General features: G+C 60.9%; 57 protein-coding genes. 31 read left to right on the top strand and 26 right to left on the bottom strand.

Translation table 11 applies throughout. From position 1 onward, the window contains the following. Positions 1-38: 38 nt before the first annotated feature. Together AC0L2C_RS17305 and AC0L2C_RS17300 are read right to left on the bottom strand one after the other, a co-directional pair. The gene (locus AC0L2C_RS17305; protein WP_473523973.1) at positions 39-2,123 is read right to left on the bottom strand and encodes a GAF domain-containing sensor histidine kinase; all 2,085 of its coding nucleotides are present in this window, start codon (positions 2,121-2,123) and stop codon (positions 39-41) included. 51 nt (positions 2,124-2,174) lie between these two features. After that, complete coding sequence (locus tag AC0L2C_RS17300; RefSeq protein ID WP_063830524.1) at positions 2,175-2,954, bottom strand: response regulator; 780 nt, start codon at positions 2,952-2,954, stop codon at positions 2,175-2,177. 47 nt (positions 2,955-3,001) lie between these two features. Here AC0L2C_RS17300 and AC0L2C_RS17295 point away from each other — a divergent pair, with 47 nt between their 5' ends. Then, positions 3,002-3,688: a response regulator transcription factor gene (locus tag AC0L2C_RS17295; protein WP_023797129.1), complete on the top strand. Its 687-nt coding sequence runs from the start codon at positions 3,002-3,004 to the stop codon at positions 3,686-3,688. A 39-nt stretch (positions 3,689-3,727) separates the two neighbouring features. Here the strand turns inward: AC0L2C_RS17295 and AC0L2C_RS17290 are convergent, their stop codons facing one another. After that, entirely contained in the window at positions 3,728-3,895 is a 168-nt protein-coding gene (locus AC0L2C_RS17290; protein ID WP_023797130.1) for a hypothetical protein, read from the bottom strand. 661 nt (positions 3,896-4,556) lie between these two features. On the opposite strand from AC0L2C_RS17290, the gene AC0L2C_RS17285 reads away from it, so the two are divergent. Beyond that, on the top strand, positions 4,557-5,042 hold the full coding sequence (locus AC0L2C_RS17285) for a L,D-transpeptidase (protein WP_287238309.1): 486 nt from the start codon (positions 4,557-4,559) through the stop codon (positions 5,040-5,042). A gap of 67 nt (positions 5,043-5,109) precedes the next feature. Here the strand turns inward: AC0L2C_RS17285 and AC0L2C_RS17280 are convergent, their stop codons facing one another. Further along, the gene (locus tag AC0L2C_RS17280; RefSeq protein WP_473523972.1) at positions 5,110-8,193 is read right to left on the bottom strand and encodes an efflux RND transporter permease subunit; all 3,084 of its coding nucleotides are present in this window, start codon (positions 8,191-8,193) and stop codon (positions 5,110-5,112) included. Then, positions 8,190-9,455 carry an efflux RND transporter periplasmic adaptor subunit gene (locus tag AC0L2C_RS17275; protein ID WP_441338799.1) on the bottom strand — a complete coding sequence of 422 codons (1,266 nt, stop codon included), beginning with the start codon at positions 9,453-9,455 and terminating at the stop codon, positions 8,190-8,192. The genes AC0L2C_RS17280 and AC0L2C_RS17275 overlap by 4 nt, the downstream gene beginning before the upstream one ends. Before the next feature lie 151 nt (positions 9,456-9,606). Between AC0L2C_RS17275 and AC0L2C_RS17270 the strand changes: the two genes are divergently transcribed. Both AC0L2C_RS17270 and AC0L2C_RS17265 read left to right on the top strand, forming a co-directional pair. Next, positions 9,607-10,143 (top strand): TetR/AcrR family transcriptional regulator, encoded by a 537-nt coding sequence (locus AC0L2C_RS17270; RefSeq protein WP_128175426.1) that lies wholly within the window; start codon positions 9,607-9,609, stop codon positions 10,141-10,143. A 139-nt stretch (positions 10,144-10,282) separates the two neighbouring features. After that, complete coding sequence (locus AC0L2C_RS17265; RefSeq protein WP_128168768.1) at positions 10,283-10,552, top strand: hypothetical protein; 270 nt, start codon at positions 10,283-10,285, stop codon at positions 10,550-10,552. Between the two features lie 284 nt (positions 10,553-10,836). Here AC0L2C_RS17265 and AC0L2C_RS17260 read toward each other — a convergent pair whose 3' ends face one another. The 12 genes from AC0L2C_RS17260 to AC0L2C_RS17205 all read right to left on the bottom strand — a co-directional run bounded on the left by AC0L2C_RS17260 (position 10,837) and on the right by AC0L2C_RS17205 (position 22,501). Then, the gene (locus tag AC0L2C_RS17260; RefSeq protein ID WP_023797138.1) at positions 10,837-11,802 is read right to left on the bottom strand and encodes an ROK family protein; all 966 of its coding nucleotides are present in this window, start codon (positions 11,800-11,802) and stop codon (positions 10,837-10,839) included. Then, positions 11,802-12,524 (bottom strand): ribulose-phosphate 3-epimerase, encoded by a 723-nt coding sequence (locus AC0L2C_RS17255; protein WP_473523971.1) that lies wholly within the window; start codon positions 12,522-12,524, stop codon positions 11,802-11,804. Before AC0L2C_RS17255 ends, AC0L2C_RS17260 begins: the two co-directional genes overlap by 1 nt. Next, entirely contained in the window at positions 12,521-13,354 is an 834-nt protein-coding gene (locus AC0L2C_RS17250; RefSeq protein ID WP_473523970.1) for an alpha/beta fold hydrolase, read from the bottom strand. Before AC0L2C_RS17250 ends, AC0L2C_RS17255 begins: the two co-directional genes overlap by 4 nt. After that, positions 13,354-14,172, bottom strand: coding sequence for a sugar phosphate isomerase/epimerase family protein (locus tag AC0L2C_RS17245; RefSeq protein WP_287176987.1), 819 nt, complete (start codon positions 14,170-14,172; stop codon positions 13,354-13,356). Before AC0L2C_RS17245 ends, AC0L2C_RS17250 begins: the two co-directional genes overlap by 1 nt. Continuing rightward, complete coding sequence (locus AC0L2C_RS17240; protein WP_473523969.1) at positions 14,172-15,248, bottom strand: Gfo/Idh/MocA family protein; 1,077 nt, start codon at positions 15,246-15,248, stop codon at positions 14,172-14,174. Before AC0L2C_RS17240 ends, AC0L2C_RS17245 begins: the two co-directional genes overlap by 1 nt. A 10-nt stretch (positions 15,249-15,258) precedes the next feature. Beyond that, entirely contained in the window at positions 15,259-16,074 is an 816-nt protein-coding gene (locus AC0L2C_RS17235) for a sugar phosphate isomerase/epimerase family protein (RefSeq protein ID WP_473523968.1), read from the bottom strand. A 190-nt stretch (positions 16,075-16,264) separates the two neighbouring features. Next, on the bottom strand, positions 16,265-17,107 hold the full coding sequence (locus AC0L2C_RS17230) for a carbohydrate ABC transporter permease (RefSeq protein ID WP_023797144.1): 843 nt from the start codon (positions 17,105-17,107) through the stop codon (positions 16,265-16,267). Between the two features lie 5 nt (positions 17,108-17,112). Then, the gene (locus AC0L2C_RS17225) at positions 17,113-18,009 is read right to left on the bottom strand and encodes a carbohydrate ABC transporter permease (protein WP_027153440.1); all 897 of its coding nucleotides are present in this window, start codon (positions 18,007-18,009) and stop codon (positions 17,113-17,115) included. A gap of 139 nt (positions 18,010-18,148) precedes the next feature. Then, positions 18,149-19,396, bottom strand: a complete 1,248-nt coding sequence (locus AC0L2C_RS17220) for an ABC transporter substrate-binding protein (RefSeq protein WP_023797146.1) — start codon at positions 19,394-19,396, stop codon at positions 18,149-18,151. Positions 19,397-19,510: 114 nt separating this feature from the next. Further along, positions 19,511-20,656 (bottom strand): ABC transporter ATP-binding protein, encoded by a 1,146-nt coding sequence (locus AC0L2C_RS17215; protein ID WP_023797147.1) that lies wholly within the window; start codon positions 20,654-20,656, stop codon positions 19,511-19,513. A 90-nt stretch (positions 20,657-20,746) separates the two neighbouring features. Beyond that, positions 20,747-21,697: a PfkB family carbohydrate kinase gene (locus tag AC0L2C_RS17210; protein WP_473523967.1), complete on the bottom strand. Its 951-nt coding sequence runs from the start codon at positions 21,695-21,697 to the stop codon at positions 20,747-20,749. A gap of 3 nt (positions 21,698-21,700) precedes the next feature. Then, a complete protein-coding gene (locus AC0L2C_RS17205; protein WP_473524017.1) occupies positions 21,701-22,501 on the bottom strand; it encodes an aldolase in 801 nt (266 codons plus the stop codon). A 158-nt stretch (positions 22,502-22,659) separates the two neighbouring features. Between AC0L2C_RS17205 and AC0L2C_RS17200 the strand changes: the two genes are divergently transcribed. From AC0L2C_RS17200 to AC0L2C_RS17190, 3 genes are all read left to right on the top strand, one after another. Further along, positions 22,660-23,421, top strand: coding sequence for a DeoR/GlpR family DNA-binding transcription regulator (locus tag AC0L2C_RS17200; RefSeq protein WP_023797150.1), 762 nt, complete (start codon positions 22,660-22,662; stop codon positions 23,419-23,421). A gap of 257 nt (positions 23,422-23,678) precedes the next feature. Then, positions 23,679-24,827, top strand: coding sequence for a Gfo/Idh/MocA family protein (locus tag AC0L2C_RS17195; protein WP_473523966.1), 1,149 nt, complete (start codon positions 23,679-23,681; stop codon positions 24,825-24,827). 16 nt (positions 24,828-24,843) lie between these two features. Beyond that, a complete protein-coding gene (locus AC0L2C_RS17190) occupies positions 24,844-25,821 on the top strand; it encodes an alpha/beta hydrolase (RefSeq protein ID WP_473523965.1) in 978 nt (325 codons plus the stop codon). Here AC0L2C_RS17190 and AC0L2C_RS17185 read toward each other — a convergent pair. Beyond that, positions 25,809-26,831, bottom strand: a complete 1,023-nt coding sequence (locus AC0L2C_RS17185) for a LacI family DNA-binding transcriptional regulator (RefSeq protein WP_473523964.1) — start codon at positions 26,829-26,831, stop codon at positions 25,809-25,811. The genes AC0L2C_RS17190 and AC0L2C_RS17185 overlap by 13 nt on opposite strands. Positions 26,832-26,962: 131 nt before the next feature. On the opposite strand from AC0L2C_RS17185, the gene AC0L2C_RS17180 reads away from it, so the two are divergent. From AC0L2C_RS17180 to AC0L2C_RS17145, 8 genes are all read left to right on the top strand, one after another. Then, the gene (locus AC0L2C_RS17180) at positions 26,963-27,907 is read left to right on the top strand and encodes a sugar kinase (protein WP_473523963.1); all 945 of its coding nucleotides are present in this window, start codon (positions 26,963-26,965) and stop codon (positions 27,905-27,907) included. Continuing rightward, entirely contained in the window at positions 27,904-29,190 is a 1,287-nt protein-coding gene (locus AC0L2C_RS17175) for a D-tagatose-bisphosphate aldolase, class II, non-catalytic subunit (RefSeq protein WP_473523962.1), read from the top strand. Before AC0L2C_RS17180 ends, AC0L2C_RS17175 begins: the two co-directional genes overlap by 4 nt. 150 nt (positions 29,191-29,340) lie before the next feature. After that, positions 29,341-30,225: a dihydrodipicolinate synthase family protein gene (locus AC0L2C_RS17170; RefSeq protein WP_287255234.1), complete on the top strand. Its 885-nt coding sequence runs from the start codon at positions 29,341-29,343 to the stop codon at positions 30,223-30,225. Positions 30,226-30,248: 23 nt separating this feature from the next. After that, positions 30,249-30,908, top strand: a complete 660-nt coding sequence (locus AC0L2C_RS17165; RefSeq protein WP_473523961.1) for a GntR family transcriptional regulator — start codon at positions 30,249-30,251, stop codon at positions 30,906-30,908. Positions 30,909-30,971: 63 nt separating this feature from the next. Next, positions 30,972-32,309, top strand: a complete 1,338-nt coding sequence (locus AC0L2C_RS17160) for an ABC transporter substrate-binding protein (RefSeq protein ID WP_473515430.1) — start codon at positions 30,972-30,974, stop codon at positions 32,307-32,309. Continuing rightward, positions 32,309-33,247 carry a carbohydrate ABC transporter permease gene (locus AC0L2C_RS17155; protein WP_473515429.1) on the top strand — a complete coding sequence of 313 codons (939 nt, stop codon included), beginning with the start codon at positions 32,309-32,311 and terminating at the stop codon, positions 33,245-33,247. Before AC0L2C_RS17160 ends, AC0L2C_RS17155 begins: the two co-directional genes overlap by 1 nt. After that, positions 33,248-34,069 carry a carbohydrate ABC transporter permease gene (locus tag AC0L2C_RS17150; RefSeq protein ID WP_023797160.1) on the top strand — a complete coding sequence of 274 codons (822 nt, stop codon included), beginning with the start codon at positions 33,248-33,250 and terminating at the stop codon, positions 34,067-34,069. It abuts the gene before it with no gap. A gap of 45 nt (positions 34,070-34,114) precedes the next feature. After that, on the top strand, positions 34,115-35,173 hold the full coding sequence (locus AC0L2C_RS17145; RefSeq protein ID WP_287238216.1) for an ABC transporter ATP-binding protein: 1,059 nt from the start codon (positions 34,115-34,117) through the stop codon (positions 35,171-35,173). Between the two features lie 146 nt (positions 35,174-35,319). Here the strand turns inward: AC0L2C_RS17145 and AC0L2C_RS17140 are convergent, their stop codons facing one another. Beyond that, the gene (locus AC0L2C_RS17140) at positions 35,320-36,414 is read right to left on the bottom strand and encodes a helix-turn-helix transcriptional regulator (protein ID WP_473523960.1); all 1,095 of its coding nucleotides are present in this window, start codon (positions 36,412-36,414) and stop codon (positions 35,320-35,322) included. Between the two features lie 117 nt (positions 36,415-36,531). Beyond that, a complete protein-coding gene (locus tag AC0L2C_RS17135; RefSeq protein WP_473523959.1) occupies positions 36,532-38,277 on the bottom strand; it encodes an alpha/beta hydrolase in 1,746 nt (581 codons plus the stop codon). Between the two features lie 397 nt (positions 38,278-38,674). Here AC0L2C_RS17135 and AC0L2C_RS17130 point away from each other — a divergent pair, with 397 nt between their 5' ends. Then, a complete protein-coding gene (locus tag AC0L2C_RS17130; protein ID WP_128246066.1) occupies positions 38,675-39,814 on the top strand; it encodes a hypothetical protein in 1,140 nt (379 codons plus the stop codon). A 484-nt stretch (positions 39,815-40,298) separates the two neighbouring features. Here AC0L2C_RS17130 and AC0L2C_RS17125 read toward each other — a convergent pair whose 3' ends face one another. Continuing rightward, positions 40,299-41,477: a tyrosine-type recombinase/integrase gene (locus tag AC0L2C_RS17125; RefSeq protein WP_473523958.1), complete on the bottom strand. Its 1,179-nt coding sequence runs from the start codon at positions 41,475-41,477 to the stop codon at positions 40,299-40,301. Positions 41,478-41,781: 304 nt separating this feature from the next. On the opposite strand from AC0L2C_RS17125, the gene AC0L2C_RS17120 reads away from it, so the two are divergent. The 3 genes from AC0L2C_RS17120 to AC0L2C_RS17110 all read left to right on the top strand — a co-directional run bounded on the left by AC0L2C_RS17120 (position 41,782) and on the right by AC0L2C_RS17110 (position 43,982). After that, positions 41,782-41,946, top strand: coding sequence for a helix-turn-helix domain-containing protein (locus AC0L2C_RS17120; RefSeq protein WP_473523957.1), 165 nt, complete (start codon positions 41,782-41,784; stop codon positions 41,944-41,946). A 166-nt stretch (positions 41,947-42,112) separates the two neighbouring features. Then, positions 42,113-42,370 (top strand): hypothetical protein, encoded by a 258-nt coding sequence (locus AC0L2C_RS17115; protein ID WP_473523956.1) that lies wholly within the window; start codon positions 42,113-42,115, stop codon positions 42,368-42,370. Beyond that, positions 42,351-43,982, top strand: coding sequence for a DUF3987 domain-containing protein (locus tag AC0L2C_RS17110; protein WP_473523955.1), 1,632 nt, complete (start codon positions 42,351-42,353; stop codon positions 43,980-43,982). The genes AC0L2C_RS17115 and AC0L2C_RS17110 overlap by 20 nt, the downstream gene beginning before the upstream one ends. A gap of 115 nt (positions 43,983-44,097) precedes the next feature. Here AC0L2C_RS17110 and AC0L2C_RS17105 read toward each other — a convergent pair whose 3' ends face one another. Beyond that, positions 44,098-44,418 (bottom strand): hypothetical protein, encoded by a 321-nt coding sequence (locus tag AC0L2C_RS17105; RefSeq protein WP_473523954.1) that lies wholly within the window; start codon positions 44,416-44,418, stop codon positions 44,098-44,100. Positions 44,419-44,846: 428 nt separating this feature from the next. Here AC0L2C_RS17105 and AC0L2C_RS17100 point away from each other — a divergent pair, with 428 nt between their 5' ends. The 3 genes from AC0L2C_RS17100 to AC0L2C_RS17090 all read left to right on the top strand — a co-directional run bounded on the left by AC0L2C_RS17100 (position 44,847) and on the right by AC0L2C_RS17090 (position 46,945). Beyond that, entirely contained in the window at positions 44,847-45,881 is a 1,035-nt protein-coding gene (locus tag AC0L2C_RS17100) for a hypothetical protein (protein ID WP_473523953.1), read from the top strand. 213 nt (positions 45,882-46,094) lie between these two features. Then, entirely contained in the window at positions 46,095-46,628 is a 534-nt protein-coding gene (locus tag AC0L2C_RS17095; RefSeq protein WP_473523952.1) for a hypothetical protein, read from the top strand. Next, the gene (locus AC0L2C_RS17090) at positions 46,628-46,945 is read left to right on the top strand and encodes a hypothetical protein (protein ID WP_473523951.1); all 318 of its coding nucleotides are present in this window, start codon (positions 46,628-46,630) and stop codon (positions 46,943-46,945) included. Before AC0L2C_RS17095 ends, AC0L2C_RS17090 begins: the two co-directional genes overlap by 1 nt. 37 nt (positions 46,946-46,982) lie before the next feature. Here AC0L2C_RS17090 and AC0L2C_RS17085 read toward each other — a convergent pair whose 3' ends face one another. Next, positions 46,983-47,192 carry a hypothetical protein gene (locus tag AC0L2C_RS17085; protein WP_473523950.1) on the bottom strand — a complete coding sequence of 70 codons (210 nt, stop codon included), beginning with the start codon at positions 47,190-47,192 and terminating at the stop codon, positions 46,983-46,985. A 43-nt stretch (positions 47,193-47,235) separates the two neighbouring features. On the opposite strand from AC0L2C_RS17085, the gene AC0L2C_RS17080 reads away from it, so the two are divergent. From AC0L2C_RS17080 to AC0L2C_RS17060, 5 genes are all read left to right on the top strand, one after another. After that, on the top strand, positions 47,236-47,415 hold the full coding sequence (locus AC0L2C_RS17080; RefSeq protein ID WP_473523949.1) for a hypothetical protein: 180 nt from the start codon (positions 47,236-47,238) through the stop codon (positions 47,413-47,415). Further along, the gene (locus AC0L2C_RS17075; protein ID WP_473523948.1) at positions 47,412-47,924 is read left to right on the top strand and encodes an HK97 family phage prohead protease; all 513 of its coding nucleotides are present in this window, start codon (positions 47,412-47,414) and stop codon (positions 47,922-47,924) included. Before AC0L2C_RS17080 ends, AC0L2C_RS17075 begins: the two co-directional genes overlap by 4 nt. A gap of 124 nt (positions 47,925-48,048) precedes the next feature. Next, positions 48,049-48,384 (top strand): P27 family phage terminase small subunit, encoded by a 336-nt coding sequence (locus tag AC0L2C_RS17070; RefSeq protein ID WP_473523947.1) that lies wholly within the window; start codon positions 48,049-48,051, stop codon positions 48,382-48,384. Beyond that, positions 48,384-48,737: a hypothetical protein gene (locus tag AC0L2C_RS17065; RefSeq protein WP_473523946.1), complete on the top strand. Its 354-nt coding sequence runs from the start codon at positions 48,384-48,386 to the stop codon at positions 48,735-48,737. The genes AC0L2C_RS17070 and AC0L2C_RS17065 overlap by 1 nt, the downstream gene beginning before the upstream one ends. After that, a complete protein-coding gene (locus AC0L2C_RS17060) occupies positions 48,727-49,014 on the top strand; it encodes a hypothetical protein (RefSeq protein ID WP_473523945.1) in 288 nt (95 codons plus the stop codon). Before AC0L2C_RS17065 ends, AC0L2C_RS17060 begins: the two co-directional genes overlap by 11 nt. Here the strand turns inward: AC0L2C_RS17060 and AC0L2C_RS17055 are convergent. Both AC0L2C_RS17055 and AC0L2C_RS17050 read right to left on the bottom strand, forming a co-directional pair. Beyond that, a complete protein-coding gene (locus tag AC0L2C_RS17055; RefSeq protein WP_473523944.1) occupies positions 49,011-49,436 on the bottom strand; it encodes a hypothetical protein in 426 nt (141 codons plus the stop codon). The two genes, AC0L2C_RS17060 and AC0L2C_RS17055, sit on opposite strands and share 4 nt — an antisense overlap. 444 nt (positions 49,437-49,880) lie before the next feature. Continuing rightward, entirely contained in the window at positions 49,881-50,855 is a 975-nt protein-coding gene (locus AC0L2C_RS17050) for a toll/interleukin-1 receptor domain-containing protein (protein ID WP_473524016.1), read from the bottom strand. 157 nt (positions 50,856-51,012) lie between these two features. On the opposite strand from AC0L2C_RS17050, the gene AC0L2C_RS17045 reads away from it, so the two are divergent. The 3 genes from AC0L2C_RS17045 (at position 51,013) to AC0L2C_RS17035 (ending at position 53,617) form a co-directional block, all read left to right on the top strand. Beyond that, positions 51,013-52,821, top strand: a complete 1,809-nt coding sequence (locus tag AC0L2C_RS17045) for a hypothetical protein (protein ID WP_473523943.1) — start codon at positions 51,013-51,015, stop codon at positions 52,819-52,821. A 63-nt stretch (positions 52,822-52,884) separates the two neighbouring features. After that, entirely contained in the window at positions 52,885-53,268 is a 384-nt protein-coding gene (locus AC0L2C_RS17040; protein WP_473523942.1) for a hypothetical protein, read from the top strand. A 22-nt stretch (positions 53,269-53,290) separates the two neighbouring features. After that, a complete protein-coding gene (locus AC0L2C_RS17035; RefSeq protein WP_473523941.1) occupies positions 53,291-53,617 on the top strand; it encodes a LamG-like jellyroll fold domain-containing protein in 327 nt (108 codons plus the stop codon). A 366-nt stretch (positions 53,618-53,983) separates the two neighbouring features. Here the strand turns inward: AC0L2C_RS17035 and AC0L2C_RS17030 are convergent, their stop codons facing one another. Next, complete coding sequence (locus tag AC0L2C_RS17030) at positions 53,984-54,172, bottom strand: DUF1059 domain-containing protein (protein WP_287238124.1); 189 nt, start codon at positions 54,170-54,172, stop codon at positions 53,984-53,986. Between the two features lie 271 nt (positions 54,173-54,443). Here AC0L2C_RS17030 and AC0L2C_RS17025 point away from each other — a divergent pair, with 271 nt between their 5' ends. Beyond that, positions 54,444-55,361 (top strand): class I SAM-dependent methyltransferase, encoded by a 918-nt coding sequence (locus AC0L2C_RS17025; protein WP_287238123.1) that lies wholly within the window; start codon positions 54,444-54,446, stop codon positions 55,359-55,361. Positions 55,362-55,561 lie beyond the last annotated feature (200 nt).

The following is a 55,561-nucleotide window of genomic DNA, read 5'->3' as shown; positions in this document are numbered from 1 at the left end:
CGGATTTTTCAAAAACCGATTTCCACCAGTCCGAAGTCCTAGCTGCCCAATGCGGCCTGCTCGGCGATGGCCGACAGCACCCCGCGCACGTCCAGCGTGCTGAACGGCTTTTCCAGGATCTGCGGCCGCTGCGGCGCCGGCAATGCCTCGATTTCGGCTTTCGCGCCGATCAGGTCGCCGGTGACCAGAACGAAGCGCCGCGCCAGATCAGGCTTTTCGGCGAGCAGTTCGCGATAGATCGATATGCCGCTGGTGCCGGGCATGCGCAGATCGGAAAAGACGATGTCCGGCGGCATATGGCCCGACAAGGTCGCGGCGGCCGACGCCCAGGCCGGCACGATCCGCGACTTGATGCCCATCAACTCCAGAATGTCGGACAGCGAGGCGGCGACATCCGGCTCGTCGTCGATGATCAGGGCGTGGCGCAATCCGCTCGAGCGCGACGGGCTTTCGCCGGCGGCGGCCGCGCCGCCGGCGATCGCCGGCAACTGGACGACGAAACGGGCGCCTCTCGGCAGAACTTCCTCGAACCAGACATTGCCATTGTGCCGTTCGATGATCGATTTCGAGATCGACAGGCCGATGCCGGTGCCGACGCCGACCGGCTTGGTGGTGAAATACGATTCGAAGATGCGAGAGCGTATCGCTTCCGGCACGCCCGGCCCGTTGTCCTCGACCGAGAAACAGGGATTGCCGCGATCGCTGCGAAACGTGCGAACCTTGATCAGCCTGTCGCCGCCGATGCCGGCCAGAGCGTGCTGGCTGTTGATGAGGAAGTTGGCGGCAACTTGCGTCACATGGTCGGCGTCGGTCATGGCCAGCAGCGGGCCGCTGGCGAAATCGGTATCGATAATGATGCCGGTCGACCTGGCGCCGTAGGCGGTCACTTCGAGTGCCGCGCGGACCACCTGGTTGAGGTCGGTCTCGGCCTGCGACGCCGGATGCAGGCGGACCATCGAGAGGAAGCTCTTGACGATGCGGCCGCAGCGCTCTGCGGCGGCGCGCACCTTTTCGGCGCGCACCTTGGTCTGCGGGTCTGAAGCGAACTCGTGCAACAAAGTCGATTGGGCGACGACCACGGCAAGCGGGTTGTTGAGCTCGTGTGACACGCCGGCAAGCAGCGAGCCCATCGCCGCCATCTTCTCGTTCTGGTGCAGCTTTTCGCGCTGGCGGCCGATCTCCTCCTCGGCACGCAATTTGTCGCGGAGGTCGCGGATCGAGCCGAAGATCAGGCGGCGGTCGGCGACCCGCATCTCGGTTGCCGTCAATTCGATCGGAAAGACCTCGCCGGCAGCATTCTGGGTGACGGTCTCGATCCGCTGCCCGACCATCGGCGCGCCGCGGCCCGACATGTATTCGGCGCCCGACACATAGCCCTTGCGATAATAGTCCGGAACGACGGTGTCGAGCAGGTCCTTGCCGAGGATGTCGCTGCGCTGGTAGCCGAACATCTTTTCGGCGGCCGGATTGAACTCGATGATCGAACCGGTCTCGTCGATGACGATGATCGCGTCGAGCGAGGCCTGCAGCATGGTGCGGCGGATGACTTCGCTGGCGTGGGCATCGGAAAGCGATCGTTCGATGGCGTCGCCGATGGCCAGCGCCACGATGTGCAGCGTCGCCACTTCCTCGTCGGTCCATTCGCGCTCGTTCACGCAGTCGTTGACCGCCAGCGTGCCCCACAGATGGCCATGCGCAAAGACCGACACCGACAGGAACGACTTGATGTGCTGCTTTTCGAAGTCGGTTCTCAGAAAGCCTTCGAGGTCGCGCGTGTGTCCCGCGAAGATCTTGCCTTGCCGCTCGTCCTCCGCCAACCGTTCCAGCAGTGGGTCCGAATTGACGACCGACTGCATGATCACCGTCGGCGATGCCAGTTCGCCACCATATCGGGGGTCGATCCAGTAGGCCGCCACCGATTGGGCAAAGCCCTCGCCGGGCAGCTCGCGCAGCCGAAACAGGATGCCGCGCTGGCAATCCATGGCCTCGCACAGCGTTTCAAGGATGCTGCCCATCTCGCGCTGCCAGTCGCCAGCTTCGTGAAGCCGGCGAACGATGTGAACAGCGGCCGTCGCCGCGCCCTGCCTGACGCCGTGCCTATCGCCGCGTGCTTCAGCCGTCATGGTCAGCCGTCATCTCACAGTCGTGTCACCGAGAGTGGTTGGTCGCGCCGCTCAGTTGCCTTCGCCGGTCGGCAGCGAGAAGATATAGCCTTCGCCGCGGACTGTGCGCAGGAATTTCGGATTAGCCGGGTCCGCCTCGATCTTCTTCCTCAGCCTCATGATGCGGATATCGACTGCACGTGAGGATTCAGGATCTTCCGCGAAGCCGATCGCCTCGGAGATCGCCGCACGCGTCAGCAAGCGGTTGGCACGCGTCAGGAAGACCTCCAGCACGTCGAACTCGCTCTTGGCCAGGTCGATGACCGTCCCATTGGTGCCGGTGACGAACCGACCGTCGAGATCGGCATGGAAAGGTCCGAAGCTCATGGAACGGCGGTTGGCAGTTGTTTCGGCCTTGGCGGCCTGCGGCTCGGCCGGCTGCGGCACGCGGCGCAGCACGCTGCGGACCCGCGCCAGCACCTCGCGCAATTCGTAGGGCTTGACGATGTAGTCGTCGGCGCCGAGTTCCAGCCCGACGATGCGGTCGAGCGCGGTGCCGGCGGCAGTGGCATAGATGATGCCGATCGGCGTTTTCGAGCGCATCCAGCGGCCAAGCGACAGGCCGTCCTCGCCCGGCATGGCGATGTCGAGGATGGCCAGGTGAAACGACTGCGTTTCCAGCAAGGTTCGCGCAGCGCTGGCACTCTCGGCCGTAGCGACATCGTAGCCGCTGGCGTCGAGATACTCGGCAACCGCGTCCCTCAGATCCGGCTCGTCCTCGACGACGACAATTCGTGCCCGCACGATGCTCTCGCTCCCACTTTCAGCGGAAAGTAGATTGGGTATAAACATCATGTCCAGCACTCATCTTGGGTTGCCGGGTTGCAGGGTAGAAAAAAATGGCTGCACGATCCATCATCGCGCTTGTTTCCGTCGCCGAAGTGGTCGCAACCGATCTGGCCGACCATCTCGAACGGCGCGGTCATGACGTGCGCGCAGTGCGGCAGCCGTGGGAGGCCGAATCCTTGCTTTCCGGAAACGGCATCGATGTCGTTGTCGTCGGCGACAGCCTCAGCCAGGCGGAAGGGCGTGATCTGCTCAAGCGCCATGGCGGCGAGGGCGGGCCGGATTTCATCCTGATCTGCCGGCCGGCCGATCTCGTCGACAAGGTGCTGGCGCTCGAGCTCGGCGCCGCCGACGTCGTCGAGAGCCCGCTCAACGTCAGGGAACTCGCCGCCCGTATCGGCGGCTTGCTGGCACGGCGCGGCCGGAACGCCGGGGAATTGGTCGTGCTGGAGAACGCGACGGTCGACCTCCGGTCGGCCATGGTCATGCATCGCTCCGGCACGGAAGAACAGTTGTCGCCGGGTCAGGTGGCGCTGCTCAGATTGTTCCTGGCCAGTCCGCGCAAGGTCTTGACGCGCGATGATATCATTGCCGCCGCGCCCGCCGAAAATGCCGATGCCTTCGATCGCTCGATCGATTCGCGCATCGTGCGACTGCGCCGCAAGCTCGACACCGAAACCATTACCACCATACGGGGTGCGGGCTACCGGTTCGATCCGCCGACGCAGTTCGCCGACTGAGGCCGCGGCCCTCACCGTACTGTCCACAGGCCCAGACGCTCAGCGCACCACGAGAAGCGACGGACCTGACGGCATTTCGCTGGCCGCGACGAATTCGCTGGCATGGGCACGATCCCTGAGAAGCACGGTGGCGAGGCCGGCAAAGCCGAGCAGGCCCTGTGCGTAGAGCAGTGCGGAAAGCACCGAAGCTGCAAATTTCGTGTTCATCGTTTTCGTCCCCCAAATTTGGTTTCAGGTTCGCTTCAGGGAAAACCCCGAAGTGCCCGCGCCGCCATCGGAGCCCCCCGTTGCGGCGCGGGCCTTCGGTCCTCTCGGCTGCAAGTTGCCGGAGGTGCCGCGCATCTTCTTCAGCCCAAAACCGACCCGCCAGAGGGCCTTGAGCCGGTTATGCGCAGGCTGGACACGATCCAGACCGTGGCGAAAACAGTGCGGCATGCAAATCAACACTCCGGCTATGCTTATCCTGAACAGCCAGGAGATCGCGTTAGACTGCATGTTCATCTTCGTTTGTGCCGGCTGTTTTCGTTGGGTCAACTCTGCGGGCGGCCTGTATCCAGATCATGCCGCACGAGTCCGCGCTTTGTTGCCGATTGGTTTCGAGCCAGGTCAAATTTCTTTCATGTGAGGCAATACCGCACTTTCCCCGGGAGACGGCAGTACCTTTTCGCGGGTCCGAGCTCGACCAGGCAAACCGTCCTGTCCTTGGTTTCACCCCTGCAAATGCCTCGGATGGGCCTCCGGCCGTTAACCAGAGGAACAGTTTCGAAACAGAAACGTCGGCCGTGCGAAATCAATTCGAAACGTGACCCAACGACAAGCCCAGTCATCGAATTGGAGCCGGGCCATGCCCGGCAGACAGGGGGATATCATGTACACTGCCATTTCCGACAAGCTCATCAACATCGCCGCCGCCGTCACCGCGGGCACGGTTCTTCTGTTCGGCGCCGGCAACGGCGTTGCCGATGCTGCCAATCGGGCCGCCAATCGGGCGGCCAATCAGATCGTGGCGCGGATTTCGCTTTCGCAGCAGACGATGGAAGTCCTCGTCGACGGCCGGCCGACCTTCGCGTGGAAAGTCTCGACCGGCGGTAGGGGGCATCTCACCCCAACCGGGTCGTTCAAGCCGACCCGCATGCACCAGATGTGGTATTCGAGGAAATATGACAACGCGCCGATGCCGCATTCGGTCTTCTTCAAGGGTGGCTACGCCGTGCATGCGACCAATTTCGTCAGGCGCCTCGGCCAGCCGGCCTCGCATGGCTGCGTGCGGCTGCATCCGGACAACGCTGCCGACTTCTACCAGCTTGTCGAGATTTTCGGTCCGACCAACACCAGGATCGTCATCGTCAAATAGATAAAGAAGGCGATTCGGACATCACTGCCCAAGAAAAAAGGCCGGAAGTTTCCGGCCTTTTTGTCAATCAATCAACCGGCACCGGCATCAGCTTCGGGTCCGGCTTCTCGGCGTGATGCGGCAGGTCCTTGCTGGCGATGAAGGTGTAGAACATCGGCACCACGAACAGGGTGAACATGGTTCCCACCAGAATGCCGGTGAAGATCACCAGGCCCATCGAATAGCGCGCTGCGGCGCCAGCGCCGCTGGAAATGATCAGCGGCACCACGCCGAGCGCCATCGCCGCCGTCGTCATCAGGATCGGTCTTAGCCGCACCCTGGCCGAGGCGACGATCGCATCGCGCCGCCGCATCCCGTGGAGCTCGCGCTGCTGGTTGGCGAATTCGACCAGAAGAATGCCGTGTTTGGTGATCAGGCCGATCAGCGTGATCAGCCCGACCTGCGTGTAGATGTTGAGCGTTCCCAGCCCCAGATTGAGCGGCACGATTGCGCCGAAGATCGACAGCGGCACCGACATCATGATGATCAACGGATCGCGGAAGCTTTCGAACTGCGCCGCCAGCACCAGATAGATGACGAGAACAGCTGCCGCGAAGGCGATGATGATCGTGTAGCCCTGTTCCTTCTCCTGTCGCGACTGGCCGGTATAGTCGATGAAGAACGTGTCGGGCAGGCTTTCTCTGGCGATGTCCTCGATGGTCCTCAGCCCGTCGCCGGTGGTCAGCGTGGGCAATGGCAGAGCGGAAATCGTCGCGGAGTTCAACTGGTTGAACTGCTCGATCACGGCCGGCGAGGCGTTGGTCGAGATCTTCACCACCGCCGAGAGCGGCACCATCTCGCCCGACGCGCTGCGCACGAAATACTCGGCCAGCTTTTCAGGGTTGTCGCGGAAGTTCTGCGGCACCTGCGGAATGATGTCGTAGCTGTTGGACTCGCGGTCGAATTGCGCCACCTCGGCCCCACCGACCAAAAGGGTCAGCGTCCGGCCGATGTCGGCGATCGGCAGGTTGAGCGCCGCGGCGCGGTCGCGGTCGATCGTCACCGTCACTTGCGGCGCATCGAAGGACATCGAATTCTGCACGGCGAGGAAGCGACCGGAGGCCTGCGCCTTGTTCTTGATGTCCTCGGCCGCCTCGAACACCTGGGAGGCATCGCCGGTCGAGCGCACCACCATGGTGACCGGCAGGCCGCCGCCGGAGCCGGGCAGCGTCGGTGGGGCGAAGACGAAAGCCTCGACGCCCGCCACCTTGGTAAGGCGGGCGGTGATGTCTTCCTGAAGCTCCTTCGAGCTGCGCTCGCGCTCGGCCCAGTCCTTGAATGCGAAGCCGACGAAGGCGCTGTTCGTCGGGCCCTGAAAGGCGACGGCGGAGAACCGCGCCCTGGTTTCGGGAATATCATTCATCAGCCCGAGAATCTGGTTCACATAGGTCTCGGTGTAGTCCGACGTCGCGTAGCGCGGCGCGTTCACAAGAGACAGCAAGAAGCCCTGGTCTTCTTCCGGCGCCAGTTCGCCGGCGGTCTTGGTGAACATGAAGCCGGTAGTGGCGACCAGTGCGATGACGATCATCAACGTCACCGGACGATATTTTAGCGAGCCGCTGACCAGCCGCTCATAGACGTTTTCGACGCGCCTGAACGTGTTGTCGACAATGCGCTGGAAGCGGCTGTGCGAGCCGGCCCGCAGGATGCGTGCCGACATCATCGGCGTGACGGTGAGGGCGACGACACCCGAAAGCACCACTGAGCCGGCAAGCGTCACCGCGAATTCGCGAAACAGTGCGCCGGTCAGGCCGCCGGTGAAGGCCAGCGGCGCGAACACGGCGGCCAGCGTTATCGTCATGGCGATGACGGCGGACGAGATCTCCCGCATGCCGTTGAAGGCCGCCTGCATCGGCGACAAACCGTCTTCCTCCATGTGGCGGTGGATGTTTTCCACCACCACGATGGCATCGTCGACGACGAGGCCGATCGCCAGCACCATGGCCAGCAACGACAAGAGATTGATCGAATAGCCCAGCGTAAACAACAGGAAGCAGACGCCGATCAGCGACAGCGGAATGGTCACGATCGGCATCAGCACCGAGCGGAACGAGCCGAGGAAGAGCAGGATGACGACGATGACGATGGCGACCGCTTCGCCGATGGTCTTGAACACCTCCTCGATCGAAGCGCTGATCTGCTCGGTCGAATCGTACACGATCTCGATCGTCATGCCTTGCGGCAGCGTCTCCTGGATCGTCGGCACGATTTCCTGGATCGCCTCCGCTGTCGTCAGCGGATTGGCGGCCGGCGTCGGGAAGATGGCGAGAAAGATGCCGGGCTTGCCGTTGAAAGTAACCCTGGTGTCGGTGTTCGCCGCGGCGAGCTCGACGCGCGCCACGTCGCGCAGCCTCACCACATTGCCGTCTGTGGAACGAAGCGGAAGAGCGGCGAAAGCCTCCGGCGTCTGCAGCGTCGAGCGGACGGTGATCGAGGAGGCGACGTACTCGTTTTCGGTATTGCCGGGTGCTGAGAGGAAATTCGATGCGTTGATGGCGGTCAGCACGTCCGACGCCGTCACGCCGCGCGCCGCCAGTTTGATCGGGTCGATCCAGACGCGCATCGAATATTCGGCGGCCCCGAAAATCTGCACGTCGGCGACACCCTCGACCGTCGACATGCGCGGCCGCACGACGCGCTCGATATATTCGGTGAGCTGTTCCGGCGTCATGTTCGGATTCTGCATCGAGATATACATCATCGCGAACTGCTCGCCGGTGCCCTTGACGATCACCGGGTCTTCGGACTCGTCCGGCAGGTCGCCGCGCACGCTTTGTACCTTCGACAAGACTTCGTTCAGCGCGACGTCGGGGTTGGACCCGAGTTTCATCTGCACCGTCACGGTGCTTGAGGACGGCCGGCTCGCCGACGTGACGTAATCGATGTTTTCGGTCGAGGCGACGGCACGGGCGATCGGCGCGGAAATGAACCCCTGGATCAGGTCGGCGCTGGCGCCGGGATAGGCTGTGGTGATCGTGATGGCCGTTTCTTCGACCTCCGGATACTGCCGGATCGAGAGGCTGAAGATGCCCTGGAAACCCAGAAGCAGGATCATCAAGGCGAGCACGGTCGAAAGGACCGGACGGCGAATGAAGATGTCGGAGAAGCTCATTTCTGGGCTGCCTGCTGGTTTGCCGGCTTGGTCGGATCGATGGTGTTGTCGACGGCAACGGACATGCCGTTGGAAAGGCGGTTCTGGCCGGCGGTAACGACTTCGTCGCCGGGCGCGATGCCATCCAGGATCTCAACCAGGCCGGCATTACGGCGGCCTGGCTTGACGAACACCTGGGCAAGCACGAGCTGCGGTTTCTGTTCTTCCGCCGTCGGTTCGGCCGGCGCAGCAGCCGATTGTTCCTCGGGTTTTGCCGCGGGCGCTTCAGTCGCGGGCTTCGCACTATCCGTGGTCGGCTTTTCTTCCGCGTTGGCCGCGGCGGCAGGGGCGGCGCCATTGGCTGCGGCTGGCTTCGCTGGACGCACCACAAAGACGAAGTCACCGTAGAGGCTGGAGGTCAGCGCGGTCTGCGGCACCGTCAGCACGTTGTTTTCCTCGGGCAGTTCGACGCGCACCTGCACGAACTGGCCAGGGGTCAGCTTGCCTTCGGGGTTGGCGACCTCGGCCCTGACCGTCACCAGCCGGCTGGTCGGATCGATCTTCGGGTCGATACCGCGGATGGTGCCGGCGAACGGCAGCTCGCCGTCACCAATGCCCAGCCGCACCGTCTGGCCGATCTTCAGCAGCGGAAGCTGCTGTTCGGGAACCGAGAAATCGGCCCGCATCGTCTCCAGATCCTGCAGGGTCGCTACGGAAGTGCCGGGTGAGAGATACTGGCCGAGGTCGATCCTGGGGATACCGACGGTGCCGCCGAAGGGCGCTGTCAGCAGCTTCTGCTTGAGCACCGCCTGCAGCCTGTTGACCCGCGAAGCGGAAGCCAATGCGGCTGCCCGCGCCGTATCGAGCGTCGATTCCGAGCCGACATCGCGTTTCTGCAATTCAAGGGCGCGTGTCAACGCCGTCTGGTCGAGCGCTGCTTGCGCCTTCGTCGCATCGAGATCGGCGCGTTCGGCGGCATCGTCGAGCTGAAGGAGACTCGCGTTGGCTTCAACCTTCTGATTGGCGTGAAAAAGGATGTCCTTGACGATGCCGGCGGTTTCGACGGTCAGGTCGACTCCGCGGACCGCGCTGACAGTGCCGATCGCCTCGACGCCCGGCGTCCACTCCGTCGGCTTGACGATTGTCGTCGACACGGTCGCGGCCGGCGGTTTCATCGTGGCGAAGAACTGCTGCATTGCATTGTCGCGGAACAAATTGAAGCCGACGATGCCGCCGCAGACCAGCACGAGCAGAATGAAGGCAATGATAAAACGCTTGATCACGAACAGTCCCCTTGGCCATGGCCCGGCACAACAGTCGGATGACCCAAACACATATCTGTGACTGGTCCCGATATCAAATGACGGCGACCTTACTGTACCGTCTGGACGGTCTTGTCAATTCCGCGTAGGCTAATGTATGGGGGAACGATTGATGAAAGCCCGCAGAGCAAATTCGCGTGATAAAATTCTCGCCGCCGCCGCTGATGTGGCACGCGAGACTGGGCCCGGCAGCCTGTCGCTGGACGCCGTCGCCAGCCGGGCCGGGGTGTCAAAAGGCGGCTTGCTGTACAATTTCCCGACCAAGGCGAAACTGATGCAGGCGCTGGTTGAGGATTATCTGCGCGCCTTCGAGCAGGCGCTGGACGCCGCCCGCACTGCCGGCGTCAGCGGCGAGAGCCCGCTTGCGACCTACATCAAGCTTTCGGCCGAACATGCCGCGGAATCGAAACCGTCAGCTTCCTGGATATTTTCGGCGATCGCCGAGGACCCCGATTTCCTGACGCCGATAAAAGCGTTCAGGCGGCAGGTTTTCGAGCGGCTCAAGGGAGAGACGCCGGACCTCAAGGCGCTGTTGGTCTGCTACCTCGCCATCGAAGGACTTCGCAGCATGAATCTCTTCGATTCGGACGTTCTTTCGGTCGACGAACGCCGGTTGCTGATATCGTCCTTGCTGGAGATTGCGGGATAGAGTGCCGCGCAGCGCCGCAGGATAAACCTATTGTGACAGGTCATATGGTTGAGCTGGTCTGCCAGGGTGAGGGAACTTTTGTTCGCCTCGCGATTTTGGATGTATGGTGAGAAACCGAACGGCCGGAAGGGGATTTCCGATGACAACAAAACGTTTTGCGATCCGCGCCCTCGTTTTCGCGATGGGCTGCAGCATGTCCGCCTCGGCCTTCGCTGGAGATCGCGACCAACGGGCTGATCCCGAGCGCTACGTTCCCGCCGAAGGCAACATCATCGACATTCTGTTCGGCGGCCCGCGCTATTATGACCGGCAGTTGATCACGACTGCCGCAGGAGCCTGCTCCTACCACAGGGTCGGACCCGACGCGAATGCGTTGAACAAGATCAACGATCACCATTGCGGGAAGTAGGCGGCAGGTTGCGCGCCCGCCAAGCTCAGTCGGGCGATGCAGCGGCGCAGAATGAAGACTGCAGCAATCCTTGGCGCCCCCCTCTGTCCTGCCGGACATCTCCCCCACTTGGGGGGAGATTGGCTGCTTCACCCGCAGCTTGATCCGTCCAGCGTCGGCGATTGGCGAAAGCGGCGATGACAGCCAATCTCCCCCCTTGTGGGGGAGATGTCCGGCAGGACAGAGGGGGGCGCTGTCCCGCCGGCATCTCAAGGGTTTTGCACCATGGCGCATTCGGCCACTGGTCAAGTAGATACGCCCGGTTCGCCTTCCCACAGGATCAGGCTGGCCGCGCCGATCAGTCCTGCGCGGTCGCCAAGCTGTGCCGGCACGATCGGCACATCCCGGTAGGCCGGCATCGCCCGCTGCTCGACGGTCGCCCTGATGGTTGGAGCCAACAGGTCGAAGCCATTGGCGAGGCCGCCGCCCATGACGATCAGGTCCGGCGAATAGAGGTGAAGCAGATTGGTGAAGCCGATGCCGAGCCACTTCGCCTCCGCCTCGATCAATTCGAGCGCGCTGATATCGCCGGCACGTGCGGCTTCGACGACGTGCCTGGCCGAAACGTTGCCGTCAGCCGAAAGGCGCCTGAGCCGGGAGCCGTCGCCCGGCGTTGTCAGCGCTGTGGCACGCCGCCCGAGCGCGGTTCCGGAGGCGACCGCCTCGAAACAGCCGACGGCGCCGCAGAAGCAGCGGTCGCCCTCGCCGGTGATGGTCATGTGGCCGATCTCGGCCGCCAGCCCGCGCCGGCCGTGATAGATGTGGCCGTCGGCAACGACCCCGCCGCCGATGCCGGTCGACACGGTGACGAACACCAGGGAGCCGCTGCCCCGGCCGGCGCCGAAGCGCCATTCGCCAAGGGCGGCCGCGTTGGCGTCGTTTTCCAGCCGCACCGGCAGGCCGAAATGCTTGCCGAGGATGTCGATCAACGGCACGTCGTGCCAGCCGGCCAGCGTCGGCGGCGCGATCACGATGCCGGCCTTGGGGTCGAGCGGTCCCGGCGCGCCGATGCCGATGCCGGCGACATCCGCCTGTGGGCGCTGTGCCAGAAGCGCCCCGGCCAGTGCAATGATCTGGCCGATCACCGCATCCGATCCCGCTATCGCCATCGTCGGCGCCGAAACCTGCGCGACAATGCGGCCGCCGCTCTCGACCAGCGCGCCGCGCAGCTCCGTTCCGCCGAGATCGAAGGCGAGGGCCAGTCTTGTCATCAGGCGGCGACCTTCAGTCCACTCAGCCAGGCCATGCGCTGCGCGAGGTCAGGGTCGCCGAATGCCAGCGATCCGAGCACCACCGTCTCGGCCCCGGCGGCGCGCAGGCGCGGCACCGTCTCGTGGCGGATGCCGCCGTCGGCAGCCAGGATGATATCGGTTTCGCGACCGGCTTTTCTCATCAGTGCGCGCGCTTCGACCAAACGTGGGCAGGCCTGCTCGGAAAGGCTCTGGCCCTTGACGCCGATGGATGTGCCGAGAAGCGTCACAAACGCCACTTGCGACAGGAAAGGCGTGACCGCGGCCACCGGCGTTTCCAGCCTGAGCACCACGCCGGCCTCGGCGCCGAGCGCATGCGCCAGCCGCACGGCGCGCAGGCCGGCTTCGCCGTTTTCGGCGTGGACACTGACCAGGTCGGCACCGGCCTCGATGAACTGGCGCGTTTGCTCCTCGACGATCTCGGCTTCGACCATCAGGTGAACATGGATCGGTTTTGCCGTCAGCCCGGCGATCCGCGCTACCAGATCCGGGAAGAACAGGAAGCCGGGGGTGAAGCGGGCGTCTGCGACGTCGATGTGGTGGAGGTCGACATGAGATTCTATGCGCTCGAGGTCGCGCTCCATATTGGCAAGGTCGGCCGACCACAGCGAAAACTCGCCGAGCAGCCGGTTGCGCGGCAGGGCGGCGATGGCAGCGGGGCCGGACAGGGATTTGGTCGTCATGACGGAACGAGGCTCCGGAAGTTCGAGTAGGCCTGAAGGAAGGTCGTGATCTCAGCCTGCAGCTCGGCGAAATGCCTGACGCTGTCGAGCGCCTTGGAATGGATTTCGGCAAAGGTCGCGCCGGGAATGGCTGCGGCGAGCATATGGGCCGCCGAGAGCGGATGCACCGCATCCATGGCACTGCCGATGACCAGCGTGGCAATGCCAAGCACGGCGGCGTCACTCGCCGAAACGCCCGGACCGTCGGCGGCAATGTCGGCGAGGACCTGCGCGAATGGCGCGGCGTCCGGCCGGTCGAAATAGCCGATCAGCGAGGCAAGGTTGTCGGGTGCTTCACGCTGCAGGCGCGCGGCGGTTTCCGATTGCGCGAAGATCGACCTCGCCTTGTCGGGGCCGTGGTCCAGGATAAGCCTGGCAACCTCGGCGATCGGCAGTAGGTTCACCGGCGCGTCGTCGAAAATCCAGGCCGGCCGCACCAGGAGAAGACCCGCGACGCGGTCCGGACGACGGCAGGCCAGGCGCATGGCGATCGCCGCGCCCATGGAAATGCCGCCGGCGACGAAACGATCGAGGCCGGCCTGATCGGCGGCGGCAACAACATCGTCCGCGAATATCTCCAGGGAAAACGGCCGGCGGCTGCCCAGTCCGGACGCGCCGTGCCCGCGGCATTCCAGCGTGATGCGCCGCAAGCCCGGCCCGGAAGGGAAGGCCTGGGCGACCTGCGCGTCGCCACCGCCCAGCCCATGCTGAAAGATGACCGCAATGCCGTCGCCACTATCGGAAATCCGAAGCTTGGCGTCATCGCGAAGCAGCGTGGCCAGGCGCGCCATCACACCAGCCCTTTGAGGAAGCGGGCAACGCTGGGTGCCTCTTCGGCCGAGAGGCCATGCGTGACCAGCGGCCCATCAAAGCCCGATGCTTTCAGCCTGGCGACGAAATCCGCAAAGTCGACGACACCCCGGCCGGCCGTCGTGAAGCGGCCGTCAGCGAAACGGTCCTTGGCATGCGCCATGGCGACGTGGCCCGCAGTGCGTTCGACGGCGGCGGCGACGATGGCGCGTGCTTCGGCCGAGCTCGCCTGCTCGAACAGGTTGGCCGGATCGAGCACGATGCGCAGCCGTGTCGACCCCATCTCGGCGATGAGGCGCATCGCGTCCGACGCCGAGGTGACGATGTTGGCCTGTTCGGGCTCGATGCCGAGATCGACGCCGTGGCGCTCCGCGAGCTGCAACGCCTTTTCCATCTCGCTCGCCATGTCGTCCCATGCCGAGGGCTCGGTATTGTCGGGATGATATGCCCACTGATCGTCCGCGTTGCGCGTTCCCGTGCACAAGGTGACCAGCGGAACGGAAAGGTCTGCCGCGGTCTTGATGACCACGCCAAGCCGACGCAGGCCGTCGTCGCGCACAGCTTTGGCGGGATGGGCCATGTTGTAGGTTCCCGAGAGCGCTGCAAGGACGACACCGCAAGCATTCGATGCGGCCGCGATGGCATCAATGGCGTCTTTTTGCACCGCATCCGGCATTGACGGCAGCCCGGCGCAGGCAAGGTTGAACTGGGTGACGGCAAATCCCGCGTCGCGGACCGCTGCCAGCACGCCAGCCGGCTCGCTGCCGGGGAAGGTCTTGGCGAACACCCCGATCTGCATCAGACCGCTCCCGTTACGGAAGCGATCTCGACGCGATCACCGGTTTCGACCGAACGGGCGATCGCCACCATGGCGCGGATCGAGGCAAGGCCGTCCTCGACGTTGGCGCCGCGCATCGGCTTGCCGTCAAGGATTGTCTCGGCGAGGCCTTCGAGCTGGCGCCTGAAGAAATGCCCGTCGGCGCCGAGCGGCCTTCGCGACGTTGCATCCTTCTCGTGAAAGATATCGACCTCACTCGCCCGGAAATACCAGGGATTGAAGGTCTTCGCGATCACCGAGCCGTGTTCGCCATAGAGCTGAAAACCCTCGTGCCAGTCCATGCGGACAGCCACGGTGAGGTCGAGATGGCCAAGCGCGCCATTGGCGAACTCGGTTTCGACGAACCAGCAATAGGCGCCGAAACGTTGGTTGAGGCGGGCGCGCACGGCAATGATCTCGCCGCCCAAGAAGCGCGCGGTGTCGACAAGGTGCGAGCCGTGCGCGAGCATGAAATACTGCCTGAGATCGGCCTTCGGACTGCCGCCCGGCTTGCGCGCCAGCTTGCTGGTGACCGGCAGCGGCTGGACCGCGTCGGTGTTGGTGTAGCGATGCGTGGAATCGCAATACCAGGCTTTTAGCGCCAGGATCTCGCCGATCTCATCGCGGACGAAATCGCGCGCCGCTTCCAGTGCCGGGTCGAAGCGCTTCATATGGCCGACCTGCAGCACCTTGCCGGAGCGCCGGACCGCATCGGCGAGCATCTCGCCTTCCTCAACCGAGACGCCGATCGGCTTTTCACACAGCACGTGCTTGCCGGCCTCTAGCGCCTTGATCGACATCGGCACGTGATAGGCGTCGGAGGTCGCCACGATCACCGCTTCCAGTTGCGGGTCGGCCAGCATCTCATCGTAATCGCCATAGACTTTTTCGGGTTCATAGGTCGCGGCCATGCGCGCCAGAAGATCGGGGGCGGCATCGCAGATCGCATAGAGATCGGCGTTGCCGGCCTTCACGCAGGATTCGAGATGGGCGAATTGGGCGATCGGCCCGCAGCCGAGCACGCCGACACGAAGGCGACGGTCTTGCTTCCGGATCATGGTCTCTTCCTCACGCGCCGTAGCCGCGCATCGTCTGGCGGTTGGTCTTGACCGCGGCGGCCGGATCGCCGGCGGCGGTCTCGGATTCCTCTTCCAGCACCAGCCAGCCGTTGAAACGAGGTGCGGCGCTGGCGATATCGATCACCGCTTGGGTGTCGCAGACGCCCTTGCCGAGCATAGCCCAGGTGCCGCTGGCGTCGACGTCTTTCAGATGCACGTAGCGGATGCGGTCGCGGTAGGTGGTAAGCGTATCGATCATGTCTTGATGGCCGCGCAAGATGTGTCCGGTGTCGGGCACCCAGCCGACAAGCGCGGGATCGATCAGTGCGAAGATCCAGTCGTAGTCGGCACGGTCGAACAGCAGCGTGTTGTGGTGGGAGCTGGGATGGACAGCGATTTCGACGCCCGCCTTGCGTCCAAATTCGCCGGCCTTGTTGTAGAACTCGGCAGCAATAGGGAACTTGTCGTCGCGCGGGCCGTCGGACACGACGGTGGCCGAGCCCATCGAGACCAGCGCGCCTGGAAAGACAGCGGCAAAATCGATCCAGCGTTTCGCTGTCTCGAGGTCGGCGCCGATGCTCTCCTTCAGCGTAAAGCCGCTCTTCGAGCCGAAGGCGAAAGAAACAAGGGTGAGGCCGGCCGATCTCAGCGCCGTGGCGAATTCCGCCGGCCTGTCGGCATAGCGGCCGATCATCGTGTCGGTGATCTCGATGCCGGCATAACCGCCATCGGCGATCGCCTTGAGCAGATCGTCGGGACCACCGGTAAAACGCTCTCCGAGCATTTCCCAGGTGAAGGTCTGGCAACCGACTTTCAGGTCTTTCATGCTTTCATTCCTTGATGCCGCACTGCGTCAGCCCTTTGTTGATGTGGCGCTGGATGAACAGCACGAGCACGATTCAGCGGCGCTATGAAGACGCCCGAGGCCGCGGCGATATCGCCTGCCAGCAGAGAAGGTCCAATCCATCGAATTCGACGCGCGGCCTTCCCCATCGGTTCTCCGTGGGAGGGACATCCTACTTGACCGAGCCCGCGGTCATGCCGGCGAGGAAGAACCTCTGGGCAACGAGGTAGATGAGCAAGAGCGGTAGCGAGCCCAGCACGCTCATCGCCATCATCTGGTTCCATTCGAAGGCGTGCTGCCCCATCAAAAGTTGGATGCCGATCGGGACGGTGCGCATGGACGTTGACTTCGTCAGCGTCAGCGCAAAGAGAAATTCGTTCCAGCACAACAGGAAGGTGTAGACCGACGTCGCCACGATACCAGGCAGTGAAATCGGGACGATCACCCGCCAGAGTGCGGTCCAGCTGGTGCCGCCGTCGACAGCCACCGCTTCATCGAGATCGCGGGGCAAGGTGTTCAGATATCCCGTCATCAGCAGGATCGCGTAGGGCAGCGTAAACACCAGGTAAGTCAGGATCAGTGCGACGTAGGTGTCGAAGATGCCATACGAGACGACAAGCCCGAAGAAGGGGATCAAAAGCGTGATCGGCGGAATCGTCTGCGTGCTGATTATGAGTGTGTTGAGGCTGCCCTTTCCGCGGAAATTGAAACGGCTGAACCCATAAGCCGCCAGCAAGGCGATCAGGACCGTCAGCACGGTCACCGCTCCGGCCACGAAGTAGCTGTTGAAGAAGAAGCGCAGCTTTACCGGGTCGCCAAGGATGGCCGCATACGCTTCCAGCGTGAAGGCCTTCGGCAGGACGGTCGGTGGCAGGGCAAAGATTTCGGTATTCGACTTGAACGAGCTGCTCAGCATCCAGTAGATCGGGAAGGCCGCGAAAAAGAGCCCTGCGGCAAGCGCGACATGGAGCGCGACGGTGATCAGTCTGTCTTTCGGTGTGTGCCTTTTCCTCATGGTGACTACCGAGCCTTTTGATAGCGGATGTAGAACAGCGTCAGGCCGAGAGAGATCAGCAGGATGACCACGGCGCTCGCCGACGCCTGCGACAGGTTGTAGCTCGAAAACGCCAGCTTGTACGTGTAGGTGCTGAGGACCTCGGTCGAGTAGATCGGACCGCCGCCCGTCGTTATCCAGATCAATGGAAAGACCTGCATGGTCCAGATGAAGTCGAGCAGCGAGATGCTGATGATGATCGGCATCAGCTGCGGGATGGTGATGAAGATCAGCTTCTGGTAGGCCTTCGCCCCGTCGATATCGGCGGCCTCGTAGAAATCCTTGGGAATGCCCTGCAAGCCTGCGAGCAAGCTGACCATGAAAAGCGGGTAGCCCGCCCAGATGTTGGCGAAGGTGACGGCGTGCAGCGCGGTCGCCGTCGAGGAAAACCACTCGACCTTGGAACCGATGATGCCCATCTGCATGAGAACGCTGTTCACGACACCGTTCGGCTCGAGCAGGAGGCGCCAGATCACGGCGATAATCACCGCGGTGAACAGCCAAGGCAATATGTAGAGCACGCGCAGAATGTTGCGCAGCGTCGGATTGATGCGGTCGCTGTTCAGCATGAGTGCGAAGACCATGCCGATGGTCATATGGAAGATGACACTCATGCAGGTGAAGTAGAGCGTGTGCCACAGCGAGGCCCAGAACACCGGATCGGCAAAGATCGCGTGGTAGTGTTTCAGTCCGGCAAAGGATGGGTCGCGACGCAGCACCGCGCTGTTCTGGAACGAATAGCCAATCACCGTCACCATCGGCAGTAGCATCAGAAGGCCGATGATGAGGAGCGAGGGTGACAGATAGAGATAGGGTGCGACCGCTCGTTTCAGTCGATGGTGGGAGCGCTTCTGCCGAGTCATGTGCCACCCTTGGGATGTGCCTTCAAGAGGAAGGTGCGCTTCGGAAAGAGGTCCATCTCAAATTGCCGATCCGTTGTTGACGGGTGGCCTGCCCTAAGTCAGGCTACCCGGTGGAAGATAGCAACGGGGAACAGGTCGCTCAGAATTTCGCCATCCAGCCCTTTTGAGCGTTGGCTGCGGCTTCTTCCGGAGACTGCTCGCCGGCGAGCATCTTCTGGGCTTCCACGTCGAACTGGGTCATCAGGTCTTCAGCCACCGGCAGACCCGTGAACTCGTTGGCGAGATAGCCGGTCTTGAAGATTTCGAAAGCCTTGGCGAAAGCCTTGTCCGAGGTCACGAAATCGGGCTTGGCATTGACGTTGCCCGGGAAGGCGTTTGCAAGCGTCACGAGCTTGGCGTTCACCTTTTCACTCATCAGATATTGGACGAGCTTCCAGGCTTCCTCCTGATGTTTTGAGGCCGCAGAGATGCCGATGCCCCAGGAGGCGTAGGGAAGGCCGCGCTTGCCGTTGTAATTCTCCACGACCGGGACGGGGATGAGGTCGAAGTTCAGCTTGGGATTGCGTTTGCGAATGAGGTTCACATGCGCGAGCGAGTCGATCATCATTCCGACCCGATCGTTCACGAATTCCTCGACCTTTTCCTGCTCGGTCTTGGTGGCAATGCCGGGCGAAATGACGCCGGCGTCGTTCAGCGATTTGACGAAGGTGAGCATATCGACGACCGGCTTGCCCTCGAGAGCCGGCTTGCCGTCAGCCATCATCGACTGACCCGAGGCCCAGACCCACGACATCAGGTCGTTCTGGACACCGGACGGCGTTTGCAGCGACAAGGGCAGCACCCAGCCATACTGGTTCTTGTCGGCATGGGTCATCTTCTTGGCGGCTTCGAGAAACTCCGCGCGGGTCGACGGCAGCTTGGTCACGCCTGCCTGGGCGGCGAGATCCATGTTCACGAAGACCGGATAGACGAACGAAGCCACGGGAAACATCACCGCCTTGCCGTCCACCTTGATGATATCCGCGACCTGGGTCTGGTCGAACTCGCTCGCATCCATCATCGGGTTCATGTCGGCCAGCGCATTCTGCGCGTTCAGATTGTTCACCCAGGCGCCGTCGAGACCGACGACGTCGCTAAGCGTTCCAGTTGCAGCACCAACCGAGATCTGGTCTCGCGTGGTCGCATAGGGGCCGCTGACCAGCGTCACCTTGATTCCGGGGTTTGCAGCCTCGAAGTCATTCATGATTGCCCTGAGCGAGCCGGCCGGCAATTCGGGCTCCCACCATTGGGTGAATTCCAGCGTCGTGTCCGCCATGGCGCCGGTTGCGCCAAGCAACCATGCGGCCGCGGCTATTTTCAGCATCGCGGGTTGTATCCGAAACATCATTTTCTCCTCCTTCTTTAAGATCGACCGCACAATGCGGACGATCGTCTGCTCTACTCAGAAGCCTTCTTGCGTTTCGCAGGCGCCTCGCTCTCGCCTGCGGTCTGCCGCAGATCTTCAGATCGCCAGATGCGTCTCGGGATCGAAGAAATGGAACTTGGCATCATCCAGGGCCAACCGGATTTCCGAGCCGGAGTGGACGGCGCTGATCGGCTCGAATCTCGCCACCGCGTTCGATGCCAGGCCAAAATCGTCCACCGCGTCCGGATCGCCGGAGTCCACCCGGACCGCGTCGATGTCCAGATGGACAATATGTTCGGATCCGAGTTCTTCGATCGAGGTCACCTTGGCCGGTATCGTCTGATACTTGCGACCGGATTCGAGGCTGCTGTCATAAAGATCCTCCGGTCGTATGCCGAACACGACCTTGCGCCCCGCAAACGACCTCAAGCCCGGCCTGCGCTCGAAGGCTGCCTCCTGCAGCCGGATGGCGAAGGTGCCGGACATCAGTTCGTCGCCCGTCAGGGTCGCCTCGAAAAGGTTCATCGAAGGAGAGCCGATGAAGCCGGCAACGAAGGCGTTCACCGGCGATTCATAGAGCCTCTTGGGTGTATCGACCTGCTGCAGCACGCCGCCTTTCAACACCGCGACCCTGTCCCCCATCGTCATTGCTTCGATTTGATCATGGGTCACGTATATGGTCGTTACGCCGAGCTGCTTTTGCAGACTGGTGATTTCGGCGCGCATTTGCACGCGCAGTTTCGCGTCCAGATTGGAAAGGGGTTCGTCCATGAGAAAGGCGGCCGGCTCGCGCACCATGGCGCGGCCCATGGCAACCCGTTGACGCTGTCCGCCTGAAAGGTTCGCGGGTTTGCTGTCCAGCAAAGACGTCAGCTGAAGGGTTTTGGCGATCTCGTCCACGCGCTTCTTGCGCTCGGCCTTCGGCTTGCCTGCCAGCCGCATCGAAAAGGCGATGTTTTCGAACACCGTCATATGCGGGTAGAGCGCGTAGCTTTGGAAGACCATCGCGATGTCGCGGTCCTTGGGCGGCATGTCGACGACGTCGACTCCGCCGATCCGAAGGCTGCCGCTGGTGATGTCCTCCAATCCCGCGATCATTCGCAACGCGGTGGATTTGCCGCAGCCGGACGGCCCGACTAGAATCAAGAACTCGCCGTCCTCGACCGATAGGTTCAATTGGTCGATTGCGCGAAAATTGTTACCGTAGGTTTTGCAGATATTCTCAAGAATGACTTCTGCCATATTCCTCCCTCCGCAAGTATAAGTCGCTGATTTTTATAGCCCTCCTCGGAGAATGTTCACCTGCGAAATATTTCATCGTATAGTTTCTAGCTATGTTCCAGTATTGACATGCGTTTTTTTCAGTTCGACTGCTGACGGCGCGTTCGTCGATACCAGGAGTTCCGTAACCTGGTCGTCGGTCGGAAGCGCCTCGCGCCCGCCACGGCCCGTTATCGAAAGGGCTGCCGCCGCGGCCGCGAATGCCACCCGGCCTGCGGTGCCGGCTCCGCGCGTCAACGCATGGGCATAGGCGCCATGAAAGCAGTCACCCGCGCCGGTCGAGTCGACGACCACAATCCTGTGCGGGGGCAGGTGCCAGAGACCTGTCTCTTCACGCCCGCGATAGTACACGCCCCTGCCACCGTCGGTCAGAACCACTGCGGACCGCGACGGCAACCACAATGTATCGAGCATCTCGGCGGGCGATCGGCACCCCGTGGCAGTCCGCGCAAAGCCGAGTGGAAGAATGAGATGGTCGCAGAGCGCGATCAGCCGCTCCGTGGCTGGGCCGCTGCTCCATTCGATATCGCCGAGGATCGCAAGGCCGAGATCGCGAGCCCGAGCCACGACATCCAGGGACCGGATCGCGTAGCTATCGACGATCAGGACGGTCGCGCGGCTGAGGATATCGTCCGGAAAATCCGGAGCGGTGCCCAGCATCGCATCGTCGTCATACGCGATGAACCGTTCCCCGTCCGAGCCGACGGTGATCCGCGAGCGCACCGGGCGCGCGTCGGGGTGGCGCGGCGCGAATGCGGTTTCAACACCGCTCGCAACGAGATCGCGCAGCACGGCGTCGTCCGCGGCACTGCCCAGCCATCCGGCGAACCCGGCGGTTCCGCCGAGTCGCACGACGGCGGCCAGCGCCGTCGCAACATTTCCCCCGAAAGCGCGGGCACTTTGCAGAACCTTCCCCTTGCCCGCCGACAACGGCTGATCGACGTAGACGATGTCGTCGATCGCAATAGCGCCGAAGCCGAGGATCGCGGGGACGGTGGGCATCGTTCAGGCACCCGCCTTCGCCAGGGCGTCTTGCGCCGAAAGGCCGTCATGGATGACGCCCCGAAAGGCAAGCGCTGCCTTCTCCGGATCGCCATGCCCCCAGAGATTGCGGCCTACCACGGCGCCGCGTGCGCCGGCACGGATGGCGTCCGCCGTCTGCTGAAGCGCGCCGAGCAGCGTATCGGTCTTTGGACCGCCCGCGATCACAACCGGCACCGGGCAGGTCCGGACGGTCTCTCGGAACGACTCGAAATCGCCCGTGTAGCCGATCTTGATCACGTCGACGCCGGACTCGTAGCCGATGCGCGCCGCATAGGCGATCTCGTCGGGGGCGAAGACGATTTTTGCTCCGTCGGTGAAATCGCGAGGGTAGATATGCGCCACCACAGGCATGCCGTAGCGGGCCGCTGCATTTACCGAATCGGTCAGCCAGCGTATGTATTTGCCCTCGGTCGCGCCGCGTACCGGAATGGCCACGGCCAACGCATCGGCCCCCGCGCGCACCGCATCCTCGGGCGTTGCGATCAACTCGCTGATGCGATCGTCCGGAGTGAAGCAGCCCGCCTGAATCACCAGGGAAGCTTTGCCCGCATATTGCGGCCACAGATGGCGCGCGGTGCCAGGCTGGATGCTGACGTAGTCGGGTTTGCCCACCATGACGCGTGCGAGCGCACCCGGCAGGTCGGCAAGGCCGCCTTTGCGCACGTCGCCATAGCCGACGAAGTGGTCGACCGCGCCGCCAAAAAGTTTCCCCGATGGATGCGAGAAGAGGCGCGCAAGACGCACCTTGGTTCCTAGGCTCATGAGTGCAAAATTCCCCAATCGTTTGATTTCAAAATCCTGGACCCAGTGTTTCCGAAAGAAACAAGAAATACAATCTTTCGAAAGCTTTCGAATTTGCATATTTTTGGTAAGCTGAGCCGAGGCCAGAGCGGTTGCTTGGCGCAGGGAAGGGCAGGGCAATGTTGTCGGAGCAGAGACGCCAATCGATCCTGGGTGAGGTGCAGCGCAGCGGACAGGTGCGCACGAAGGACCTGTCAGACGGGTTTGGCGTGTCGGAGGTCACGGTGCGTTCCGACCTCGAGATACTTGACCGCAAGGGACTACTGACCAAGACCCGTGGAGGGGCGGTGACCCGGACCACCGATTCGACTACGGCCGCGTTCGCCCGGCGGATGCAAACGAACCTCGACGCAAAGAAGCGCATCGCCCGGGCGGCGCTAGACCTGTTCGAGGACAACCAATCGGTCATCTTCGACGGCGGCTCGACATTGATGCAGGTTGCCATGCAGTTACCGCCGCTCAGCAATGTCGTGGTCGCGGCCACGGCCATGAATATCGTGCAGCATCTTATGCATCGTCCCGGGCTCGACGTTCATATGATCGGCGGCCGGGTCTATCCCGACACGGTGAGCACGCTGATCACCGATGCCGATACGGCTCTCGGCGGCTTGGTAGCGCATCAGGTCTTTGTTGGAGCGCATGCGATAGACTCGTCACTGGATGTGGTCGACGTGAACGAAGACATGGCGCGAACGAAGCGAAACCTCGTTCGCATGGCCCGGCGCGTTGTCCTCCTCGCCGATTCGAGCAAATGGGGCGTCAGCGGGACCTCCAAGGCATTTTCGCTGTCGGCCGTCGATGTGGTGATCACCGACGATGGCCTGCCCGGTCCAATACGCAGCCAGCTTGAGATGACCGGGGCCAAGGTGATCTATGCCTGAACCCATCTCGGTCCCTGACCGCGACGGAAAGATCCAATGCGCGCATGACCCACGGGATTCGCATCGGCTGTTGGCCGTCAGCCATGTTCTCCTCCTCAAGGCTGGCGGCCTCCAATGTTGCGCCATCATTTTCGCATGTTCTATAATAATTTTACGCGCGTCAACATTTAAATGCTGTAAAGCGGCTTTCGAATGTGATCCGTTGCTGGTGCAATGATTCAAACAGAGCGTTGCGACGTCGGGAGGTAGAGTGGAAAATGCCAGGAAAATCAGGAGCTAAGCTCGGCATCGGCGTTGTCGGGTGCGGCAATATCTCGATGACTTATTTGCGCAATGCGGCCCTGTTCGGCGAGGTCGAGCTACGCGCCTGCGCCGACATATCGCCCGATTTGGCGGCCCTGCGCGCCAGCGAATACGGCATCCGGGCGGTCAGCGTCGATGCGCTTCTGGCCGACCCGGAGATCGACCTCGTCCTCAACCTGACCATCCCGGTGGCGCATTTCGATATTTCGCTTTCAGCGCTTACGGCGGGCAAGCACGTCTTCACCGAAAAGCCGCTGGCGACCTCGGCCAAGGACGGCAGGCGGCTTGTCGCCGAGGCGGCGGAGCGCGGGCTGCTGCTGGGCTCGGCCCCGGACACCTTCCTTGGCGCCGCCGGACGGCGGGCACGCCGCCTCATGGACGACGGTGCGATCGGCCGGCCGGTGACCGGCACCGCCTTCATGATGGGGCGCGGCATGGAGCACTGGCATCCCAATCCGCAATTCTACTATCAGCCCGGCGGCGGACCGGTCTTCGACATGGGTCCCTACTACCTGACGATGCTGGTCAATTTGCTCGGGCCGGTGGCCCGCGTGATGGCGATGGCGACGCGGGGCCAGGAGGAGCGGCTGATCACCGCCGAAGGCCCCTACCGGAACACCAGCTTCAAGGTCGGCACACCGACCAACATCCTGTCGCTGCTGGAGTTCCGCTCAGGCGCCACCGTCACCTTCGGCGCCTCGTGGGATGTCTTCAGGCACTCCAACCACCCGATCGAGCTGCATGGGACGGAAGGCTCGCTCAGGCTGCCCGATCCGGATACGTTCGGCGGCACCGTCTCGCTGTCGGAACGAGGGGCCGACTGGGCCGACTTCCACAGTGAGAGCGAACTCTATGGCGCGCGCAATTGGCCCTTCGCCGCGCCCGACCGCGCGAATTACCGCATGCTCGGCGTTGCCGATCTTTCGCGCGCGCTGACAACAGGAAGAAAGCCGCGGGCGTCCGGCGACCTTGCGCTTCATGTGCTGGAAATCATGGAGGCGATCCTCGCTTCGGGTGAGAGCCGCGAGTCCGTCGCCGTCAACGCAACGGTCGATCAGCCGCCGCTCTTCCAGGACGCCGAAGCGGCGAGCCTGCTCGTCTGATATCGGAGGGCTTACGATGACGACATTGCTTTCACCCTTGCTCGATCCGGAGGCCCGGCATGTGCTCGACCTTGACCGGCAGGCGGCCGCCCCGCCATTCGAAGCCGGCACGCCTGAAGAGGCGCGCCGCGCCTATGAGGAGGGCTTTCCGGCACCCCAGGGCGAGCGCGAGCCGGTCGGCTCATTGACCGAGCGCACCATCACCGGACCCGGCGGCCCGTTGACGCTCAGAATCTATCGCGGACAGGGCGCGGTCGGGGCCGCTGCCCCGGCGCTGCTCTATCTGCATGGCGGCGGCTGGGTGATCGGCAATCTCGAGTCGCATGACGAGATCTGCCGCTGGCTTGCGAATATGGCGGCCTGCGTCGTCGTCTCTCCCGACTACCGGCTGGCGCCGGAACACAAATTTCCGGCGGCCATCGAAGATTGCCGCGCCGTACTTTCCTTCATGCAGGACGGCGCGGGCGATCTCGGCATTGACGCCGAACGGATCGCTGTTGCCGGCGACAGTGCCGGCGGCAATCTCGCTACCGTGCTTTGCCTGCTTGCGCGCGGCGACAAGAAGCCGCCGGCGGCGCAGCTGCTGTTCTATCCGAACACGGACGCCTCGCAGGCGGCGGACAGCTATCGCCGCTTTGCCGACGGTTATGGCCTGACTTTGGCGACCATGGCCTGGTTCCGCGACCACTATATCAACCATGCTGGCGATATTGATGACTGGCGCGTGTCGCCGCTCAAGGCCGCAAGCCTTGCCGGCGCAGCGCCGGCTTTTGTCGCAATCGCCGGCCATGATATCCTCGCCGACGAAGGCGAGGCCTACGCGAAGCGTCTGGAAGATGACGAGGTGCCGGTCGTTCTGCGGCGCTGGCCCGGCCAGATCCACGGCTTCGTTTCGATGGGCCGCCATGGTCCGGCGGCGCGGCAAGCGGTCGGCGCGGCAGTTGCCGCATGGCGCGGCTTCGATCCTGTGTTTGGAAACGCTCAGGCCGACTGACGCATGACCAGCGTTGCGTCGAGACTGACCTTGGGGGCAACTGTCGCGTCGTCCTCATCCAGCAAGGCGAGCAGCGTCTCGACGCTGCGTCCGGCCATCGAAGCGAAGTCCTGCGCCATGGTGGTGAGGGCAGGGCAGGTGTAGCGGCTCAGCGGATGGTCGTCATGGGCTGCGACCCGCAGGTCGCAATCGCCCTTGCGTCCGACCTTGCGGCCCTGCGAGTAGGCGGCAGCCATCACGCCGAAGGCGAGGCGGTCGTTGGCGCACAGAATGGTCTTGCCCGGCAGGCCGCCACGGACGAGCATCGCTTCCATCTGCTCATAGCCGATCCGTTCGAAATCCCAGGTGTAGTCATAAGGGGTGCCGATGAGCACCGGCTCATGCCCGAGCCGCTGCATGGCGCCGACATAGCTGTTCAGGCGCTCGCGCGAATTGTGGTTGACGTGCGGGATATCGAAATAGACCGGAGCATCGCCGGAGCGGCAGAGATAATCGACGATGGTCGAGACGCTCTGGCTGTTGTTGTTGCCGACGAATGGCGTGTCGCCCTCGAGATAAGTGTCGAAATAGACGATCGGTAGGGTCTGTGTCAGCTTCTCCAGCGTGCGCTCGTCGGAGCGCAGGCCGAGCGGCGCGATCAGCGCGCCGGAAACTTTTAGCGAAAGAATGGTTCGCGTCGCTTCCACTTCGAGCTCGCGCGAGCCGTGCGAGGAGATCACGATCGGCCAGTAGCCTTCGTCGCGCAGCCTGAGTTCGATGCGGCTGACCATCTCGGAATAGAAGGGATCGGCGAGCGTCGGCACGACGATGCCGATGCTGCGGGTCCGCTTGCGGTTGAGGTTGCGTGCAAACAGATTGGGCTGGTAGTCGGACGAGCGCAGCGCCACCTCGATCCGCTGACGTGTCGCCGGCTTGACGCTGGTCGGATTGTCGAAATATTTCGACAGTGTCGGCCTGGAGACGCCGCAAGAGCGAGCAAAATCCTCCATCGTCTTGTGCGTCATCGACATCAAAGCCCTCGAATGCAAGGCGAAACTTTACAGTAAAATTGTATAGTTTCCATGCGTAAATTTATTAATTGACGCGAAAAAGCACAAGCCGTATTCACTTGCAGTAGGGCGAATTTGAGGGATTCCGCGAGATGAAGAAGCTGGTCGGTGCCGGCGAGATTCTGGTCGAAATCATGGCCGAGCGGATCGGCCAGAGCTTTCTCGAGCCTGGTCCGCTGCTTGGACCTTACCCGTCGGGCGCGCCCGCGATCTTCATCGGCCAGGCGGCGGCGCTCGGCCAGCCGGCCGGTCTCATCGGCGCCGTCGGCGACGACGATTTCGGCAGGCTGAACATCGATCGGCTGCGGGCACTTGGCGTCGACGTGTCGGCGATCGCGGTACACACGGGCCATGCGACGGGCACGGCCTTCGTCACCTACCGGGCCGACGCCAGCCGGCATTTCGTCTTCAACATCCGCAACAGCGCCGCCGGCCTGATCGATACGAACGCGGCGGCGACAAAGCTGCTCGCCGGTGCCGATCATGTCCATGTCATGGGCTCGTCGCTGTTTTCCGACCGCGCCATCGCGGTGGCGCTATCGGCGATCGAGACCGTCAAGGCCAAAGGCGGAACCGTGTCCTTCGATCCGAACATCCGCCGCGAGATCATGCAGGCATCCGGCATGCGCGCAGCACTCGACCACGTGCTGGCGCGAGCCGACATCTTCCTGCCGAGCGGCGAGGAGCTCTTCCTGTTTTCGTCCGCCAGGGACGAGGAGCGTGCAGTCGACGAACTGCTGGCCCGTGGCCTGTCCTGCATCGTCCTGAAGAAAGGCGCCGCCGGCGCCGTCTATCATGATCATCACGGTGCGGTCGCCTCGTCCGGCTTTGCCGTCGACGAGGTCGATCCGACCGGTGCGGGCGACTGCTTCGGTGCTGCTTTCGTCTCGTTCTGGCTGCGCGGGGCGGCTCCTGCCGAAGCCCTGCGGATCGCCAATGCCTGCGGTGCGCTTGCCGTCACCTGCAAGGGGCCGATGGAGGGCATTTTCCCGCTTGAAGCGGTCGAGGCATTCATCGCCACGGGGAACACGCAGTGAGTGACGCGACGCGAAGGTTTGCGAACATTGCGGCGAGGCGCGCCGCAGGCGAGAAAAGCGGCATCGCCTCGGTCTGCTCGGCGCATCCGCTGGTCATCGAGGCTGCCCTGCGCCATGGCGCGGCGCGGCGCGCGGATGTGCTGATCGAGGCCACCTGCAACCAGGTCAACCACGACGGCGGCTACACCGGGATGACACCTGCGGGGTTCCGCAGCTTCGTCGAGGCGCAAGCGCACAAAGTCGGCTTCCCCGTCGATCGCCTGATCCTCGGTGGCGATCATCTCGGGCCGAATCCCTGGAAGCACATGGCTGCCGCCGCCGCGATGAAGAAGGCTGCGGCGATGATCGATGCCTATGCGAGCGCCGGCTTCACCAAGATGCATCTGGATACCAGCATGGCCTGCGCCGACGATCCAGCCGTGCTTGCCGATGAAACGATCGCCGCGCGTGCGGCCGAACTTGCTGAAATCGCCGAGGCGGCGGTCGAGCGGGCAGGCGGCGAAAAACCGGTCTACGTCATCGGCACCGAAGTGCCGGTGCCGGGCGGGGCGCTGGAGGCGCTCGACCACCTGCATGTGACGGCGCCCGGCGATGCCTTGCGCACCGTAGAAATCCACGCCCGAGCGTTTTCCCGCGCCGGCCTCGAAGCCGCTTTTGGCCGTGCGGTCGGTGTCGTCGTCCAGCCCGGCGTCGAGTTCGGCAACACCGAGATCGTGCCCTATGCACCGGCCAAGGCGACTGAACTGGTGGCTGTGCTCGACCGTATGCCGCAATTGGTTTTTGAGGCGCATTCGACCGACTACCAGCCGGCCGAAGCGCTCAATGCTCTCGTCCGCGACGGTTTTGCCATCCTCAAGGTCGGCCCCTGGCTGACCTTCGCGCTTCGCGAAGCGCTGTATGGGCTCAGCCATATCGCCGATATCCTGGCGCCGGACTTTTCGCGCGAAAGCCTGCCTGCCGCGATGGAACGCATCATGCTGGCGTCGCCGGACAATTGGCAGCAATACTATCCGGGCACGCCGGACGAGCAGCGCATGCAGCGGCATTTCTCGTTCAGCGACCGCATCCGCTATTATTGGCCGACGCCGGAGGCGCAGCGCGCAACACGGACGCTGCTGGACGTATTGGGCGAGAAGGATATACCCCGACCGCTGATCAGCCAGTATCTGGGGCAGCTCGACGCCGAGGTTGCCGCACGCCGGGTCAAGCCCCTCGCTCACGAGCTTCTGATCGGCAGCATCACCCGTGTCCTCGATATCTACGCGGACGCGACGGGACAGTAGGGATCGCGCTGCCGGAAAGACGGCAGCCGCCCAAATCCGCATCATATATTCGTCCGATGTCGACGCCGTTTCGAAAAGGTGGGCGCCGAAATTTACAACTAACATGTTAGTGTGCTAGTACTGATTGCACATCGACATCTGGAGAAAATAGTGGTCTCGCGCTTTGGTCTTTCGGTTGCTCTCGCCACGCCTTTCGATGCGTCCGGGCAAATCGCCATCCTTCCCATGGTCACGCAGGCCCGGGCTTGCCTTGGCGCCGGCTGCAGCAGCGCCACGCTCTTCGGCACCACCGGGGAAGGCGCTTCCGTGGGCACGGCAGAGCGGCGGATTGTTACCGAGGCCATGCTGGCCGCCGGCATTCCGGCACATCGGCTCGTTGCCGGCGTGCTGGTCGATGCGGCCGAAGACGCCGCCGAACAGGCGCGGCATGCCTTGCAGTGCGGCGTCCGCAACATCCTGCTGGCTCCGCCGAGCTACTTCAAGAATGTCGGCGAGGACGGGCTGTTCGGATGGTTTTCTGCCGTCTTCGCTGCGCTCGGGCCGCTGGCTCGCGGCATCCTCCTCTACAACATCCCCTCTGTCACCATGGTGCCGCTCCCGCTTGCCCTGATCGGTCGGCTGTGTGCGGCCTTCCCCGGCGTGATCGCCGGTGTCAAGGATTCGGGTGGCGACTGGAGTTACAGCGAGGCGCTGCTAAGAGCCCATGGCGACATGGTGATCCTGATCGGCGACGAGCGGCACCTGGCCAGAAGCGTGCGTCAGGGCGGGCAGGGCGCCATTTCCGGCATGGCCAATTTCGTCACCGGCGAAATCCGCGCCATGGCCGAGGATGGGCGCGACGATGCCCGTGTCGAGAGCTTCGTGCTCGAATTGCTTAGATATTCGGTCATCCCGGCGGTGAAGGTCATGGTGGCGCGCAAAACCGGGGACGAGCGCTGGCTGGCGGTCCGTCCGCCGCTGGAGCCGATCGGTTCGCAGGGGCGGCAACAGCTTGCTGCCGCCTATGACAGGCTGTTTGCGACAGAGCCGGCCTGACCGGCAAAGGGAAGCGCGCTGAAATGGACGACAGCAGCGAACCGGCAACCCTCAGGGAAAGAGCTTATGCCAGCTTCACGCGGCATTTGCTGGCCCGCGATCTCAAGCCGGGACAGTTCGTGTCGCAGCGCGAACTGGTTGCCTTTACCGGGCTGCCGCTAGGCGCCATCCGTGAGATCGTGCCGCGTCTCGAGGCCGAGGGGCTTTTGACGACCGTCCCGCAGCGCGGCATGCAGATCGCCCATATCGACATCAACCTGATCCGCGAGGCCTTCCAGTTTCGCCTGTTCATGGAGCGTGAGGCGGTGGCGCTGTTCACCGTCAACGCCTCCGACGCCGTGCTCGCCGGCCTGCGGCGCGAACATGAGGACATGCTGGCTCAAGCCTTGTCGCAGACGCCCACGCCGGAAATGGAAGCCAAGGCCCAGAACATCGATTGGGCCATGCACGACACCTTCATCGATGCGCTGGGCAACGAGATCATCGCCAAGGCGTATCTGGTCAATTCGGTAAAGATCAGACTGATCCACCAGGAGCGTTTCCGCATCGATGGGCGCGTCGTGCCGGTGATGCAGGAGCACCTGACGGTGATCGAAGCGCTCGAGAGCCGCGATCCGCAAAAGGCGGTTGAGGCGATCAGTCGGCATATCGACAATGCGCGCCGGTTGGCGCTCCAGATCTGAGGACGTATGGTTCGCGGCTGCCGCGACACTATCCACAACGACAGCAACCCAAGGGAGGAAGAAATGTCGTCCAATCCGTTCAAGCCAACGAGAAGGCAAGTCCTTGCAGGAACCACGGCGCTCGCCGCCGCCGGCCTTGCCGGCATTCGCCCGAGCTTTTCCGCCAGCGTCGACTGGAAGCGCTTTGCCGGCACCACGCTCGACGTCAATCTGGTGAAAAGCCCGCGCAGCGACACCATCCTGAAATACATCGCCGAATTCGAGGAACTGACCGGCATCAAGGTCAATGCCGAGGCGACGCCGGAACAGCAGCAGCGGCAGAAGACGGTGATCGAGCTCAGCTCCGGCAGGCCGAGCTTCGATGTCGTGCATTTGAGCTATCACGTGCAGAAGCGCCAGTTCGAAAAGGGTGGCTGGCTGGCCGACATCGCCGGCTATCTCGCCGATCCGACGCTGACCGATCCCGGCCTGGTCGAAAGCGATTTCGCCGAGGCCGGCATGCTTTTCGCCAAGGACAACCAGGGCGTGCTGCGTTCGCTGCCCTTCTCGGTGGACTACTGGATCGTCTACTGGAACAAGGAGCTGTTCGAGGCCAAGGGCGTAAAGTACCCGGAATCATTCGAGCAGCTGGTGGCCGCCGCCGAAGCGCTGACCGATCCATCGACCAACACGTTCGGTTTCGTCGCCCGCGGCCTCAAGAATGCCAACACGCCGGTGTGGACGTCGCTGATGCTCGGCTACGACATGACGCCGCTCGACGACAAGGGAAAGCTGCGCACCGAAACGCCCGAGGCGATCGAGGCCGCTGCCCTCTACCAGAGGCTGATGACCAAGTCCGCCCCTCCGGGCGTCACCGGCTTCAATTGGGCGGAAGCGCAGTCCGCCTTCCTGCAAGGCAAGATCGGCATGTGGTTCGATGGCGTCGGTTTTGCCCCGCCGATGGAAAATCCCGAAAAGTCGCGCGTGGTCGGCAAGGTCGGCTATGGCGTCATGCCCAAGGGGCCCAAGGCGCATGCCTCCGGGACGTTTGGCGACGGCCTCGGGGTGACCGCCTCCAGCGAAAAGAAGGAAGCCGCCTATCTGTTCTGTCAGTGGGCGGTTTCCCCGGCGATGGGCGCACGCCTGCTCCAGGCCGGCGCCGGCGTGCCGTTCCGCAAGTCGGTGCTGGAAGATCCCAAGGTGCGCGAAGGCGTCACCATGCCGGCAAGCTGGCTCGATGCGGTGGTTCAGTCCGGCAATATCAGCAGGCTGGCGCTGCCGGTGATCATCCCGGTCACCGAGTTCCGTGACATCTACGGCGTGGCGTTGACCAACATGATTGCCGGTGCCGATCCTGCCGAAGAACTGAAGAAGGCCACCGCGCAGTTCCAGCCGGTTCTCGACAGGAGCGAGCAGGGCTGATGTCCGCCATCGCCCCTGAACGCACCGGGGTGACGACGCAAGCCATCGAAGGGAGCCAGACGATCCGGCTGGCTCCCAACTACTGGCCCTTCGTCGTTCCGGCGCTCGTCGTCGTTAGCGCCGTGATCGTCTTTCCCTGGGCGTTCACGCTCTGGATGAGCGTCAACCGCTGGACGCTCGGCCAGTCGCGGAGCTTTGCCGGGATGGAAAACTATCTCCGCCTGGCCAGCGACCCGCGATTCTGGGAATCGCTTGTTCATACATTGACCTACACCTCGCTGTCGGTGGCAGCGCCGATGTTGTTGGGCACTGTCGCCGCCCTGGTCTTCGACGCCAGGTTTCCGCTGCGCGGCCTGCTGCGCGGCGTCTTCGTCATGCCGATGATGGCAACGCCGGTTGCCGTGGCGCTGGTCTGGACCATGATGTTCCATCCCCAGCTCGGGGTGCTCAACTACCTTCTATCGCTGGTCGGCATCCCGGCGCAGGAATGGATATTCAACGCCAACACGGTCATCCCTTCGCTGGTCGCGGTCGAGACCTGGCAGTGGACGCCGCTGGTGATGCTGATCGTGCTGGGCGGGCTGGCCTCGGTGCCGCGCGAGCCGTTCGAGAGCGCCGAGATCGACGGCGCCAATGCCTGGCAGCAATTCCGCTACCTCACTTTGCCGATGATCGCGCCGTTCCTGATGATTGCGTTGATCATCCGCACCATCGATGCGCTGAAGAGCTTCGACATCATCTATGCGATGACCCAGGGCGGACCGGGCACGGCGTCCGAAACCATCAACATCTATCTCTACAACACCGCCTTCTCCTATTACGACATCGGCTATGGCTCGGCCATGGCCGTGGTGTTCTTCATTGTCATCGTGGCGCTGTCCTTCATCCTCCTGATGCTGCGACAGCGCTCGCAGTGGAACGACGCGGAGGGCAAATAGATGAGCTCACGGTTGCTCAACCAGATCGGCCTGTTTTTCGCGGCTCTGGTCATCGTCTCGCCGGCGATTCTTTTCTTTCTCTGGATGATCTCGCTTTCGCTGAAATTCGAGATCGACAACGGCGCCTATCCGCCGATCCTGATCCCCGAACGCTTCGCCTGGTCGAACTATGTAAAAGTGTTCGAGGAAAACAATTTCCTGCTCTATCTCTGGAATTCGGTTCTGGTGACCGGCACGGCGACACTGCTGGCGCTGCTGATCGGCGTACCGGCCGGCTATGGCATAGCGCGGCTCAAGGCCGAAAAATCGGCGGTCGTCATCATGATCGCCCGCATGACACCGGGACTGTCCTATCTCATCCCGCTGTTTTTGCTGTTCCAATGGATCGGGATCCTCGGCACGCTCTGGCCGCAGATCATCATCCACCTGGTGGTGACGGTGCCGATCGTGGTCTGGGTGATGATCGGCTATTTCGAAACCACGCCGATGGAACTGGAAGAGGCGGCCAATATCGACGGCGCCAGCTCCTGGCAGGTGTTCCGGCTGGTCGCCCTGCCCATCGCCAAGCCGGGCATCGTTGTCGCCTTCATCCTGTCGGTCATCTTTTCGTGGAACAATTTCGTCTTCGGCGTAGTGCTCGCCAGCCGTGAGACGCGGACGCTGCCGGTCGCCGTCTACAATATGCTTTCCTACGAGCAGGTGAGCTGGGGGCCGCTCGCCGCCGCCGCACTGGTGGTGACGCTGCCGGTGCTGGTGCTGACCATGTTCGCGCAAAAGCAGATCGTCGCCGGACTGACCGCCGGCGCGGTCAAGGGCGGCTGAAGACGAACTCTAGCTCGACATCAATTTTTCTCCCGGAGAAATCCAATGGCATCGGTAACCATCAACAACGTGCAGAAGGCTTTCGGAGCCACCAAGATCATTCACGACGTCAGTGTCGATATCGCCGACGGCGAATTCGTCATCCTGGTCGGCCCGTCGGGATGCGGAAAGTCGACGCTGCTGCGCATGATCGCCGGACTTGAAACGATCTCGGGCGGGAAGATCACCATTGGCGAACGCATGGTCAACAATCTGCGGGCGCGGGACCGCAACATCGCCATGGTGTTCCAGAATTACGCGCTCTATCCGCATATGACCGTGGCCGACAATATGGGCTTTGCGCTCAAGATCAAGAAAGCCGATCCGGCCGATACCGCCGGCCGCGTCAGGAATGCCGCCAATATCCTCGGCCTGGAAAAGCTGCTTGAGCGCTATCCGCGTCAGCTCTCCGGCGGCCAGCGCCAGCGCGTTGCCATGGGCCGCGCCATCGTGCGCGACCCGCAGGTTTTCCTGTTCGACGAGCCGCTCTCCAATCTCGACGCCAAGCTGCGCGTCCAGATGCGCGGCGAGATCAAGGCGCTGCACCAGCGGCTCGGCACCACAACCATCTACGTCACGCATGACCAGATCGAAGCCATGACGATGGCCGACAAGATCGTCGTGCTGCATGACGGCCTGGTCGAGCAGATCGGCGCGCCGCTCGACCTCTACGACCAGCCGGCCAACCTCTTCGTTGCCGGCTTTATCGGCTCGCCCGCCATGAATTTTATTGCCGGCCGCATCGAGGAAGGCGTGTTCCGCAGCGCTGGTGGGCTGATCCTGCCGCTGCCGGAAGGCGCCCGTCCGACCGACGCTGCAGGACGCGAACTTGTCTACGGCATCCGTCCCGAGCACATCCGCGCAACTGCCCAGGGCATGCCGGGCACGGTCACGCTTCTGGAAGCCACGGGTTCGGAAATCTTCGCCAAGGTCGACTGCGCCGGCGAGGAAATCGCCTGCCTGTTCCGCGAGCGGCTGCCGCTCAAGCAGGGCGCGCCGATACGGATCGAAGTCGATCGCGCCTGCGCCCACCTGTTCGAAGCGAAAACCGGCCGGCGTATGTGATTGGCGTGGCCTGCGCGGCGGGTTCGCCGACGCCAAGACGATACTCACGCAAAAGCGCCGCAGTACCAATTGCGGCGCCTGTCGCCACACGCGTTTCCACCGACGTGCAACAACCGATGGTACTGGAGAGAACGGTGTTGCGCGAACTATCGACCGTTCGAGAGCCTTGTGAGAAGCGCGACCAGCTCCGACTGCCGATGCGTCTGCGTCTTCGCGAAGACCGTTTTCAGCTGGTTGCGCCCGGTCTCATAGGAAACGCCAAGTTCGTCGGCTGCCGCTTCAACGCCGTGTCCCGCGCAAATCTTTCTCGCCAGCCTCGCTTCGGACGCTGTCAGCCTGAAGCAGGACTGCAGCACGGCTTCAGCAGGAGGAGGTCTCGCGTCAGGATCAATGAGGATGACGATTGCCTGGCACGGCGCCAGCGCGTTGTAGAAGACTTTCGGCAGTCGCAACGGATAGGCAAGAAGCGGCCGCCCTTGCAGTCTGGGCAGTGGCACGGGTGGCATCGATGCGGCAGTGTCCGGCGAACACAGCAGCGCTTTCAGCGATCGGTCGAGAGCATCGGTCGCGGTTCGGTCAAAGGAGACCAGACGTCGGCGCATAATCTGCAGACCCCGCCCCAGAAGCCTTTCCGCCGGAGCGTTGGACCGGAGGACATTGCCACTTCTGTCCAACATGACCGCAGGCGTTTCGGTGGCGCTAAACGCATCCAGTGCCGCGTCGGCCCTCCCGAAACCTATTGCCCGCGCAACTGCGGCCACAGAGCCCAGCTGTTTCGAAAGGTCCGCCAGCTGTCTCATCTCGTCTGGCGTGAACGGACCCTGTTGGATCGACCGTTGCAGCGACAGCGCCCAGAAGTCGTCTCCGGCGGCGATCTTGACGGCCGCGCACCATCGCAGGCCGAAAGGTGCGAGGAATTCCTGGTAGTATGGATGCTTGGCGATATCGTCTGACGTCAGGAGGTCGAACTCCGAGGTGACCCCTTTCCGATCGAGGAAGTTGATGAGGCGATACCGCTCGTCCCGGTTTATCCAGCCGTCGCGGACGTAGGATTCGAGAGCAGGGGCCATGGTGCGGCTGCAAGGCACGAGTGGCAGATGCCCTTTTATGTCGAAGAGCAGCGCTCCGGCGCTCCCGGTGGCCTTTTCTGCCACCTCCATCGCGGAATCCCAGCGTGATGGATCGAGGGCTGCCTCGACAAAGGCAACACCGATCGCGTCAAAATCGAAAGCAGCGCCCACCGCCAGCCCCTTGGTAGGCACCTATCTAAACACACCGAATCTCGAATAGCGAGTCGGGCCGCCCTCAGGGCCGCCCGCGATCGTGATGCAGCTTGGCGGTGCTTGCCGCCAGGAGAACTAGTGTTTTCTGGGCAATGTTGAAGAGCGATGCCTGAACCGGAACGGCGACCTCATCTGCTTTGGCGACCTTATCGCCGCAGCCCGCTGTGTTGCTGGCTCCTGCCACTGCTCCTCCGCCGCGGCGGTGAACTGCGGAGCCTGCATCCGCCCAATGCACTCAGTCTTCAGCTTGCGTCTGGGGTTTGCCAGGAAGTCGGCGACGACCTCCGATCCGCAAGGGTCGGAATCGATCACATCGTGCCCAATCCCGCGAAGCACGACGACCTGCCCAAAAGGAAGGCTTTTGGCCGCACGATATGCCCAGTGAGTTGGTGTTGCCGGATCATACTCGCCCGACAACAGCAGGGTCGGGATATCCAGGCGGCGGGGATGCTTTTGCGAAACCGTCATTCCCTGGGGAAACCAAAGCGGGCAAACCCAGGTATAGTCGGCCTCTCCGATCCACTTCGTCCAGTATTCGAGGCGCTTGTCAGGCAACTCGGATCTGTTGGTCTCAGAGCAAGTGACCGAAAAATCCATGCCCTGGGCAATCTCGGTATCGTCATGCTCAAAGATCATATCCGCGAGCGGTCTGAAATCGTTTTCGTATGTTTTCTCGACGAGCTTTGGAATGTCTTCGATAGCGTAACGATCATATAGCAACCCGAATACAAGTTCGAGAAAATCCGCTCCGGAGACATATCTGTACTGAGCGGGAGCGTTTTCTCCGTCATCGCTCCGCAAAAGCACCGGCTGTTTGTCCAATTGCTTTACGATCGCTCGCACCGCGTCTCCCAGTTCGCGCATGCAATTTTTTGATTTTTGGCAATCTCGTTCCAGCAGTCGCAAAGAACGATCCAGATTTCGCCCATCTTCCTTGAGGTAGTCGATATCAAGGGGCAGAACGGAATCCAGAATGCTCGCCGAGACGCCCTCTGGATACTCGTTCATCACTTCCAAGGCAACTCTTGTGCCGTAAGAGACGCCGTAGAGTACCCACTTCTTTATGCCAAGAGCCATGCGAACGTCGTTGACGTCTGCTGCATTTTCGGCGGTGTTGTAGGCGAAGAGGTCAATGCCCTTTGCTATCAGCGCGCTTCGGCACGCGACCACCTCATCTCTCATGAGCTTGTCAAAGCTGATTTCAGCATCGACGCTTAGCGAAATGGAGTTCCAATGATCGGCCTTGAAGTATCGCGAACAGCTCAGCCTGGGAATTGACTTTCCTATCCCTCGTTGGTCGACCACGACCACTCGGCGCCCGATCATCCAATTTTGATCACTTATGAACTGCCACCATGCCTCGATGTCTTCCCTGTCGCCAATATCGGTGGGCTGGCCAGGCCCGCCCGTGAGAAACACAATGGGCTCATGCCGCTCGCGGTCGGGCTCGAAGACCACCACCGATAGAGTGATTTCAGTCCCAGAAGCTTTTTTGCGGTTTTCAGGGACATTGAGAGTCCCGCACGTCATTCCACGGTCGCGCGGAACCTCGAACCAGCAATTCGTTTTCTTGAACTCTCCGGCATGGATATCCCCGCTCCACGCGCAAAAGAGAAGTACAGCTGACGCGAGCTTAAGGAGTACTCGATCCAGATTGATGAACATACGTCGAAAAGAGGCGCGCATGTTGCCCTCCAGCATGAAGCAAGGCCTGAAGCATTCGCTCGCCACCCACTGAGCTTTGACATCAGCGCGGTCGTAGGAATGATCGTAGTTTCCCCCTGCCCCACCAATTGCCAAGTGCGATTTTGCTCGCAGCAAGCTACCCCTCATCGATAATAGAGTGGTTCCATGGGCCGCGCATGACCCATTTGGGTATAGGATCATGGCGACCGTGGCGTCAGGGCAGTTGTCACCGTTGCCGTATCCCTGAGCCTGTGGAGCGCGCCGACTTACTCCGTCGGGCCGCGGCAGCAATCCAGGACTATCGTGACGAGATCGCCATCGCATTCGGGTTGGCGCATGCCGACGAGATCGTCGGCATGCACGCGATTGCGAATCCCACAATGCGCTTTGCCTGGAACGCTATCGCGACGGGCATAAGAAGAAGAATGCCGCAGCGATGGAACGACCAACAATTATCGTGACCACAACCGTTTCACGTTAACCGTTAGGAAACGACGGGCTTGTTAAATGAGTTTCCCCAAGGGGCATAAATATGGCACTTCACCTTTCGGCGGATGCGGTTCCTGTGGCGGCGGCCCCACAGAAGTATCTTTTTGGTCCGGTCGCTGACTTTCTCATGCTTGGCGGGAGCGCGTTCCTCATCCTGCCGGTCTTGTTTTTTGTCCCTCTTAAATACGAAGGTTTCGTGGGCGCAACGATGTTGTTGCTGGCTCATCTGATAAACCATCCGCACTTTGCCCACTCGTATCAACTTTTCTATCGCAATTTCGGGCGGAAGGTGCGCGGAGACGGATATGACAAGAACCTTCAGGTCCGTTACATCTTCGCGGGCATTGTCGTCCCGCTGATCATGGGCGGTTTTTTTGCTTACGGTTCAATAGCGGGGAATGCGCGCCTGCTGGGGTATGCTGGCAATGCGATGGCCTTTTTTGTGGGCTGGCACTATGTCAAGCAAGGCTACGGCATGCTGATGGTGGACGCCGTATTGAAGCGCAGGTTCTTCAACGAGCAAGACAAGAAAGTGCTGCTGTTCAACGGCTATGCCGTATGGCTGTTCGCTTGGCTTCAGACAAACGCGGTGATCACCGAAAGGCAATTCTGGGGCTTGGACTACTACACATTTGCCGCCCCCTCATGGGTCACCAATATTGCCGTATTTGCCGCCGCTGCTTCCACGGCAGCCACGGTCGTGATGCTGATCAATCGCTGGCGCAAGCATGGTGGCACGCTACCGTACAACGGCGTCGTCGCTTACGTCGTGTCTCTATACGCCTGGATTCTATTTGTGAGGATAAACCCGCTCTGGTTGCTTGTGGTGCCGGCGCTCCATTCGTTGCAGTACCTGGCGGTGGTCTGGCGTTATCAGACCAATGTAGAGCTCGACCGTTCAGATGCTGTTATAGAACCCGAATTCAAGGTCCTGTCCATTATTGGCCCGATGTATAGGTTGCGAGTGCTGGGCTTTATCATCATTGGCAGTATTCTTGGGATTCTCGGTTTCTGGCTGGTCCCGATCGCGTTGTCTGCTTTGATTCCGTATAATAAAGAGGTGCTCGGCTCGTCGCTGTTCCTCTTCATAGCGTGGATATTCATCAACGTGCACCACTACTTCCTGGATAACGTTATGTGGCGACGAGGCAATCCAGAGGTATCAAAATATCTGTTCCGCTAGTCACTTGCCGCGGCAATCTTATGATGGCCACAGATAGCCGGCCGGACCGCTCGCCACATCGGGCGTAAGCATCCGAATTGCACTGCTCGGGCCTATTGCAACGTCCGCGAAAGCGTCTCTCCGATGCCGCAGGCGCTGGTGGTGCCGTTGCTGATCGGTGGCAGCGGCCTCGTCCTAATTCAGTGCTGCTTCTGGTTTTCGCTCTTGCCACGGCTATGGTCGTGAAAAATCCGCTCATGCTGCCCGCGGTGGCTTCGCCATAGCCCGACAGAATCACGCCGCCCGCCAAACCGCCACCCGCTCTAACCCGATACACCCGAGTTATAACGCCGCGTCCGCCACCGGTTTTGCCCCGGTTACGGCGATGGCTCGCTAAGTAATTGAAAAGCGTGGTGATCCCGACAGGAATCGAACCTGTGACCTACAGATTAGGAATGTTTAGCAAAACCGCAGAATACCGCCATTTCTGCGTATCATGCGCCATTCATGCGCCACCAAACACGGCCGCCGCTATCCCGTCCATAACCGATTTGTGGTCGTCGCTGGGGAACATGTGGCCGTAGCGATCCATGGTAACGGCAAGCGTCGAATGGCCGGCGAACGTTTGAACGGTCTTCGGCTGCAGACCGGCCTCTATCCACGTTGAAATTGCGAAATGCCGAAGACCGTGCCAGCCGAACGGTACGAACTTACGGCCTTCCTCTTTTTCCTTTGCCGCAACATCGGCCAGCAACGGGCGGAACTTTCGTTTCATCATTCGAGTGTGTGGCGTGAATCCGCCAAGGGTGTTTGGAAACACCAGATCGTCGTCCTTGCTGAATTTCGAACGCAGGCGCCACTCCTTCAGGGCAGCGACTACCGGCGTGCCTAGCGGCACGGCACGCTTGCCAGCCTTGGATTTGGTAACGTCCAGATTGCCGAAGGCGTCAACGCGCCGATCGACCGTAACCTCGCCGTTCGCAAGATCGAGGTTCCGCCACGGCAAGGCATGAAGCTCGCTTGCGCGAAGACCGCTGGCCGCGGCGAACATTAGCTTCACGCGGAAATCTGCGTCCGCCGCCTTCAGGACTGCGGCTAGTGCTGCCTTGGACGGAGGCACGACCTTCTCCGTTCCTTCGTCGCGCTTGCCTATCACCTTAATGCCCGCAGCGGCGTTGACGGCGACGAGGTCTTCGGAGACCGCATACGATAGGACGCGGGAAAGTGTGCCAAGAATGGCCCGTGTCGTCGGCACGCTTACGCCCGCATCGCGCAGGCTGTCGCGAAATTTGCCAACCGCCCTGGCGGATAACCCGGCCAGTTTCACCGAGCCTATCCCACCTCCGAAATCGACGTTCTGATCGTTGGAGGGCGCGATATAGTTGGCGATGTGGGCCTTGGTGGTTTTGAGGTAAAGAGCCGTTATTTTCTCGTCTCGACGGTGCCGGCCTTCAATGTGCTTGACGTATTCCGCCGCGGCGTCAGCGACAGACGTGTTAGCCGCATCGGCGCGAAAGGTGCCTTTGCTGATCTGCCCTTCGACCTCAACGCGCTTCGCGTCGGCATCGCGCTTCTTGGCAAACTGCTCTTTGTGCCGTTGGCCGTTCTTATCGGTATAGGCCAGCACCCACGCCTCATGGGTGCCGCTCTTGTTAGTCCACTGCCGCTTCCGCACCGTTGCCATTTGTGGCCTCCATATTGGATGGCGCATGAAATAGCATGGCGCACGGCTACCAACAAGTACGCAAATAGAAATACTGGTTAATGATGGACTGATCTTGACAGCAAGGCGAAAACGCCTATAGGTTGAAGCAAGCCGGCGCTTGCAGCCGCGACTCGCTTCTCCCGCCCAAGTTAAAGGCGGCCCTAACCCCTCAATCTTAGCACTTTGGTGTACGCTTCGGCGTACGGAATTTCTGCGCTTTGGCGCCGAAACAAAAGGGGAAATTATGCGCCATTCAAACGATAATACATCTGGCGACCTTCTCATGGGCGCCAGCGCAATCGCGACCGCTCTGGGCATCACGAGGCGGCAGACCTACCGACTTATCTACGACAACATCCTTCCGACTTTCAAACTCGGCGGCACGGTATCCGCTCGCCGCTCATCACTCGATGCCTGGCTGAAAGAACATGAAGCGAGGGCGGCATGACCAAGCCCCTTTCAGAGATGACCCTCGCCGAACTCGACGCTGAACTTGCCGCGGTCCTGGCGGCGCTTGCCTTGCGTAAGAGGCATCGGGAAGCCAAGCACCGCTAACCGACTACAAAAAACACCGCAGATCCAACCGCGGCAACTTCGAAAACGGGAACCAACTCTTGAAAATCCTCAGTATTAGACCGGAGCCGCCAGGCACCGGGAGCGTCATTGCGCGCTTTGACATAGCGCTCACCTCGGAGTGCCGACTTTACGGGCTCAAGCTGGTTGAGAAGCCCGACGGCCGGCGCATGACCTATTCGCCGCAGTCCGGCGGCGTGCGCCTCGCGACCTTTACTCCAGCACTTGCAGAAGAAATCACGCGCGCCGCTGGCGTAGCCCTTGGAGGCCTGAACGCCCATGACTTCTACGCAGACTAAGACAGCACCTTATAAGGTCGGTGACCGCGTAGAGCACGGCTCCACGGGCCACGGCACAGTGGTCAAGATAGTAAAACTTGGCGGTCAGGTTCGTTTCGACATGATGGGCCAGGTCGTTAGCTTCGCTCACATGGAAAACTTGTCGCCATCCGACCGACCGGAGCCACCACAAAAGAAGCGGAAGGCCGCAAACGACGACAATAGCCCCGTCGATCTATGGGCGCGCTACGCTCACCCGCCGTTGCCTTCTGGCCTGCTTCCTTCTGTCATCGAAGAGTACGCCCGCGTTCAAGCCGAGATGATGGGCGTCGATGCTGGCGGGCTTGCCGCTGCGGCCTTGGCCGTTTGTGCGGCAGCAATTCCGGACAGCATCCAATTGAAGGTCAAACGTCATGATGACTGGATGGAATCGCCGCGAATTTGGGTCGCGTTGATCGGCAGCCCGAGCACTAAGAAAAGCCCACTCATTGCCAACGCCACGGCTCCGCTGAAGAAAATCGACCGTGAACTCTATCGCGCTTACGTCGAAGCCAAGTCTGAGTACGATGGACTTGATAAGGAACTGAAGAAGTCCGCGACGGCACCAAAGCACGTTCGGCTACGCCTCGAGGACACCACCATTGAGGCGGCGCAAGAAGTTCTGAAAGACAGCCCGAACGGCGTTCTCTGCCTTCAGGATGAGCTTTCTGGCTGGTTCGGTTCCATGGACAAATATTCGGGAAACCGAGGCGCCGCGAAAGACCGCGCCTTTTGGCTTCAGTCATTCAACGGCGGAAATTACACCGTCAATAGGATTGGTCGGGGCGCTGTCTGGATTGACAACCTTTCCGTCTCAATGCTTGGCGGGATCCAGCCGGAGCCGATGCGGAAAGTGGCGAACGATGCCGTTGATGACGGCTTGCTCCAGCGGCTCTTTCCTATCGTGCTGGGCAACGCGTCTATCGGGAAGGATGAGCCGACACCGCCCGTAGTTGCAACGTACGCAGCAGTTGTCGACAGGCTCCATGGTCTTGGCAAACCATTAAGCGGGATGACCGAGGTGCCATTGCGGTTCGACAAAGGCGCGCAAAGTTTGCGCAACGAACTGGAGGCAAAGCACCATGCCATGGCCACGGGCTGGGAGGCGGTGAATAAGAAACTTGCCGCCCACATTGGAAAGTATGACGGACTGTTCGCTCGCCTCTGCGCCATTTGGCACTGCATCGAGTCGACGGGAAGCCGTCCCGCATCGGAAGTAAAGGAGGACACTGCGCGCCGTGTTGCAGCCTTCCTACACGACTTCCTGTTTCCTCACGCCATCGCCTTCTACGCGGACGTGCTCGGCCTCTCTGAGCGCCACGACGCATTACTGGCGACTGCTGGCTGGATACTCGCACACCAGCCAGCTAGCGTCACAGTTCGGAGCGTGCGCCGCGGCGATAGCGTCATGCGAGCAATGGACAATCATGAAGCGCAATCGGTGCTGGAACGGCTCGACGCCTTCGGTTGGCTGGAGCCTGCACCGATGTCAGGCGTGACAGCTTGCAATGGAACGTTCGACCCGCCGTGCATACGCTGTTTGCGTCTCGCGCCACGGAAGAGGCGGAACGCAGGCGGAAGGTTCGTGAGGTAATCGCGGACGCCGGGCGATTAAAGCAGGCAGCTTAAAGGCAAGTGTCACCGAGTGGCCCTTGTGCGCGTGAGACAGAAACCATCTTCGTTCGCTTTTATCTATATTCGGACGTTGATTATTCTATCGCCTCACGCACGCAAGGGACGGTTGGTGACGCATTTTCAACCAGAGGAGAACACAACGAATGGAAACTGAAGTGATACCCTTGACCAATCAATTTGATGCCATCGCTCCAGACACCGGAAAGACCGTCAAAGTCGTTGGCGTAGATATGAGCGACCCACATGTTCGGCCAAAGCTTATCTGCCTGGTGACTGACGTAAGCGGCACGCATGTCGAGGTTTACGACCGCGTGAGGAATAAGCGGCCTGGCGCATAAACGATGGAGCGCGCAGATGAACATCACAGCCCGATCGACCAGCACAACGTCGACCACGGAGTCTGCCAAACCATATCGCGGCCGGCGAATGTCATGGGAGGAGTTCCGCAAGCTCATGAAAGAGGCCGCGAATGATAACGAACAGAGGGGTACTGCAATCGCTGCTGATGTCGAACGCCGCACCACGTGGGCCAGGAACGACGTTAAAAAGGTCTGACAAATGGGTCATCAGTTATGACCAGCAAATAGCGCCACGACCACCACGACGTAGGACACTGCAACCATCAAATATGCAAACTGGAGGAAAGTCATTCTGGTCATCCTGATTGAGAACGACCTTCCAAATATTCGCATAATTTCGGTCCCGCAACGGGATAATTTTGACGACGGGTCTAGCCCCTCGATCAGAAAAATTGAACCTGACCCGCACATCGCGGAAACGGACTGCCCGGCCTGGCCGGTTCCTCCTATTGGGATGACCACCCATGACCAACCCAAAAAAAGCAGAAGACTTCACGAGTTTGGCCGACCGCCGCACCTGGGTGGACGGCTTGCCAGACGATCGCGTTCGCATCACCACCACGCCCACACAGAAGCGCCTAAAGGCTGTAAACGACAACATGCGGCTTGCCGCCCTTGAGGCTGTGGACGCGCTTTTGGCACCGCACGTGTCCGATTGCCTGCCAGATCCCTTCGAGACACTGGACAAGGAAGCCGTCGGCGCAGGATGGCGCATGCGGCCCGAAATCCAAGAGATCAAGCGCGCAATGATTGGACGTGTAGCTGTACGCACTGGTCATGGCCGGACACACAGCGAGCGGTGGCGACATCGCACCTGGCACATTGGCGCTTTGACGTTCACCATGTCCGAGCGTAGCGAGCGCGGGCCGGTCCTTGCCTTGGGAAAGGTAGTGACGGGCGATATTAGGGTACCGGCCGGCGCCATGATCGGGCGCGGTCTCAGCAAGAAAGGCACATTGAAGCCTTCGGAGTATCGGACGTTCGAAAAGCCAGCCACCAAGACCAGCCGCAGCGCAGGGCGCGTCCGGTCGTATCTTGAGCTTGCCGGTGAGTGGGAGCCTGAGCCGTTCCGGCGAGCGCCAATTGAGCCGTTAGGTGCAGGGCGCACGCCGTTCTTCTACGGCGTGGAAGATGGTGCTGCGGCCAGGTCCGATATGTTAGCCGCGGCATACGCCAACACTCCCGTGCCCCCAGCGATCACCTACCTTCCAACAGGCTATGGTGACCCTGATGGTTTTATAGGCGGCGTGTCTCGGCTCCACGGTGGCGGCTCCAGCCATGACGGACATGCCAAGCGCGCGTCAGACGAGGCGATACGCGTAATTGTGCAGAAGTGGTTAGCAGCGAACCTTGACGGCGATGACATGCGCATCCTGTCGCTCGCAACCAGCAGCGCAACGGCAGCCGATGCCGGAGCTGACCTTGGCATGACGCGGCAGCGATATGTGCAGGCCGCAAACGACGCACTGAAAAAGGTGGCTAAGTTGCTGGCCGCGTAACACAACGTGCCAGAAATCCGGTTTTAGCTTGTAGAGATAGAAATACCCCCACGAGTTTCCTTTGCGCACGGCGCCTCGTCATCGTCTTGCGTCACGCGCTCTTTCGCTCAGTAGGCGAGAGCGCGGTTAATTGCACCGTCCAGTCACCGATCTGGACGGTGTTTTTTTGCCAATCACTCACGCAATTTCAAACAATGAAAGGAGAGCCAATGCATGGCCACCCTGAACGCTAGCTTGATCGCGATCGAGCAATGTTTGGGATTCCCACAATCCCGCAGCCGAACCGTTTCCCGCCGTCTCCAAGAGCGGGGCGTTATTCCAATTGGCGCTCCCGGCGTCGCGCCGGAACTCGAGGCGCATGACGTGGTCTCGCTAATTGTCGCGCTTGCCGCTGACACGGCCTTGCACGAGGCGCCAGATGCGGTTGAGCGCTACCGGGCACTCACGCCTGGTGGAGTCGACCTAACTGCCGCACCGGCCAGCATCGACACGGCCGGCCGCGCGCTCGACATCATGGCCGATATCGCGGTTCACGGTAGCGCGGATCTCTTGCGCCGCGACCGAATCGAAGTCGTTAGTAACTGGCCTGAGGTTGTCATCGCAGACGGCACGACGGGCCGATTGTCTCGTTTTGCAGAGACTGGCGCCTTGGCTTCGAATTGGCAGCACGCTGGCCACCGCAAGAGCACGACCATTACCGGCAGCGCATTTGTCGACGCCGTCCGCGACCTGTTTGGAGGCAAATAATGCCCATCTTCAACAAAGCAAAGCCGCGCCCCGTCAATGACCCGCGCCCGCCGCGCGTCGCGCCCAAAGCTGACGGCTACCGGGTGCCTTCACAGGCGGAATCGCTGCCCGATCTAGGTGTTATCGTAGAAAAAGAAACCGGCATCAGCGATGCAGTCCGTGGAGGTCGCGCCGAGCTTAAGCTCCTCGAACGGGAGTTGGCCATCGATGACACGCCCGAGGTGCATCCTGACGTGGCTGCGTTGCTCGGCGACGCCCCCTCCACCAAGGCAATGAAGCGCAAGGCTATCGCCGAGACGCGCCATCGCCGTTGGTGAGACCGCCCTGGCAGAGATTCAAAAACGCCGCCTGGCGCTAGAAACCAAGGCCAGCAAGGCCGTCTGCGATGCAGTGCGGCCAGAGGTTGCCAAGCGTGTTGCAGCCCTCGTTGCTGCCCTGCAGGCGGCCGACGTGGCGCACGGCGAACTCAATGAACTGATCCTTGCCATCGAGGCTGAAGGTGTTTCTTGGGCCTCGCTTGGGCCGGTCCGCCCGTTCTTCATGGGCGACCATCGCGATGCGCAACGTAGGGTCGCCGTATACATCCGCGAAGCACGGGAGGCCGGATATGTCGCGTAACATAGAGAAGGCCGACACGGCACGCACCCGCAGCGCCAGCAAATCCCGTCGCATCAAACTGCCAGGCAAGCCGCTGGAATTTGCGGATACGGATCCGATCAAGATTGCCCGTGAACTGCTGGCACAGTCGAAACTTGGGCGAGCCGAAGCCAAGCTGGAGCGCAAATGACAGACAACGTGATCTCCGGTTATTGCGTGATGTTCGATTCTGAAACCGTGATAGCCGGCGAGTTTCGTGAGCGCATAGCGCAAGGGGCGTTCACGCGTACGCTTAAGGATATGCCGGATGTCGTGGCCATCCTCAGCCATGACAGCGGGCGCGTGCTTGGCAGAGTATCGGCAGGCTCACTCACCCTTCGTGAGGACCGCATCGGTTTGTGGTTTAGTCTGGATGCTGACCCGACCACACCCGAAGGACAGACTGCACTCGGCACAGTCAGACGGCAGGATGTCAAAGGTTGTAGTTTTGGCTTTCAGGTGCGTGCGGAAGAATGGTTGGATGGCGGCAATAGGTTGCCGCTTCGGACTATTACCGACGTCGATCTATACGAGATCACGTTGACCGCGTTCCCGGCTTACGAATCAACGTCAGCTGCACTGTCACGTGCCTCCACCAACGCAGCGTCCGCGCTTCGTCGCAAGGCCGAGGCAGCACACCGTTTGCGTGGCATTCACTAACCCCCCAAGGGGGTATCTCGAGACCTGGCGCCGTCAACACCGCCGACCGCTCGCATCCCACTACGCATATGCGTCCTGCCCCGAATCGTTTCGGTTTTTCCCCCTAAAACAGTGAGTAGACTCCATGTCGGAACACAAGATTCCGGCCCATTTGGATGCGGCAACGCGCAAATGGGTCGCCGGAATTATCGAGGATTTCGATCTCGAAACTTACCACTTTAAGATCCTTGTGAAAGCTGCCGAGGCGCACGACCGCGGCGAGGAAGCTCGCAAGATTCTTAAAGCGGACGGCATCGTCATCACCGACCGCTTCGGCACCAAGAAGGCGCACCCGGCCGTTGCTATCGAACGGGATGCGCGCGTTGCTTTCATGCGCGGCGTGCGTGAATTGGGCCTGGACCTCGACACGGTAGATGCTCCCCGCGCACCGCGTACTCGTGATTACGGGAGTCGCGCCTAATGCCGGTCCGACGCAAGACGGATCGGCGCCGCTCCACGGTCCCTCCGTGGGATGTCGAACTTGATCTATCCATCGGCTGGCTTTCCAACCGCACAGACGAGGCCATGCGCAGCGAATGGGATCGGTATCGCGATTACATGCTTGAGCAGAACGCAATTTACCATCCTGGCGGGCGTCCATATGCGTGGTGGGTATTCGACCGCGACATGCCTGCCCCATGGATACACGATCAAGCAGATGCACTTCTTGAGATGGGCGAAATGGGCGCAGACGAAATGGCCGCAGTGAGGAAATTATGGGCTGGCGCGCCTAGCGCACCTAAATTCATGCAGGGGGCAGACAATGCCAGTTAGACGCAGAAAGGCCAAGGCCAGGCCGGACGAGGCCAAGGCATGGCTCATGTATTTCATGAGCGGATACGACTTCTTTGAAGAGCTAGTCGAGGCTGGCGTGGTCGAGGACCGTCGCAACGTCCCTCGCGAACTCGCCGAGGAAACTTGGCGCCGCATCGGTCACGATGTGCTCGATTACATGGCTGAATTCCATCGCGGGTATCATCCGCCAGAGCGCCCTATTTTTGCGGAGCGGGAATTCGGGCCGCCGGGTAAGGTGAAGCGGCGTGCCGGCTAAAGCTGGGGCTTGATAGCGTTATACACTTGGTTAAGTTCGTGCAAAGTATGGCCTCGCCATTGGCGGTAGTCTGCAGGCCCTGTTTCAACGACTTCTGTCCAGCGATCATGCCAGTCGGATGCTTCGCCAACAAAAACGGCAGGCATTCCATCTTCAAACTGATCTGCGGTGATGTCGATAATCAGACCTTCACCAATAAGCCATGCGTGAGATTCGTTGCCGCCATCCTTGTGAGTGAGGCCGCAAACATAGCTGAAGTTACCCAGCTTATGGTCCGCTAATGCGGCGCCGAGGAGGAGGCACGCATCTCCGCACGCCCCGCGGGGAAACAATTTCAGTCCTACCGGTGAATCTTCGGGGTTGAGGCCTTGTAGCGCTGCACGAACTCTCTCGGCACATTCTCTGATCTGTTCAACGGACATATCTTGTTATGCGAAAACTACGTGTCCCGCATTCCGTGCGGCTATCAAACCCATTTCGGTTGCAGAAAATTTCGCGGAATTGTGAACCTTAAGGAACGCTACTCCATTCAGTCTTGCCGCGATAGCGCCCAGATCCGTAGCGGAAAACTGTGCGCCGTCGACTTCCAGGCTACCTCCTCTTGCTGCAACGCTACCTAGCTCCGTTGCCGATAAGTGCTTTATCATTTTCCAGACTCCCTCAATTTATGAAGCTTGCCTTATCTCGCGCCAGAGCCGGTCGACCACGATCAACTCCACCCCCGCCTAACATCAGTTCTATGGCACTGCGGACAGGCGATAGACGAATAATGGCGGTGCTCGCGGCGCGCGTCTTCCTTCTCCTTGTCGGTGAGAACATCCGCCTCGAACTGATGGCCGCAGTTCAAGCATTGGAGCTTACGCGTCTCACTCATAGCCGATGCCCACGCGTTCCACGAATTGATCCCACAGTGCTTCTGCCGCCTGTTGGTGCGTTAGTTTGGACTGGCCCCGAATGAAGCTTTCCATCGTCAAGTACATGTTATAGTCGTCAGCATCTACGCTGATAGTACCATTTGAAGTGTTCCTCTCCGCGAAAGCCTCAAAGACATAATTTATTCCGCCAAAATGACTCTTCCCCTTGCTGTTGCGAACGGTTATTGCGGCTTCCGCGTTACGCTTACCCCTATTGACGACCACGCACGTAAATGCCGTAGCATCCATCCGATCGAACTTTGCCTTAAGGATTCCGTCACCTACGGAATTGAGCTCCCGGCACGAGGCTTCAAAATAATTGAAAATTATCTCGAACGCCTGGTCTTGGAATTCGGTGCGTTGGATAGAGTCGAAATCCTGCTTGATCTTTGGTCGTCGAACTGGAGCCGCCACCGCGGCAGATGACGCATTGTCGCGACCACTATCAGCTATGCCCAGATCCGATATAACCCGTCGCAACCCGGTTACAACGTCCATATAGGCTATGTTTTGATTGGCGAAATCTGATATCGCGCGCCCGTCCTTCGGCAGTGCCAAGTATTGAGAAAAAGGGGAGCTTAGCCAATCGCAGGGTTCTAGAATAATCGGTATAATCCTGATTTTTCCTGCCGCCGCCAATTCCTGCGCACGCATGAATTCTTTCTCGTAGCAGTAGTCAGAAGCAAGGTAGTCAGGGCTAAGGAGTGCGAGAAATAGGCTGCTTTCGTTGAGGCTGCTCGATATTTTATCGCCCACCTTTTGTCCCGGCAAAATCTCGTTATCTGACCAATCGTCAAGCCCTTCGCGTCTGAGCATGGCGAGATGCCTGTGCAGGCGCTCTAGCGCCTTCTCATCGGCATGCGAGTAGGAAATAAAAGCGCGGACCATCAATTTTGCGTTTTCTTGTTCAGCGAGCCGCTTCGGCACAATCAAGTATCACGCTCGACAGAACAACTTAGCAATAGCTGTGCTGCTTTGTACGGCTTTTTTCACAAGGAATATTAGGATGACCAACACACAACGCGCTGCCTCGGCGCGAACGCATCGCCGTGCTCGAGCATTCCTAATCGGAGCGGGGCAGTAGATGGCACTATCCTATTCCTACAAGAAACCGAGTTACGGTGGCTGGGGCGGCTCTGGCGGAGGCACATCATCGCCTACCGTTCCGGAAGTGCCCACCGTCCAGACCACCTTGCCGACGTCGGCCTACGGTCAGACTATTCCGGTCGTTTACGGCAAGTGTCGCTTGCCGGCTGCTTACATCTGGGTGCCGCCAATCCTGACAATTACATCGTCGCACATTGAGTATTGGGACACCGTTACCAAAACCACCGCCAAGATGTCGGCGCGGTTGCGCTTTGCTCGACCGCTCGTGCCTGATTCGACTTGGAAGATGCGCAAGCTCTATGCGAACGGAAAGCTCATCTATGACGGCAGCGTCGGATACCGCCAGAAGGGCCTGAAATTCACCGTCTACGACGGTCGCAGTACCCAGCCGCGCGATCCCGCGATGGTCCGCGAGGAAGGCGAAACAAACGTTTCTGCCCATCGCGGCTATCTCGATATCGTGGTCGTTGATTTCGACATCGTCGGCTTGGGTGCGCCTCCTGTTTTTGAGGCCGAATGGATTCAGGACGGCGCAACAACTCACGACTATGATACGTTTTCGACGCTAAGTTCAGTCGCCGTCAATGACATCGTTCCGGTCTGGGAAGACTTGCTGTTTTTTGGGTACACGGAACCCGGGAGCTCGGTGCGCCAGTTTTCTCTAGGCGCGCTGCGGGAATATTTCTCGATATCGCAGGATGAGTTTTCCTTTCTGTTCCATGGCTGGCGCTATAGCCGGAACCTGAATCTGCTGATTTACATGGGGCAAGACGGCGGTGGGAACTGGAAGCCCTATCTCACCAGCCCCACCAGTAGCGGGATCATCGCCACGGGGGCCAATGTCGGCTCCGTCCTCGCTGTCCTCGGGACCGTTTGCCTGATCGATGGGCCGAGCAACGCTTTATACGTCGGGTTTACCGATGACCAGCAGCTATTCGTCTACCTCGCCGATGCAAGTTCCCTCTTGCAGACGTTCGATTCCGGCGTGGCATGGGGTGGATACACAAAGTTCGAATGCATCACGCCTGGTGAAGTACGAGGCAGCGAATTCGATGTTTGGCTTTGCGCCGATACCGATCTGGTTAAGCTGACTTTCACTGCTCAGGGCACCTTCAAAAGCTCCACTGTCGTCGCCACCATCAGCGACGATCTGCGCTATGCAGTCCATGACGATGGCGATCTAATTGTCTGGACCGATGCAGCTACGGTAAAACGTGTGAACGGAACGACTGGCGCAATCGAGTTCACCAAGACTGTTCCCTACCAGATCGAGACCTACTCAAGCCGCGAGCTCGGCGACCCAGACCTCCAGCGCCTAACCGACGAACTCTACTTCGTTGCCAGCAGTACCTCTTACTTCACCAACCTTCAGACTGGAGAAACCCGATCCATTAGTGGTGCGACCAGCGACCCACAGACCTTTTATTACGACGGCCAGACCGACACTCTCTTGACCAAAACCGGCCTTGGCGTCCCGCAGCGTCTACGGATCATCTCCGAAGATGGAACGCAGCGCCAGCTTTCGGATTTCCTAGAAGCTCTGATGGAGGCTGGCGGCTTCGAGTCCTCCGAAATCGACACCATTAACATTGATGACGTGATCGACGGCGCAGTTATCGACGTCACTGCTGGCGTGCGGGATATCGCACGTTCAGTCTGCGAGCCGTATTCGATCGCGGTATTTGAGCGCGCCGGCCAAATCGTCTTCAAGCGCGCCTTCACAGACGGAGCGTTCGCTATCGATGCCACGATCTCTGCAGCGGGAGACGTAGCGGACGCCGCGTGACCCTCGCCGTTCCATCACAATTTTGAACGGAAAACCCAAATGTTACCAGGAATTTGCAACGCAATGATGATTATCAATCCATCCAGATTCTCAGGCGGCGGCGGCGGTGGCGGCGATCCGCATTTCGCAAACGTTGTTCTGCTGTGCGGTTTCGATGGCGCCGACGGCTCCACTACGATGACGGACGAAAGCCAGGCAGGCCGTACGCTGTCAGTCTTTGGCAACGCGCAGCTCGATACCGGCGTAGCGCCACCGTTCGGAACGTCTTCGCTCCTGCTCGACGGTACAGGTGATTACCTGACCACTCCCGACAGCGAGGACTTCAATTTCGGGACCGGCGATTTCACCATCGAGATGTTCGCCCGCACTGCCGCGACCGCGAACAGCAACTATCTGCTCACGCATGCAGGCTCGTCGGGCAATATTTCCTACACATGGCGGGTGTAATGCGGCCAACCAGCAGGATGTCGTGTGGTCGATAAACGGCATCGGCACATTCAACTTGGTTGGCGCAAGCGGCGGCGTGCCCCTCACCACCTGGAAGCATCTGTGCTTTGAACGGTCGGGCTCTAAGCTTCGCCTCTATGCGGATGGAGTGATGGAGACGAGTTCGACCACGATCGGTGCGAATGCGCTTTTCAACTCATCCGCCGTCTTGGCTATTGGGATGAGATCCACGTCAACCACCAATGGTTTCAATGGCCATCTGAAAGAGCTTCGCATCACCAAGGGAGTGGCGCGCTATAATTCAGACGCCGGCTTTACAGTGCCAACAGCGGCGTTTCCGCGAAGCTGATGAGCAGCAAGGTGAAAAAATGTCGGGGGCAGCCAGGACTACGCGGCCTGAGGCTGTTCGACAGACCTCGCGCCTGACATCGCAATCAGCCGCGCAGCGGCGATTGCGCCCACAACCATGAAGGCAGCCGTCACGGTAAAGAAGATCGAGGACGCGAGAACAGTCCCGTCCTGTACATAACAACTTGCGAATTCCATAACGCTACCCCTCCCCACCTAATCCCGATCCAGCGGCCCAACACCCGCTCTGCCAACTAAGCATGATCTTGATTCAAGAGAAATACAAGTGATCGCTAATGTCGGTAGTGGGTCAGTTTGAAAGGAAGCCGAGAAGCCCGATAGTGCGCGGTCCCTACAAGAAGCGAGCCTAACTCGCGACAATCAGCTTCTGGACTTGGTCTCGGTCCTCTTTCGACCATTGCTTTGGGTCCTCGCCGTGGGCAACTTCGGCGTGAAGCTCGGCGTGTTTCATGACCTCTGACGCGCTCTCTGCCGTGAAGCTTGCAGGACAAGCCTCCATCCCTGGATAGTCCCTGCACCGATACGTATAAGCCATCGCTGCCTCCATTGTACGAACAGCCGCACTTCGCGCCTACCGCGACTTGATAGGGCGGCCCGACAGCCGCTGCGGGAGTAGGCAACCGACCGCCGGGCCTAACCGGCGGGGGTATGGGCCGTGTCCGCCGGCTGGGACGAATAATAAGCCGTTTCATGCAACATTACTAATTTAGTAAAATGGTCACGTTCCGTTCCCCTAGCCACCAGATGGGACGGGCCTAGACTCGAATTTGTGCGTAAACCATCGATCAGAATTGGAGGCTGCGCAAATGAACCTCATTGAACAACTAGCTCGTAAACTAAGTCAGGATCGTCGCGCAATGGCGCTGATGGAAAAGCTAGCTGGGCAGTTAAGTAAAACCAAGCGTTTCAAGCTGGCGACCGAGCAACTCAGCCGAGAACGTCCCGGCAGCTCGGCCCAATTCATCCCCTTAGCCAGACACCATAACGTCTTGTTTGTTTGTCCCTCCCAGTCAAAGAATGCCGCGCCGGTTCCACCTCAACATCTGTGGGAAGGATACGCCCAGACTGAATTAGACTATTTGAAATGCGGACAAGATGACGTGGCACAAATGCTTTGCATCCTCAATGAAGTCGGGCAACCGCCTATTCCGTTGACACGCGTGCTCGATCTCGGATGCGCCAGTGGCCGCATGCTGCGATTTCTTCCGCGAGACGAGACATCAGAGCATTGGGGCCTCGACATTAATGCCGAGCATATCGCCTGGTGCCAGGAACACCTTAATCCGCCGATGCTCTTCGCAACCAACACCACAGCACCGCATCTTCCATTTGAAGACAGCACCTTCGACTTGGTTTACTGCGGATCGGTTTTCACGCATATATCCGAATTGGCTGAGGCGTGGCTCCTCGAAGTTCGGCGCGTTCTCCGTCAGGACGGTTACGCATATATCACCATTCATACTCGGCAGACGATTGATCTTCTGCGAACGAAGTATCGCGATGATCCACTTTTCTCTAACCTACTTGCAGAACTGAACTCCAACTGCGCCGAAAATAATCCTGATGGAGTCGAGTGGTCGGTGTTTACCTTCGGCGCTGACCCGAACTCTCAGGTGTTTTATGACGTCCCTTCCTTGGAGCGGCGGTGGGGCCGGATCATACCAGTTCTCGCTGTGAAGGAGCAGGCGCACGATCATCAGGCCGCAGTGGTTATGCGAAAATGAGATATACAGCCGCCGTGATGTCGAAGGACGCTGAAGTTGCGGCGCGGCAGAACGCGAGCCCGGCAAGCCAGCCTTTGCCCTGATGGCCGAACGCGGCACTGGCCGCTATATCGGCAGCGCGTTTGACCTGCCACGGGTAATTTCCTCCATCTGAGATTAGAGTCCGGCCTCGATTGAAGGACGGACTGATGAAGAGAAAG

Source organism: Mesorhizobium sp. WSM4845, from assembly GCF_055811455.1.
This window is presented reverse-complemented; position numbering and strand designations above follow the sequence as displayed.

Excerpts from the sequence above, each read along its gene's own strand:
- AC0L2C_RS17090 (WP_473523951.1), top strand. The coding sequence starts at position 46,628 with ATGCCCATCTTCAACAAAGCAAAGCCGCGCCCCGTCAATGACCCGCGC.
- AC0L2C_RS17060 (WP_473523945.1), top strand. The coding sequence starts at position 48,727 with ATGCCAGTTAGACGCAGAAAGGCCAAGGCCAGGCCGGACGAGGCCAAG.
- AC0L2C_RS17280 (WP_473523972.1), bottom strand. The coding sequence starts at position 8,193 with ATGAGCTTCTCCGACATCTTCATTCGCCGTCCGGTCCTTTCGACCGTG.
- AC0L2C_RS17190 (WP_473523965.1), top strand. The coding sequence starts at position 24,844 with ATGACGACATTGCTTTCACCCTTGCTCGATCCGGAGGCCCGGCATGTG.
- AC0L2C_RS17025 (WP_287238123.1), top strand. The coding sequence starts at position 54,444 with ATGAACCTCATTGAACAACTAGCTCGTAAACTAAGTCAGGATCGTCGC.
- AC0L2C_RS17095 (WP_473523952.1), top strand. The coding sequence starts at position 46,095 with ATGGCCACCCTGAACGCTAGCTTGATCGCGATCGAGCAATGTTTGGGA.
- AC0L2C_RS17040 (WP_473523942.1), top strand. The coding sequence starts at position 52,885 with ATGATGATTATCAATCCATCCAGATTCTCAGGCGGCGGCGGCGGTGGC.
- AC0L2C_RS17245 (WP_287176987.1), bottom strand. The coding sequence starts at position 14,172 with ATGCAGATCGGGGTGTTCGCCAAGACCTTCCCCGGCAGCGAGCCGGCT.
- AC0L2C_RS17200 (WP_023797150.1), top strand. The coding sequence starts at position 22,660 with ATGTTGTCGGAGCAGAGACGCCAATCGATCCTGGGTGAGGTGCAGCGC.
- AC0L2C_RS17305 (WP_473523973.1), bottom strand. The coding sequence starts at position 2,123 with ATGACGGCTGAAGCACGCGGCGATAGGCACGGCGTCAGGCAGGGCGCG.
- AC0L2C_RS17125 (WP_473523958.1), bottom strand. The coding sequence starts at position 41,477 with ATGGCAACGGTGCGGAAGCGGCAGTGGACTAACAAGAGCGGCACCCAT.
- AC0L2C_RS17130 (WP_128246066.1), top strand. The coding sequence starts at position 38,675 with ATGGCACTTCACCTTTCGGCGGATGCGGTTCCTGTGGCGGCGGCCCCA.
- AC0L2C_RS17150 (WP_023797160.1), top strand. The coding sequence starts at position 33,248 with ATGAGCTCACGGTTGCTCAACCAGATCGGCCTGTTTTTCGCGGCTCTG.
- AC0L2C_RS17260 (WP_023797138.1), bottom strand. The coding sequence starts at position 11,802 with ATGACAAGACTGGCCCTCGCCTTCGATCTCGGCGGAACGGAGCTGCGC.
- AC0L2C_RS17185 (WP_473523964.1), bottom strand. The coding sequence starts at position 26,831 with ATGTCGATGACGCACAAGACGATGGAGGATTTTGCTCGCTCTTGCGGC.
- AC0L2C_RS17270 (WP_128175426.1), top strand. The coding sequence starts at position 9,607 with ATGAAAGCCCGCAGAGCAAATTCGCGTGATAAAATTCTCGCCGCCGCC.
- AC0L2C_RS17180 (WP_473523963.1), top strand. The coding sequence starts at position 26,963 with ATGAAGAAGCTGGTCGGTGCCGGCGAGATTCTGGTCGAAATCATGGCC.
- AC0L2C_RS17220 (WP_023797146.1), bottom strand. The coding sequence starts at position 19,396 with ATGATGTTTCGGATACAACCCGCGATGCTGAAAATAGCCGCGGCCGCA.
- AC0L2C_RS17110 (WP_473523955.1), top strand. The coding sequence starts at position 42,351 with ATGACTTCTACGCAGACTAAGACAGCACCTTATAAGGTCGGTGACCGC.
- AC0L2C_RS17165 (WP_473523961.1), top strand. The coding sequence starts at position 30,249 with ATGGACGACAGCAGCGAACCGGCAACCCTCAGGGAAAGAGCTTATGCC.
- AC0L2C_RS17230 (WP_023797144.1), bottom strand. The coding sequence starts at position 17,107 with ATGAGGAAAAGGCACACACCGAAAGACAGACTGATCACCGTCGCGCTC.
- AC0L2C_RS17240 (WP_473523969.1), bottom strand. The coding sequence starts at position 15,248 with ATGATCCGGAAGCAAGACCGTCGCCTTCGTGTCGGCGTGCTCGGCTGC.
- AC0L2C_RS17300 (WP_063830524.1), bottom strand. The coding sequence starts at position 2,954 with ATGTTTATACCCAATCTACTTTCCGCTGAAAGTGGGAGCGAGAGCATC.
- AC0L2C_RS17235 (WP_473523968.1), bottom strand. The coding sequence starts at position 16,074 with ATGAAAGACCTGAAAGTCGGTTGCCAGACCTTCACCTGGGAAATGCTC.
- AC0L2C_RS17215 (WP_023797147.1), bottom strand. The coding sequence starts at position 20,656 with ATGGCAGAAGTCATTCTTGAGAATATCTGCAAAACCTACGGTAACAAT.
- AC0L2C_RS17100 (WP_473523953.1), top strand. The coding sequence starts at position 44,847 with ATGACCAACCCAAAAAAAGCAGAAGACTTCACGAGTTTGGCCGACCGC.
- AC0L2C_RS17160 (WP_473515430.1), top strand. The coding sequence starts at position 30,972 with ATGTCGTCCAATCCGTTCAAGCCAACGAGAAGGCAAGTCCTTGCAGGA.
- AC0L2C_RS17290 (WP_023797130.1), bottom strand. The coding sequence starts at position 3,895 with ATGAACACGAAATTTGCAGCTTCGGTGCTTTCCGCACTGCTCTACGCA.
- AC0L2C_RS17195 (WP_473523966.1), top strand. The coding sequence starts at position 23,679 with ATGCCAGGAAAATCAGGAGCTAAGCTCGGCATCGGCGTTGTCGGGTGC.
- AC0L2C_RS17070 (WP_473523947.1), top strand. The coding sequence starts at position 48,049 with ATGTCGGAACACAAGATTCCGGCCCATTTGGATGCGGCAACGCGCAAA.
- AC0L2C_RS17265 (WP_128168768.1), top strand. The coding sequence starts at position 10,283 with ATGACAACAAAACGTTTTGCGATCCGCGCCCTCGTTTTCGCGATGGGC.
- AC0L2C_RS17295 (WP_023797129.1), top strand. The coding sequence starts at position 3,002 with ATGGCTGCACGATCCATCATCGCGCTTGTTTCCGTCGCCGAAGTGGTC.
- AC0L2C_RS17080 (WP_473523949.1), top strand. The coding sequence starts at position 47,236 with ATGTCGCGTAACATAGAGAAGGCCGACACGGCACGCACCCGCAGCGCC.
- AC0L2C_RS17250 (WP_473523970.1), bottom strand. The coding sequence starts at position 13,354 with ATGGCGCGCCTGGCCACGCTGCTTCGCGATGACGCCAAGCTTCGGATT.
- AC0L2C_RS17045 (WP_473523943.1), top strand. The coding sequence starts at position 51,013 with ATGGCACTATCCTATTCCTACAAGAAACCGAGTTACGGTGGCTGGGGC.
- AC0L2C_RS17205 (WP_473524017.1), bottom strand. The coding sequence starts at position 22,501 with ATGAGCCTAGGAACCAAGGTGCGTCTTGCGCGCCTCTTCTCGCATCCA.
- AC0L2C_RS17055 (WP_473523944.1), bottom strand. The coding sequence starts at position 49,436 with ATGTCCGTTGAACAGATCAGAGAATGTGCCGAGAGAGTTCGTGCAGCG.
- AC0L2C_RS17065 (WP_473523946.1), top strand. The coding sequence starts at position 48,384 with ATGCCGGTCCGACGCAAGACGGATCGGCGCCGCTCCACGGTCCCTCCG.
- AC0L2C_RS17120 (WP_473523957.1), top strand. The coding sequence starts at position 41,782 with ATGGGCGCCAGCGCAATCGCGACCGCTCTGGGCATCACGAGGCGGCAG.
- AC0L2C_RS17210 (WP_473523967.1), bottom strand. The coding sequence starts at position 21,697 with ATGCCCACCGTCCCCGCGATCCTCGGCTTCGGCGCTATTGCGATCGAC.
- AC0L2C_RS17255 (WP_473523971.1), bottom strand. The coding sequence starts at position 12,524 with ATGACGACCAAATCCCTGTCCGGCCCCGCTGCCATCGCCGCCCTGCCG.
- AC0L2C_RS17155 (WP_473515429.1), top strand. The coding sequence starts at position 32,309 with ATGTCCGCCATCGCCCCTGAACGCACCGGGGTGACGACGCAAGCCATC.
- AC0L2C_RS17225 (WP_027153440.1), bottom strand. The coding sequence starts at position 18,009 with ATGACTCGGCAGAAGCGCTCCCACCATCGACTGAAACGAGCGGTCGCA.
- AC0L2C_RS17145 (WP_287238216.1), top strand. The coding sequence starts at position 34,115 with ATGGCATCGGTAACCATCAACAACGTGCAGAAGGCTTTCGGAGCCACC.
- AC0L2C_RS17030 (WP_287238124.1), bottom strand. The coding sequence starts at position 54,172 with ATGGCTTATACGTATCGGTGCAGGGACTATCCAGGGATGGAGGCTTGT.
- AC0L2C_RS17285 (WP_287238309.1), top strand. The coding sequence starts at position 4,557 with ATGTACACTGCCATTTCCGACAAGCTCATCAACATCGCCGCCGCCGTC.
- AC0L2C_RS17075 (WP_473523948.1), top strand. The coding sequence starts at position 47,412 with ATGACAGACAACGTGATCTCCGGTTATTGCGTGATGTTCGATTCTGAA.